At 69.4% G+C, this 56,363-nt stretch carries 51 protein-coding genes and 10 pseudogenes; 38 read left to right on the top strand and 23 right to left on the bottom strand.

The features are described 5' to 3' along the window. Positions 1–751: 751 nt before the first annotated feature. The 3 genes from ACF059_RS29060 (at position 752) to ACF059_RS29050 (ending at position 3,981) form a co-directional block, all read left to right on the top strand. Positions 752–1,951: an SMI1/KNR4 family protein gene (locus ACF059_RS29060; RefSeq protein ID WP_392062715.1), complete on the top strand. Its 1,200-nt coding sequence runs from the start codon at positions 752–754 to the stop codon at positions 1,949–1,951. 225 nt (positions 1,952–2,176) lie between these two features. After that, positions 2,177–2,485 carry a hypothetical protein gene (locus ACF059_RS29055; RefSeq protein WP_392062712.1) on the top strand — a complete coding sequence of 103 codons (309 nt, stop codon included), beginning with the start codon at positions 2,177–2,179 and terminating at the stop codon, positions 2,483–2,485. An 824-nt stretch (positions 2,486–3,309) separates the two neighbouring features. Then, the gene (locus tag ACF059_RS29050) at positions 3,310–3,981 is read left to right on the top strand and encodes a hypothetical protein (protein WP_392062709.1); all 672 of its coding nucleotides are present in this window, start codon (positions 3,310–3,312) and stop codon (positions 3,979–3,981) included. Positions 3,982–4,077: 96 nt separating this feature from the next. On the opposite strand, the gene ACF059_RS29045 is transcribed toward ACF059_RS29050, so the two are convergent. After that, complete coding sequence (locus ACF059_RS29045) at positions 4,078–4,542, bottom strand: hypothetical protein (RefSeq protein ID WP_392062706.1); 465 nt, start codon at positions 4,540–4,542, stop codon at positions 4,078–4,080. A 984-nt stretch (positions 4,543–5,526) separates the two neighbouring features. Here ACF059_RS29045 and ACF059_RS29040 point away from each other — a divergent pair. The 3 genes and pseudogenes from ACF059_RS29040 to ACF059_RS29030 all read left to right on the top strand — a co-directional run bounded on the left by ACF059_RS29040 (position 5,527) and on the right by ACF059_RS29030 (position 9,802). Next, on the top strand, positions 5,527–8,049 hold the full coding sequence (locus ACF059_RS29040; RefSeq protein ID WP_392062702.1) for a helix-turn-helix domain-containing protein: 2,523 nt from the start codon (positions 5,527–5,529) through the stop codon (positions 8,047–8,049). A 672-nt stretch (positions 8,050–8,721) separates the two neighbouring features. Further along, positions 8,722–9,030 (top strand): annotated as a pseudogene (locus ACF059_RS29035) (transposase); the annotation flags it as partial. Between the two features lie 349 nt (positions 9,031–9,379). Then, entirely contained in the window at positions 9,380–9,802 is a 423-nt protein-coding gene (locus ACF059_RS29030) for a transposase (RefSeq protein WP_392062699.1), read from the top strand. A 65-nt stretch (positions 9,803–9,867) separates the two neighbouring features. On the opposite strand, the gene ACF059_RS29025 is transcribed toward ACF059_RS29030, so the two are convergent. Both ACF059_RS29025 and ACF059_RS29020 read right to left on the bottom strand, forming a co-directional pair. Next, complete coding sequence (locus ACF059_RS29025) at positions 9,868–10,470, bottom strand: DUF6000 family protein (protein WP_392062696.1); 603 nt, start codon at positions 10,468–10,470, stop codon at positions 9,868–9,870. A gap of 404 nt (positions 10,471–10,874) precedes the next feature. After that, on the bottom strand, positions 10,875–11,426 hold the full coding sequence (locus ACF059_RS29020) for an EF-hand domain-containing protein (protein ID WP_392062693.1): 552 nt from the start codon (positions 11,424–11,426) through the stop codon (positions 10,875–10,877). Between the two features lie 479 nt (positions 11,427–11,905). On the opposite strand from ACF059_RS29020, the gene ACF059_RS29015 reads away from it, so the two are divergent. From ACF059_RS29015 to ACF059_RS29000, 4 genes and pseudogenes are all read left to right on the top strand, one after another. Continuing rightward, on the top strand, positions 11,906–12,340 hold the full coding sequence (locus ACF059_RS29015) for a restriction endonuclease (RefSeq protein ID WP_392063336.1): 435 nt from the start codon (positions 11,906–11,908) through the stop codon (positions 12,338–12,340). 492 nt (positions 12,341–12,832) lie between these two features. Continuing rightward, a complete protein-coding gene (locus ACF059_RS29010) occupies positions 12,833–13,093 on the top strand; it encodes a hypothetical protein (RefSeq protein WP_392062691.1) in 261 nt (86 codons plus the stop codon). Positions 13,094–13,215: 122 nt separating this feature from the next. Next, positions 13,216–13,698, top strand: a pseudogene (locus ACF059_RS29005) (ATP-dependent DNA ligase); the annotation flags it as partial. Positions 13,699–14,044: 346 nt separating this feature from the next. Next, positions 14,045–14,395, top strand: a complete 351-nt coding sequence (locus ACF059_RS29000) for a hypothetical protein (protein WP_392063384.1) — start codon at positions 14,045–14,047, stop codon at positions 14,393–14,395. A 199-nt stretch (positions 14,396–14,594) separates the two neighbouring features. Here the strand turns inward: ACF059_RS29000 and ACF059_RS28995 are convergent, their stop codons facing one another. The 3 genes from ACF059_RS28995 to ACF059_RS28985 form a co-directional block, all read right to left on the bottom strand. Next, positions 14,595–14,972: a hypothetical protein gene (locus ACF059_RS28995; protein ID WP_392062689.1), complete on the bottom strand. Its 378-nt coding sequence runs from the start codon at positions 14,970–14,972 to the stop codon at positions 14,595–14,597. 201 nt (positions 14,973–15,173) lie between these two features. Next, on the bottom strand, positions 15,174–16,280 hold the full coding sequence (locus ACF059_RS28990) for a hypothetical protein (RefSeq protein WP_392062686.1): 1,107 nt from the start codon (positions 16,278–16,280) through the stop codon (positions 15,174–15,176). Between the two features lie 1,050 nt (positions 16,281–17,330). After that, the gene (locus ACF059_RS28985) at positions 17,331–18,188 is read right to left on the bottom strand and encodes an MBL fold metallo-hydrolase (RefSeq protein ID WP_392062683.1); all 858 of its coding nucleotides are present in this window, start codon (positions 18,186–18,188) and stop codon (positions 17,331–17,333) included. 318 nt (positions 18,189–18,506) lie between these two features. On the opposite strand from ACF059_RS28985, the gene ACF059_RS28980 reads away from it, so the two are divergent. Then, positions 18,507–19,859, top strand: a complete 1,353-nt coding sequence (locus tag ACF059_RS28980) for an alpha/beta fold hydrolase (protein ID WP_392062680.1) — start codon at positions 18,507–18,509, stop codon at positions 19,857–19,859. 313 nt (positions 19,860–20,172) lie between these two features. Beyond that, the gene (locus ACF059_RS28975) at positions 20,173–20,400 is read left to right on the top strand and encodes a hypothetical protein (protein WP_392062677.1); all 228 of its coding nucleotides are present in this window, start codon (positions 20,173–20,175) and stop codon (positions 20,398–20,400) included. A gap of 571 nt (positions 20,401–20,971) precedes the next feature. Here ACF059_RS28975 and ACF059_RS28970 read toward each other — a convergent pair. Further along, positions 20,972–21,784 (bottom strand): ATP-dependent DNA ligase, encoded by an 813-nt coding sequence (locus ACF059_RS28970; RefSeq protein WP_392062674.1) that lies wholly within the window; start codon positions 21,782–21,784, stop codon positions 20,972–20,974. Positions 21,785–22,017: 233 nt separating this feature from the next. Here ACF059_RS28970 and ACF059_RS28965 point away from each other — a divergent pair, with 233 nt between their 5' ends. Further along, positions 22,018–22,698: a hypothetical protein gene (locus ACF059_RS28965; RefSeq protein ID WP_392062671.1), complete on the top strand. Its 681-nt coding sequence runs from the start codon at positions 22,018–22,020 to the stop codon at positions 22,696–22,698. Positions 22,699–23,042: 344 nt separating this feature from the next. On the opposite strand, the gene ACF059_RS28960 is transcribed toward ACF059_RS28965, so the two are convergent. After that, entirely contained in the window at positions 23,043–23,207 is a 165-nt protein-coding gene (locus ACF059_RS28960) for a hypothetical protein (RefSeq protein WP_392062668.1), read from the bottom strand. A 268-nt stretch (positions 23,208–23,475) separates the two neighbouring features. Between ACF059_RS28960 and ACF059_RS28955 the strand changes: the two genes are divergently transcribed. Continuing rightward, the gene (locus ACF059_RS28955) at positions 23,476–24,357 is read left to right on the top strand and encodes an ATP-dependent DNA ligase (RefSeq protein ID WP_392062664.1); all 882 of its coding nucleotides are present in this window, start codon (positions 23,476–23,478) and stop codon (positions 24,355–24,357) included. Between the two features lie 35 nt (positions 24,358–24,392). Here ACF059_RS28955 and ACF059_RS28950 read toward each other — a convergent pair whose 3' ends face one another. The 4 genes from ACF059_RS28950 to ACF059_RS28935 all read right to left on the bottom strand — a co-directional run bounded on the left by ACF059_RS28950 (position 24,393) and on the right by ACF059_RS28935 (position 26,898). Continuing rightward, positions 24,393–25,064: a hypothetical protein gene (locus ACF059_RS28950; protein WP_392062661.1), complete on the bottom strand. Its 672-nt coding sequence runs from the start codon at positions 25,062–25,064 to the stop codon at positions 24,393–24,395. A gap of 60 nt (positions 25,065–25,124) precedes the next feature. Further along, positions 25,125–25,679 (bottom strand): DUF3995 domain-containing protein, encoded by a 555-nt coding sequence (locus ACF059_RS28945; RefSeq protein ID WP_392062658.1) that lies wholly within the window; start codon positions 25,677–25,679, stop codon positions 25,125–25,127. After that, complete coding sequence (locus ACF059_RS28940; RefSeq protein WP_392062655.1) at positions 25,676–26,092, bottom strand: hypothetical protein; 417 nt, start codon at positions 26,090–26,092, stop codon at positions 25,676–25,678. The genes ACF059_RS28945 and ACF059_RS28940 overlap by 4 nt, the downstream gene beginning before the upstream one ends. Before the next feature lie 434 nt (positions 26,093–26,526). Continuing rightward, a complete protein-coding gene (locus tag ACF059_RS28935) occupies positions 26,527–26,898 on the bottom strand; it encodes a hypothetical protein (RefSeq protein WP_392062652.1) in 372 nt (123 codons plus the stop codon). Here ACF059_RS28935 and ACF059_RS28930 point away from each other — a divergent pair. Together ACF059_RS28930 and ACF059_RS28925 are read left to right on the top strand one after the other, a co-directional pair. Further along, positions 26,893–27,654 carry a helix-turn-helix domain-containing protein gene (locus ACF059_RS28930; RefSeq protein WP_392062649.1) on the top strand — a complete coding sequence of 254 codons (762 nt, stop codon included), beginning with the start codon at positions 26,893–26,895 and terminating at the stop codon, positions 27,652–27,654. The genes ACF059_RS28935 and ACF059_RS28930 overlap by 6 nt on opposite strands. Positions 27,655–27,901: 247 nt before the next feature. Continuing rightward, positions 27,902–27,979 (top strand): annotated as a pseudogene (locus tag ACF059_RS28925) (carbonic anhydrase); the annotation flags it as partial. A 196-nt stretch (positions 27,980–28,175) separates the two neighbouring features. Here ACF059_RS28925 and ACF059_RS28920 read toward each other — a convergent pair. Continuing rightward, positions 28,176–28,349 carry a CsbD family protein gene (locus ACF059_RS28920; protein WP_392062646.1) on the bottom strand — a complete coding sequence of 58 codons (174 nt, stop codon included), beginning with the start codon at positions 28,347–28,349 and terminating at the stop codon, positions 28,176–28,178. A 158-nt stretch (positions 28,350–28,507) separates the two neighbouring features. On the opposite strand from ACF059_RS28920, the gene ACF059_RS28915 reads away from it, so the two are divergent. Beyond that, a complete protein-coding gene (locus ACF059_RS28915; RefSeq protein ID WP_392062643.1) occupies positions 28,508–28,672 on the top strand; it encodes a hypothetical protein in 165 nt (54 codons plus the stop codon). A 442-nt stretch (positions 28,673–29,114) separates the two neighbouring features. Here the strand turns inward: ACF059_RS28915 and ACF059_RS28910 are convergent, their stop codons facing one another. Further along, positions 29,115–29,504, bottom strand: a complete 390-nt coding sequence (locus tag ACF059_RS28910) for an ATP-binding protein (protein WP_392062640.1) — start codon at positions 29,502–29,504, stop codon at positions 29,115–29,117. 932 nt (positions 29,505–30,436) lie between these two features. Between ACF059_RS28910 and ACF059_RS28905 the strand changes: the two genes are divergently transcribed. The 3 genes from ACF059_RS28905 to ACF059_RS28895 all read left to right on the top strand — a co-directional run bounded on the left by ACF059_RS28905 (position 30,437) and on the right by ACF059_RS28895 (position 32,252). Continuing rightward, a complete protein-coding gene (locus ACF059_RS28905) occupies positions 30,437–30,775 on the top strand; it encodes a MerR family transcriptional regulator (protein WP_392062637.1) in 339 nt (112 codons plus the stop codon). 253 nt (positions 30,776–31,028) lie between these two features. Continuing rightward, positions 31,029–31,232 (top strand): cold-shock protein, encoded by a 204-nt coding sequence (locus ACF059_RS28900; RefSeq protein ID WP_392062634.1) that lies wholly within the window; start codon positions 31,029–31,031, stop codon positions 31,230–31,232. Positions 31,233–31,607: 375 nt separating this feature from the next. Beyond that, complete coding sequence (locus ACF059_RS28895; RefSeq protein WP_392062631.1) at positions 31,608–32,252, top strand: carbonic anhydrase; 645 nt, start codon at positions 31,608–31,610, stop codon at positions 32,250–32,252. Between the two features lie 113 nt (positions 32,253–32,365). Here the strand turns inward: ACF059_RS28895 and ACF059_RS28890 are convergent, their stop codons facing one another. After that, positions 32,366–33,343 carry an L-threonylcarbamoyladenylate synthase gene (locus ACF059_RS28890; protein ID WP_392062627.1) on the bottom strand — a complete coding sequence of 326 codons (978 nt, stop codon included), beginning with the start codon at positions 33,341–33,343 and terminating at the stop codon, positions 32,366–32,368. Between the two features lie 708 nt (positions 33,344–34,051). Here ACF059_RS28890 and ACF059_RS28885 point away from each other — a divergent pair. The 3 genes and pseudogenes from ACF059_RS28885 to ACF059_RS28875 all read left to right on the top strand — a co-directional run. Next, the gene (locus ACF059_RS28885) at positions 34,052–34,576 is read left to right on the top strand and encodes a DUF6879 family protein (protein ID WP_392063333.1); all 525 of its coding nucleotides are present in this window, start codon (positions 34,052–34,054) and stop codon (positions 34,574–34,576) included. A 1,447-nt stretch (positions 34,577–36,023) separates the two neighbouring features. After that, positions 36,024–36,407, top strand: coding sequence for a hypothetical protein (locus ACF059_RS28880; protein ID WP_392062625.1), 384 nt, complete (start codon positions 36,024–36,026; stop codon positions 36,405–36,407). A gap of 27 nt (positions 36,408–36,434) precedes the next feature. Further along, a pseudogene (locus ACF059_RS28875) lies at positions 36,435–36,593 on the top strand (IS5/IS1182 family transposase); the annotation flags it as partial. Between the two features lie 56 nt (positions 36,594–36,649). Here the strand turns inward: ACF059_RS28875 and ACF059_RS28870 are convergent. Beyond that, positions 36,650–37,522, bottom strand: coding sequence for a class I SAM-dependent methyltransferase (locus ACF059_RS28870; RefSeq protein WP_392062622.1), 873 nt, complete (start codon positions 37,520–37,522; stop codon positions 36,650–36,652). A 293-nt stretch (positions 37,523–37,815) separates the two neighbouring features. On the opposite strand from ACF059_RS28870, the gene ACF059_RS28865 reads away from it, so the two are divergent. Continuing rightward, a complete protein-coding gene (locus ACF059_RS28865) occupies positions 37,816–38,580 on the top strand; it encodes an ATP-dependent DNA ligase (RefSeq protein WP_392062620.1) in 765 nt (254 codons plus the stop codon). A 1,006-nt stretch (positions 38,581–39,586) separates the two neighbouring features. On the opposite strand, the gene ACF059_RS28860 is transcribed toward ACF059_RS28865, so the two are convergent. Both ACF059_RS28860 and ACF059_RS28855 read right to left on the bottom strand, forming a co-directional pair. Continuing rightward, positions 39,587–39,958, bottom strand: a complete 372-nt coding sequence (locus ACF059_RS28860; RefSeq protein WP_392062617.1) for an STAS domain-containing protein — start codon at positions 39,956–39,958, stop codon at positions 39,587–39,589. Next, positions 39,955–41,388, bottom strand: a complete 1,434-nt coding sequence (locus tag ACF059_RS28855; RefSeq protein WP_392062614.1) for a PP2C family protein-serine/threonine phosphatase — start codon at positions 41,386–41,388, stop codon at positions 39,955–39,957. Before ACF059_RS28855 ends, ACF059_RS28860 begins: the two co-directional genes overlap by 4 nt. 430 nt (positions 41,389–41,818) lie before the next feature. Here ACF059_RS28855 and ACF059_RS28850 point away from each other — a divergent pair. From ACF059_RS28850 to ACF059_RS28835, 4 genes and pseudogenes are all read left to right on the top strand, one after another. Continuing rightward, positions 41,819–42,013, top strand: a pseudogene (locus tag ACF059_RS28850) (IS5/IS1182 family transposase); the annotation flags it as partial. 432 nt (positions 42,014–42,445) lie between these two features. Continuing rightward, positions 42,446–42,694 (top strand): annotated as a pseudogene (locus ACF059_RS28845) (helix-turn-helix domain-containing protein); the annotation flags it as partial. Between the two features lie 14 nt (positions 42,695–42,708). Continuing rightward, a pseudogene (locus ACF059_RS28840) lies at positions 42,709–44,230 on the top strand (flotillin family protein). A 466-nt stretch (positions 44,231–44,696) separates the two neighbouring features. After that, entirely contained in the window at positions 44,697–44,978 is a 282-nt protein-coding gene (locus tag ACF059_RS28835; protein ID WP_392062611.1) for a GlsB/YeaQ/YmgE family stress response membrane protein, read from the top strand. Positions 44,979–45,191: 213 nt separating this feature from the next. Here ACF059_RS28835 and ACF059_RS28830 read toward each other — a convergent pair whose 3' ends face one another. Further along, complete coding sequence (locus ACF059_RS28830) at positions 45,192–45,479, bottom strand: chaplin (RefSeq protein WP_392062608.1); 288 nt, start codon at positions 45,477–45,479, stop codon at positions 45,192–45,194. A 683-nt stretch (positions 45,480–46,162) separates the two neighbouring features. Here ACF059_RS28830 and ACF059_RS28825 point away from each other — a divergent pair. Both ACF059_RS28825 and ACF059_RS28820 read left to right on the top strand, forming a co-directional pair. Beyond that, positions 46,163–46,504 (top strand): annotated as a pseudogene (locus ACF059_RS28825) (transposase family protein); the annotation flags it as partial. A 139-nt stretch (positions 46,505–46,643) separates the two neighbouring features. Then, on the top strand, positions 46,644–46,892 hold the full coding sequence (locus tag ACF059_RS28820; RefSeq protein WP_392062605.1) for a transposase: 249 nt from the start codon (positions 46,644–46,646) through the stop codon (positions 46,890–46,892). Positions 46,893–47,261: 369 nt separating this feature from the next. On the opposite strand, the gene ACF059_RS28815 is transcribed toward ACF059_RS28820, so the two are convergent. Next, entirely contained in the window at positions 47,262–47,498 is a 237-nt protein-coding gene (locus tag ACF059_RS28815; protein WP_392062603.1) for a hypothetical protein, read from the bottom strand. 71 nt (positions 47,499–47,569) lie between these two features. Here ACF059_RS28815 and ACF059_RS28810 point away from each other — a divergent pair, with 71 nt between their 5' ends. The 5 genes and pseudogenes from ACF059_RS28810 (at position 47,570) to ACF059_RS28790 (ending at position 51,598) form a co-directional block, all read left to right on the top strand. Further along, positions 47,570–48,214, top strand: coding sequence for a TetR/AcrR family transcriptional regulator (locus ACF059_RS28810; RefSeq protein ID WP_392062600.1), 645 nt, complete (start codon positions 47,570–47,572; stop codon positions 48,212–48,214). A 372-nt stretch (positions 48,215–48,586) separates the two neighbouring features. Then, complete coding sequence (locus ACF059_RS28805; RefSeq protein ID WP_392062597.1) at positions 48,587–49,708, top strand: serine/threonine-protein kinase; 1,122 nt, start codon at positions 48,587–48,589, stop codon at positions 49,706–49,708. A 207-nt stretch (positions 49,709–49,915) separates the two neighbouring features. Further along, a pseudogene (locus tag ACF059_RS28800) lies at positions 49,916–50,768 on the top strand (IS5 family transposase); the annotation flags it as partial. A gap of 67 nt (positions 50,769–50,835) precedes the next feature. Continuing rightward, on the top strand, positions 50,836–51,270 hold the full coding sequence (locus ACF059_RS28795; protein WP_392062594.1) for a hypothetical protein: 435 nt from the start codon (positions 50,836–50,838) through the stop codon (positions 51,268–51,270). 43 nt (positions 51,271–51,313) lie between these two features. Further along, complete coding sequence (locus ACF059_RS28790; RefSeq protein WP_392062591.1) at positions 51,314–51,598, top strand: hypothetical protein; 285 nt, start codon at positions 51,314–51,316, stop codon at positions 51,596–51,598. 623 nt (positions 51,599–52,221) lie between these two features. Here the strand turns inward: ACF059_RS28790 and ACF059_RS28785 are convergent. From ACF059_RS28785 to ACF059_RS28775, 3 genes are read right to left on the bottom strand one after another with little or no spacing between them, the layout of a single operon-like run. Then, the gene (locus tag ACF059_RS28785) at positions 52,222–52,371 is read right to left on the bottom strand and encodes a hypothetical protein (RefSeq protein WP_392062588.1); all 150 of its coding nucleotides are present in this window, start codon (positions 52,369–52,371) and stop codon (positions 52,222–52,224) included. A gap of 16 nt (positions 52,372–52,387) precedes the next feature. Then, positions 52,388–52,522, bottom strand: coding sequence for a hypothetical protein (locus ACF059_RS28780; protein WP_392062585.1), 135 nt, complete (start codon positions 52,520–52,522; stop codon positions 52,388–52,390). Between the two features lie 14 nt (positions 52,523–52,536). After that, complete coding sequence (locus ACF059_RS28775) at positions 52,537–52,731, bottom strand: hypothetical protein (protein ID WP_392062582.1); 195 nt, start codon at positions 52,729–52,731, stop codon at positions 52,537–52,539. A 199-nt stretch (positions 52,732–52,930) separates the two neighbouring features. On the opposite strand from ACF059_RS28775, the gene ACF059_RS28770 reads away from it, so the two are divergent. The 3 genes and pseudogenes from ACF059_RS28770 to ACF059_RS28760 all read left to right on the top strand — a co-directional run bounded on the left by ACF059_RS28770 (position 52,931) and on the right by ACF059_RS28760 (position 56,119). Beyond that, the gene (locus tag ACF059_RS28770; protein ID WP_392062579.1) at positions 52,931–53,662 is read left to right on the top strand and encodes a DUF402 domain-containing protein; all 732 of its coding nucleotides are present in this window, start codon (positions 52,931–52,933) and stop codon (positions 53,660–53,662) included. A 490-nt stretch (positions 53,663–54,152) separates the two neighbouring features. Next, positions 54,153–55,387 (top strand): annotated as a pseudogene (locus ACF059_RS28765) (IS110 family transposase). Positions 55,388–55,441: 54 nt separating this feature from the next. Further along, entirely contained in the window at positions 55,442–56,119 is a 678-nt protein-coding gene (locus ACF059_RS28760) for a CPCC family cysteine-rich protein (RefSeq protein WP_392062576.1), read from the top strand. Positions 56,120–56,363 lie beyond the last annotated feature (244 nt).

The following is a 56,363-nucleotide window of genomic DNA, read 5'->3' as shown; positions in this document are numbered from 1 at the left end:
ACAGCCACAGACTGATGGTCTTCACCGAACAGCAGGCCGGCTGAGCAGCGAGGGACCCTCATCCCCTCAGTTCTCCAGGAAGCGCTGACGCCACCACCCACAGGCGCCCCACGGGCTTGGCAGCACGAGGTGAGGGCTGGGGGGGACAGTCCGGCGGTCGAATTCGGCATCGAGCCTGCCGATGAGCCGGCCAAGGTCCTCCCGAGCCCCGCGGGGAAGCCACAGCAGTACGTCCTCCAGGCGGTCTCGCGCCACCAGGGGATCACAGCACGCGCAGGCCATCACCGGATCCGGCAGCACACGCCCTGGCTGATTGAGATACCACCGGCACTCGGCCAGGGCAGCAGCCACAGCCCCCGGCCACAGCCGGTCCTCTTCCAACTTCCGTATCGCTACGCGAGTCGCCGCAGACACACCACGGGTCCGACGAACCGGAATACCTCTTCTGGGCCGCCAACGCTCTGCGCGCAGCCCCTTCGGACGCCTACGCGGCATCGGCCTTTCGGATCAGCATGCCGTCATCCTGCCACGGACCGGACTGCCCTGGCACGTGATCAACGAGGGCCCGAACCACTTCCGGTGCTCATACTTCTCAACGACATCCGTGCGCTCTCTGGACGACGAGTGATGCTGGGATCCACTGACAAGTGCTCTCGTTTGAGACCTACGCAGCCAAGCCGCCCGATTTCCGCCTGGCCCGCGGAGACGGAAGAATCTGCCGAGGACATGGCGCACGCTGGAAGGACGTCAATTGACATCGGGTATAAGCACGTTTGCCACCCTTTCCGCCGAGCGCCCGCCCGCCTCTGTACCCATCGACTGGGCGGCCGTCGAGGACTGGCTCGGACTGCGGCTGCCGGCTGACTACAAGCGGCTCGCCGACCGGTACGGGCCGCTGGACTTCGGTGCGTACGTGTGGATCCACGTGCCGTGCGTCCAGCGGGACAGCTTCGACTACGGCGAGTGGCTGCGCGCGACGCACCGGGAGGCACGGATCGAGGCGCGCGGGCTGCCCGAGGCCGAGCGGCCCGTGCTCCACCCCGAGCCCGGCGGCCTGCTGGCCTGGGGCTGCACGCGGGGCAGCGACGTACTGTTCTGGGACACCTCGGCCTCCGCCGACCCCGACCAGTGGACCGTGGTGGTGCGGCACTCCGGGGCGGTGCCGGGCAGTGGCCTGCTCCGGTGGCACCGGTACGACCTGACTCTCACCGACTACCTGCGGCACACCGTCCGTGACACCTGGGAGCTCCCTTCTCCTCCCGGCCCACTGCTGGGCCCGCTGCCGGGCACCGTCGCGCGGACCGCCTTCCTTCCCGACGCCGAGGCGTGGATCCCGCCCGCGCCGGTCCCGCCCCGGCTCACCGAGGCCGAGCGCCGCATCGCGCTGGAGACCGGCACCGGCCTGGACGCGCTGCAGCTGCTGTCGCCGCCCCCCGAGCGGCCGTACCTCGGCGACGGCTCCTGGGAAGGGCTGTTCGCCGAACTGGGCACACGGCTGCCCGGGGAGTACGTGCGGCTGATGGACGGGTACGGCGCCGGCGCCTGGAGCGGGTGGCTGCGTTTCCACACCCCGCTCCGGACCGGCGAACGGCGCTTCCTTACGCACGTCGAGGACACCGCGGCCGCCTACCGGCAGCTCAAGGACGGCCACCCGGGCTGGTACCCGCTGGCCATCTGGCCCGAGCCCGGCGGCTTCCTCCCCTTCGCCAACTCCATCGACGGCGACTACCTGGGCTGGCTCACCGAGGGAGGGGATCCCGACACATGGCCGCTGATCGTCTGGCCCCGCCACGCCGACCAGGGACCGCCACTCGAGGGCGGCCTGATCGACACCCTCCTCGACTGGCAGCGCGGCACACTGGTCACGCATGGGTTCGCCGCCCCGGACGAGGACGACGACCCTGTGGAGTTCGCGGACTTCGAGCCCTGGGACGACAGCGCCTACTGGTGAGTCCTCCGCCGGAGGGCGGCCGATAGCCCGCCCGGCCGGTGCGCTGGGAGACGCGTTCGCGCCGCCGTTGAGGATGTGCCGGCCGAGGCGATGCCCGTGTGCCACCCTGCCCGGGGTGGACCGGGATAGCCGACGGCTGAGAGCCCCAACCAGCAGGAATGGCCACCGCGTGCAGCAGAACGGGGCAGCTTGTCCTGGGGCGGCGGGGGAGACGATCATTCAGTCATGAGACCCGAAGTGCAGACGTTCGTTGCCGACGGACTGCTTCCCGACTGGGACGCGAGCGAGGAAGAGATCGACCGGCGTGAACGCCAGCTGAGGGAGATCTCCCGGCCTGTCACGTCTGAAGAGGCCGCTGCCCTGGCCACCTGCTTCGGCCCCGACGACTGCTACGGCGTCGCCTGGACGCTCGTGCACCTGATCGAGACGGCTCCAAATTGGGTGCCGCCGTGGGAGGATCCGGGTCCGGAAGCTGGCGACTGGGCCGAGGTTCTGCGCGGGCGATGGGGCGGCGGACGCGGCCTGACGACTTAACTGCATGAGGTGTCTTTCCACTCCCGGCATCACCGCCCACCGCACCGTCTTCGCCAACGGCCCGGTCGACGGCCAACTGGTCCGCCGGGCCGGCCCAGGACCCGCGTGCAGCCGGCCCGACTGCCCGCCCGGTCCCGGCCGCCCGGTGAGCCGACGACCCTCGCCCCCTGGTGACGGAGCGGTATCCCAGCGCCGGCATCCGCCGCACGGCGCCGCACCACCGCCGTGCCAAGACTGATGGTCTGCTGGGGAGCGTCAGAGGAGACTTGTCAGCTGGTTGTCAGCGGTGTCGCCCCAGTGGGCTGGTAGTTCACACTGACAGGCTGTGACGCACTGGTGCCGACACGAGTGACGAAGCGCCGCGTTATTCTCACGTCGACCACCACCCCCCGGGGCGGCGGCCGACCTGCTGGCCCAGCTGCGCGCCGATGCGCGTGCCGCGTAGTAGGTGCCGGCCTTCGAGCGGGAGGGGACGGCCGTGCTTGAGGCGTCCCGCCGCACGTTCTCCCTGGCCGGGCTGTACGAGGTGATCCAGGACTGGCAGGGCCGCATCGCGCACGCCCCCGGCGGTCGATGCGTTCGCCGCCTCCGGCTACGACGACAGCGCGAACATCGACATGGCGGAACTGCGCGGGCGGCGCCGGTGACGGCACAGTGGCCGTACGCGGTCCGCTTCACGCACCGGCCGCGAAGGTCCTCGACGCTCTGCCCGGGCACGCCGAGGACACCGTGTGGGGCGTCCGGGACGCCGCTGTCGGCGACCCGTGGGGCGGCGCCTCGCGATCGTTGCCGAGATCCCACAGACATGTCTTAACCTGCCCCCCATGCCCACCCCTGTGCACGCACTTGCCCACTGCCCTGTGATCCCGGCCGCCGTGGCAGAGTTTCTCACTCTGCCGCAGCAACCGGCGGCCGCGGATGGCTTCGACGTGCTCGACGCCGTTCTGCGCGCTCGGGGCTGGAGTTGGGAACACGAATGCCTGACGGACTCCTACCGCACGGGCTATGGGCATCCGTTGTGCACCGAGGGCGGCACCCCTTTCGGGGACCCGACGGCGCGACGGTTCCTCGTGTTCGGGCAGCTGTATCCCGTCGATCCGCACGACGGCGGCCTCGACAACATGCCCTGGCTGGGCGAACTCGTGGACGACTGGGGCAGGGCCCCGGGCTGGACGGTCCGCCGCCCGTCCACGGTGGAGGAGTGCACCGAGATACTCAACCAGACTGCGGACGCCGTCAGCGCCCATCTCGGCGCCGCTCCGGAGCGGACGGTCATTAGCGACGCGGCCGTGGTGACAGGCCCGCCGATGCTTCACCGGATCTGGCGCATCGCCACGCAGGCTGTGATCGTGGGGCCACACGCGGACAACGGCCCCTACGGCTACCTGACCCATCTGCAACTCGCCGCTTCCCCCCTCAGTCTGGCCGGCGAATTGCCTCCCGAGGGCGACACGGTGGGACTGGACCGCTGGATCGAGGCGCACGTCGACTGGTGATATGAAATACGCCGACGCCTGACGGTCTGATGGTGATCGACGGCCTTGCCCAGGTGCGCTGCATCGGTTGCTGTCGTATTTCGCGCGGCCGGGTGGTTAGGGCGTCTCGGTGAAGGCCCGCAGGGCAGCGCCGCCTCGTAGAACACCCGGCCGGACTGCAGCGCGGATGGCTTCGATCACGAGCCGTTGGTCACTCGGCCGCATCATGGTCAGCGGGATCTTGAGGTCCGGTTGGCCGGCCTGACGGCAGTGGATCCCATATCCGAGGCGGCCTGCCTCCTTCACCTCGACGCTGTCGAGGTCGGCCAGCGGTAGCCGCCGTGGCGTGAGGCCCCGGCGCACGGTGATGTATCCGTCCGCCACCGAGACGGCGAGAAGCCAGTGCAGGGCGAAGAAGAAGGCACCGAAGGCGGCCGCGAGGGCAAGGTAGACCGGTCTCGGCAGCACCTGGCCGTCGCTGGTGAGACCTTGGGTGAGCGCCATGAGAACTGCGGGGACAGCAGCCACCAGGAGCCGGCGTGGTTCTGGGCGGACGAACACGGACTCGCTGTGTGCAGGCATGGAAGGGCTCTTCCTTCGAGGTGGTGGGCGAGACCCACTCGGGGCCGGCGTCGGGGCCAACCCTTCGCCACGCACGGAGCCTGGTCAAGTTCCCCCAGGCCGGCGAGGCCAGACGTCAGCTGCCCTCCGTCGGGCCCGGCTTCCAGTCCTGCTTTCCGGTCGCGCCACGACGTTCTGGGCCTTTACGTTGCCCAGTCCAGTCCCAGCTCTGCCAGCACTTTTGTCCAGGGGCGGCTTTTCTGATCAGTGGGGGGCTGATCAGTTTGGTGCTGGGGGCGATAAGGCTCCGGGCTGAGCTATCACGGCTTGGTGATGGGAGACCGGGGACTGCGTTGAGCGGCTGTAGCGGCCGGGTGCGTGGCTGAGGGTGATGCCGAGAGTGCGTAGTCCGCTGTGGGCTCGCCGGTGAGAAGGCGTAGGGCGGCAGCGGCCAGCAGCAGGCACGCAGCCCCTGCCGACACCACGTTGATCACGAGCATACGGACCGGCCTCTCTCTGGCTCCCGGGTTGGTGCCAAAACCCGTTCGCAGACTGGCAGTTCAGAATGCCTCTTCGTCGTCGTCGACGACGCCCCTCGATCGATCAGGGCCCGCGCCTTCAACGGCGGCAAGTGCTCAAGATGGTGGGCAGGATGACTGCGGCGGCCGCCAACAGCAGGCATCCGGGACGCGCGCCCGGGCCGCGCCTTCGGGTCTCGGCCTGGCCGCCTGGGGAACTGCCGGGGTGCTTGCGGGCGTAGTGCTCGGTCTGCCGGCGCAACCCCTCGGACTCCTCGAGCCAGGGCGTCTTGAAGCTGCACTCTCCGCCCCAGTAGCGGTTGGCCACGTCGGCTGCTTGCCTTCGGTCGGGGTAGGGGCACCGGTCCCGATGCCGACGGTGACCTTGGTCATGTCCGCTGCACAGGTCAGGCACCCAGCCATTCGTGACCGGCGGCCACGGGTAGGCTCACGGCCGTTCGTACTGGTGGGTCAGGGGAGATGCCGGATGACAGAGGACCTCGGCACGTTGCTGCGCACGTTGCGCGATGGAGCCAATCTGACGCAGGAGCAGGTGGCCGAACGCTCCGGGGTCAGCGTGCGCACGATTCGCCGGCTGGAGAGCGGCAGATCCACGAACCACCGGATGGGCACGGTGAATCTGCTCGCCGACGCGCTCGGACTGGAGGAAGAAGGCCGTCTGCGGCTGGCGGCCGCTCTCACCGGGTCGTCCGGCTCGTCCGGGTCGTCTGGGTCACCCGGCTCCCCTGATGCCGTAGCGGAAGCCGGAACGGGAGCGCGGCCCGAGTCCGTGTCCGGGCCCATCCCCGCGAACACACCCGGGCCCCTCCCCGAACTCCTCCCCCCACCCGCCCGGCCGCCCGTCCACGACGCGCTCGCCGATGCCGCGCGAGAGCTGGCGACGGAGGTCCGGCGCCGCTGGCGTCGCGAGGAGGCGCAGCGCCGCGTCCACGACCCGTTCCCCCTGCCCGTACGGTGGAAGCCGGCGCCCGCCGGTCTGACCGACCGGGCGGAGAACATCCAGCGCCTCGGGCCCGGAGAGACTCCGCGCGAGGTGGATCTGGACGGCGACCTGCGGAGCTTGGCCGAGGTCTACCGCAGGATCCCCTCCGGGCGACTGGTGATCCTCGGCCGGGCCGGCTCGGGCAAATCCATCCTCACGATCCGGCTCGTCCTCGACCTCCTGCACCTCCTGGATCTCGTCGACGTCCGAGAGACCCCGGCCCCGCACCGCCGTGTGCCGGTCCTCTTCAGCATCGGCTCCTGGGACCCCTCGACCACCGCACTGCGGGACTGGCTGATCGGCCGGCTGCTGCGCGACCACCCGCACCTGGCCCGCCGCAGCTCCGGCGGGGCGACGCTGGCCTCCGTACTGGTCGACGCCGACCTCATCCTGCCGGTCCTGGACGGGTTCGACGAGATCGCCGAAGGCCTGCGCCGCGACGCCCTGGACGCGCTCAACGCCACCTCCTGCCCCCTCGTCCTCACCAGCCGACGCGACGAGTACGCCGAAGCCGTCCGCGCGGCGCACACGCCGCTCGTCTGGGCGGAGGGCATCGAGCTCACCGACCTCACCCTCGACGACCTCGCCGACTACCTGCCCCGCACCACCCGTACCGTCCCCTCCGACGAGAGCGCCGCCGGCAGCATGTGCGTGGCCGGCTCGCCATGGGACGCGGTCCTCACGGAACTGCGCACGGGCCAGGAGCCGGCCCACACGAACCTCGCCACGGTGCTGACCACCCCGCTCATGGTCATCCTCGCCCGCACCCTGTACAGCGAGACGCCCGGCCGGGATCCCGCCGAGCTGCTCGACACCACCCGCTTCCCCACGGTGAAGAGCCTGGACGAACACCTGCTGGCGGGCTTCGTCCCCGCGGTCTACCGACACCGCGCCGCCGAACAGGACGCGGACGGCCGACAGCCCAAGGCGCCGTACGCCGACCCCGCGCGGGCCGAACGCTGGCTCGGCCACCTCGCCCACCACCTGGTCCGCCTCGACCGCGAGCGCCAGGACCTCGCGTGGTGGCAGCTCGGCGATTCGCTGTCGCGCTCGACGCGGACCATGGTCTTCGCCCTGGCCACCGCCGTGAGCATCACACTGATCGACTGGGTGGTCGGCCTGCTGCTCACCCCACTCTCCGTCGGCGAACTCCTCCTGCGGGGCGGCCTCATGGGACCCGCCGCAGGCCTCTGCTTCGGAGCCGTCTACGCGATGGCGGACAGATCCGGCGGCGCAGCGGCCTTCGAACCGGCCCGCGTACGGCTGACACTGCGCGCCGCGCACGACGGCCTCGGCCGCAGACCCCTGCGTACCTTCACCGTCCGTGTCGGGCAAGGCCTGATCGGCGGAACCGTCCTGGGCGTCGGATGCGCCTGCGCCCTCACCCTCCAACGCGCGCTGGTCTCCGGGACCCGGCTCACTGATCCGCACGTGGTGGAGGGCACCTTTATCAACATGCTGGTCCTCGGGCTGATCTTCGGCTCGGCCGGCGGTCTCGTCTTCGGCCTCATGGCCGCGCTCGAAGCACCCGTGGACGTCACCGCGGCGGCCACCCCGATCAGCCTGCTGTCCTCGAACCGCACGACGGCCGGCCGGCAGTTGCTCATCCTCGCTCCGGCGTTCACCGTGGCCATCGCATTTGGCGGGCACTTGATCGTCCATCTGCTCCGGGGTGCGGTGGGACCGCTCAACTGGGGCGCTGGGGAGAGTCTGTTTATGGGCGCGGCCGGCGGGCTTGGCGGGGCTGCCTCCTACGTGCTCACCTTCACCGCTTGGGGCCAGTGGATCGTGCTCGCACGTGTCTGGCTGCCCTTGACCGGGCGACTCCCCTGGAACCCCGCCGCGTTCCTGGACGACGCCTACCACCGGGGGGTGCTGCGCCAGACCGGGGCCGTGTACCAGTTCCGCCACGTCCGGCTGCAACACCACCTCGGACGCACCTTCCGCGGCCGGCACCGGGACTTCGAACCGGCCACGTTCACGCCCCCTTCGACCGGCGCCCCGTGACCGCGGGAGCATGACGGCGGGTGACCGCGGGACCGGCGCCAGCCGCGGGCCTCACGTACGGCCGGTCACCCATGGCCGGTCGCTCGGCCTGTCGGCCGGACGGCGCGGGGCACCAACCTCGGAACGTCTGGCTTTGTTCACGGGTTGTGGCTCTGGCTCAACTTCTGTGATGCGGTCACTTTGAGTGACAGCCGAGTCGCTTCGGTGCTGGTGCCAAGTCGCCCCAAAACGGCCGGTGGGCAGGGCTGTTGGGCTGAGAGTTCGGGGCCGTGGAAGAAGTCGCGCTCCGGCTGAAGGAGCTGTTGTCCCCATCGATCACGGACGGCGCGGTGCTGTCGGTGGACGTGAACATCGAGATAGTGCGCGTTGACGCGCTCTGCACTGCGGATGGCGCCTGTGCCCGGCCTGCGGAGTCTGGTCGAACCGGGTGCATGGGACCTACCTGCGATTTCCCGCTGATGTCCCGAGCGGTGGACGAAGCGTTGTTCTCCAGCTGAGGGTCCGCCGGTTCACCTGCGGGAACTCGGGCTGTGCTCGCCGTACCTTCGTCGAGCAGATACCCGGTCTGACACGCAGGCACGGTCAGAGGACCGAGCGGCTGCGCTCGACCTTGGCCACGGTCGGACCTGCCCTTGCGGCCGGGCTGGGGCCCGCATCGCCCGCGTCCTTGGGGTGCCCGTCAGCCGCAGTACTGTGCTCCGGCTGGTCGACGCTCTGCCCGAGCCGGAGGTGGCCGCCCCACGTGTGGTCGGCGTCGACGAGTACGCCACCCGCAAGGGCCGCCACTACCTCACTGTCCTCGTGGACATCGAGACCCGCCGTCCCATCGATCTGCTGCCTGACCGGGACGCATCCAGCCTGGCGGCCCGGCTCGCCGAACGGCCAGGCGTTGAGGTCATCTGCCGGGACCGGGCACCATTCTTCGCAGAAGGTGCCACCGCCGGCGCCCCGCAGGCCGTCCAGGTCGCGGACAGGTGGCATCTCTGGCACAACCTGAGCGAAGCCGCCGAACAGGCCGTCGCCCAGCACCGCCGCTGCCTGCGAACCCTGGTCCCTGCCGTCCCCGAACCCGATCCGGAGCCCGCCCCGGAAGAAGAGTCTCCCGGCTCACCGTGGCCGACCGGACATCGGTTCGCCGACCGCACCCGGGCTCGGCACGCTGACGTCCACGCACTGCTGGATGCCGGGCACAGCCGGCGCCCGGTCCAGCGACAACGCGGCACGACCTGGCGGACTGTCAAGCGTCTAGCCGACGCTGCGGCGCCGGAGGACCTGTTCACCGGCCAGTGGCAGAACCGCCCATCGGTCCTCGACGACTACAAGCCCTGCCTTGACGACCGCTGGAAGGAGGGCTTCACCAACGCCTGGAGGCTGTGGGAAGAGATCGTGGATCCTCAGACGCCCGGAATCCCTCACCGAGCCCGAACTACTCCAGCTCAAGATCGTCCGCATGTACTGCCCCGAACTCGACGCCCTCACCCGCCACGTCCGATCCTTCGCCATCATGCTCATCGATCGACAGGGCGAGCGCCTCCCGGACTGGCTCGACGCCGTCCGGCAGGACGACCTGCCCAGCCTCCACACCCTCGCTGCCGGCATCGACCGCGACCGCGACGCCGTCACCGACGGATCGACCCTGCCCTGGAGCTCGGGCGCGGTCGAAGGGCATGTCAACCGGATCAAGATGCTCAAGCGCCAGATGTTCGGGCGAGCAGGCTTCCACCTTCTCCGCAAGCGCGTCCTACCAGCGTGACGGCGAACGGCCGCGGCACGGACGTCGAGCCAGAAGCCTGTGAAAGCGAACAAATCAAATGCAGGTCAGGTGTTGGCGCAATCGTCGATGACGGCGCAGGCGAGGCGGATACCGCCCAGATAGGTGGAGATGCCGTCATCGCCCTGCATGTGGGGCGCGTCCTGGAACCACTGCCGCCACAGGCCGCCTTCCTGAAGGAACGGGTCGGCCAAGTCGCCGTGCAGGACGGAGTCGGTGTACGCCAGGGCACCCATGGCCGTCGGCTGGTCGTAGGCAAGGTCGGGCCGACGCAGGTAGCGATCCAGATAAGCGGCAAGCAGGTCGGCGTCCCGTGTGGTGCCGAAACTCGCCAGAGCCACGCAGTAAGCCCCACCTGCGCAGCAGACCTCGCTCTCCAGCAGCAGCGCCCCCAGACGCTCGCGGAAGTGGTCGCGGCGCGAAACAGCGGCGAGCCATGCCGCGGTCCGCCGCTCGCGCCAGCTGCCCTCGAAGAGGATGGTGAGCTCGGCGTCGGAAACAGCCTTCGCGTCAGCGGCCAGGGCATGAACGAACGGCTCGTACTCCTCGCGCGACATGCGAAGTACAGCTCCGCCAAGCTTCAGGTAGCGGCGTGCCGGGAGGCAGTAGCGGCGGTACAGAGCCTGTATCTCGTGGTCGTAGCGGATCACCACCCCATCCTCTCGCGACGACCAGGTCGGATGAGCAGGGTTTCGACAGCACACAGCGTTATTGCCCCACAGAAGATGAGCCAGAACCCGAGTCTGAGCAGCATGTGTTCATCAGCTCGGGAGGCACCAAGGGCGGTTCAGAATCGAACGCGGGCGAGCGGTGCCCGCTCTGGCCGGTCCTGCAAGACCAGCGCCGAGCTCGATGTGGGCAACGCCGGGAGGGCCGCAAAGCCTGTCCCGTACAGTCGAAAGCGGTCCGGGTCCGGAACCACCATCCATGGTTCCGGACCCGGACCGCTTCCAGGTGCAACGTCCCGGAGGACCACCGCCGGGTGAGGATCAGGCAGTCATCCGAGCCGACTCGAGCCCCGCAGGGCCCGCTGTACGGGCGCAGACCCCGCGTCTTAGGCGGACAGGCGCCCGAAGAACAGGCTGCCCGGGGCCTCCAGGTCCGGAGAGTAGAAGAACTCCCTGACCGCGCGGAGGAACTCCTGCCGACTGATCTCTCCGTCGCCGTCGGTGTCCAGATAGACGAAGGTGTCCAGGGCGCCGGGGTCGATGATGTTCCAGACCTTCAAGTACTGCGCGAACTCGGACTTGCTGATGGTGTTGTCGCCGTCGGTGTCCATGATGTCGAAGATGGCGTGGGCAACACCCTCGACCATGTTGAAGCGGCTGGTGTCCACGCTCGCCGCGCGGCTGGCGGTCTGGAACTGCTCCTTGGAGAGACGGTCGGCGCCGTTCGCGTGGCGCAGCAGCTCGGCCCACTGCATCTGGTACGAGATCAGCAGCGCCTGCGCCCGGCGGTCGCGCTTGTCGATCTTGTAGGTACTCAGGTAGCGGTCGACGAGGCGCTGGTAGTCGCTCCAGTCGACGTAGCCGTCGCTGTCGGTGTCCGTGGCGGCGAACAGCTGGTCCAGCTTCATGGTGATCGGGTCAGTGGCGACAGTAGCCATGATCGTCCTTTCGCGGGAGTGACGGGTCGGGCACGTCGACGCGCCCGCCCCGAGACTAGGCGTCAGATCCTTCCCAAAACCCATCAAAGGGCCATGTCGGGAGCAAGATCGCCCGATGATGCGAACCGTCTCCCTGACCGGTGTGACCCCGGACAGATCGGGTATCACATGGCGTTCTTGCGCTGCCCGCCGCGGGCCGGCGGCATTCGAACAGTGAGATCGGTCAAGGTTCAGTGAGACGGGACAGCAGGCGTTCTCCGCACTCGGGATAGAGGGTGCCTCGGCTGGGGAGCTGTACCGCTGGCGGACAGCTGACTAGGGGAGGGGAGAGCATGGGGACAGGCGCGGTGGTGCTGGTGTTGTTAGCCGTCCTGGCTGCGGGGGGCTTGGTGGGGGTCCTGGTTCGGTCTGGGCGCCGGGAAGCCGAAGCGGAGAAGGCGCGGCTGGCAGAGCAGGCGAGGATCCAGGCCGTGCGGTCGATGGAGGCGGTCTGGGCGATGGACCCGCTGCAGTTCGAGGAGTACATCGCAGAACTGTGCCGCCGGGACGGATGCACACAGGTGCGGCGTGTGGGTGCCGCGAACGATCTGGGCGCTGACGTGATCGGCAGGCTGCCGGACGGCCGGAAACTCGTGGTGCAGTGCAAGCGCTACGCGAAGCACCGCACTGTCGGCAGCCCGGATCTGCAGAAGTTCAACGGCACCGCGCGCAGCGAACACGGAGCGGACGTCCCGCTCTTCGTCGCCTCCTGCAAGTTCACCAAGCAGGCCCGCGCTTTCGCCGCCCGCCACGGCCTGGTCCTCGTCGACGTCGACCTGCTCGGCTTCTGGAACAGCGGCACCGCCCTCACCGCGCTGCTCGACCTGGACATCAACCGGTCCGGCACGAACCGGAAGCTGTCCCCCGACAGCTGAGCCCCTGCTGCTCAGCAGTGAGCATCGATGCCCTTCCAGCCGTTCCCGAGCCCACGGCGCTGAGGCCGCGATGCCGGGACGGTGCGCTCCAAGCGGGTGTTCAGCGCAGCGGTCACCTGCGCGGCCGCTGTCGGAGAAAGGCCGGCGGTGACCCGTCCGGAGGAAAGGACTCGGGCGTACGTCCCCGGCCCGTAGGCGGCCAGGGCCCCCGCGAGGGAGGCCGCAGCAGTCTCGGCCGGCCCTGCGCCCCATCGGGGTTCGTCCTCGATGGCGGGCGGCTGGCGGGGGACTTCGCGGCGGGCTGCGAGGAGTACGGCGAGGGCCTGGGCGTGGGCCGGGTCCAGGATGACGGTCAGCAGGGCGGGGCCGAGTTGGTGGACCCGGAGCCCGGTGAGGAGGCTGCGCGGTGAGTGCCCGCCGCAGGCCGGTGCTCAGCACGGCTGGGTCCGTCGGGGTGTCGGCTCGGCGGGCCGCCCCGGCTGCGGCCGGGGCGTGCTCGAAGCGTTCGCGGAGTGCGGCGACGGCGGCCGGGACGACCTCCAGGAGCTCGGCGGCCTCCGGGCTGAGCTCGGACAGAGCCCCGGCGAGCACCTCCAGCGCCGTGGCCGCATCCTCTACGGCGCTGGCACTCCACCGCTCGGGTCCGGGTGCGGCGTCGGCGAGCGCACACACCGCGACGACGGCCTCCTCGGCCAGCGCCTCCACGTTGCCCGGTGTGGTCGTCAGCTTCATGTCCTCCCCAACGAGGTGTGACCGCGCAAGGTCGTTCGCGCTGATCACATGATGACGCCCGCGACACCGCTGGCCCTGCCGGACCGGGGGCATCGGGCAGCCAGTAGACCGGACGTACGGTGCTTCGGCCGCCGGTGGAATCGATGCTGGCGCAGGCCCGCGACACGGTGCCCGCGCCGTGCGCGCTGCCCGGGGAGCTGCGGTTCCAGCCGAAGTTCGACGGCTACGGGGCGATCGTCTACACCCCGTGGCCGGCGCCCGGCCCGCTGCTGGTGCAGTCCCGTCGCGGCAGCCTCCTGCAGAGCCGCTTTCCCGACCTCGTGGCCGCTGCCGCGGACCTGCCCGACGGCCTGGTCCTCGACGGCGAGCTGGTCGTGTGGGCCGGGGAGGAGATGTCGTTCGAGGCGCTCCAGCGGCGCGCGGTCTCCGGCGGCCGCACCGCCGCCCGCCTCGCTGCAGAGGCACCGGCGCACTTCATCGCCTTCGATGTCCTCCAGATCGACGGCCAGGAGCTGCTGCACGTTCCGTACCGCGAGCGGCGCGCGCGGCTGGAGCAGCTGTTCGCCGACCACAAGCTGAGTGTCCCGTGGACGCTCTGCCCGGAGACGACCGACCCGGCGACGGCGCTGGAGTGGCTGACGTCCTGGACGCAGGTGTCCGGCGTCGAAGGACTGGTGATCCGGGGAGCGGTCAGCCGTATCTGCCGGGAGCCCGTGCGCTCTACAAGGTGCGCCGCAGGGACTCCACCGAGGCGGTGGTCGGCGCCATCACCGGGACCGTGCGCCGGCCGCAGACGCTCGTGCTGGGCCGCCTCGACGCGGCCGGGGCGCTCCGGCCGGTCGGCCGCAGTACGCCGCTGCGGCCGGACGCCGCGCGCGCTGGCCGACCGGCTGACACCAGCCGGGCCCGCACATCCCTGGGAAGGCGTGTGGTTCACGACCTCCTGGGGGGTCGCGGACGCCGCTCGACGTCGTGCTGGTCGAACCGGAGCTGGTCGCCGAGATCACGGTGGACACGGCGCTGGAACGCGGGGCGTGGCGGCACCCGGTGCGCTTCGCCCGGCTCCGGCTGGACGTCGCCGTCGCGGACATCCCACCCTTCGGCGCGGACGCCGAGCCCGCCAGCGGGGGACCGGCCGTGCCCACCACCCCGATGCCGTCAGGGGCCGGCGAGGATGTCGTGGGTGCCCATGCGGCGCCAGATGACGTGCTGTACGCCGGGGCGGAGCGCAGTCCCGTATTGGCCAGGTGGCGCGTCCTGCGGGTCCAGCGCCCATGGACCAGGTCAGCTCGTAGATGCCGGATGCGCGCTGGACGCGCTTGACGCGCCGGCCGGCGCGGAAGTGCCCGCCGGTGCGCAGGTCCTCGACGAAGGCCGCCACGGTCTGGCGGAAGCGGCGGCGCTGGGCGGTGGTGAGGCGGTCCAGGTCGGCGGTGAAGCGGGGCTGGGTCTCGTACGTGGGCACGGCGAACTCCTCCAGGACGCACGAAGCCCCCGGCCGGTTGGCCGGGGGCGGTGGTGGCTAGTCGAGTTGAAGGGCTTCGGTGACGTGGTGCTCGGTCGTGGCGGGTTGTCGGCGTTGCCGCTTGATCCTCTTCATGCGGTTGACTGCGTCCTCGATGCTGCCGGAGCTCCAGTTGAGAGTGAGCCCGGCTGTTACGGCGTCGAGGTCTCGGAGCAGGTGGGGTGCGAAGCCGGTGAGGCCCTTTGGCTGGCTGCCGTCGACTGCGTCAATCCAGGTGGGGAGTGTGGAGCCAAGGCGGCCGGTCAGGATCTCGCCGAAGTCGCGGACGTGTCCGGCGGCCTTGTCCAGTTCGGGGCAGTGCGCCAGGACCTCCTTCAGGCCGGCCCGGTCCCCCTGGTTCAGGGTCGTGGGGTGTCGGGTGAGCCAGCCGGTCACCTGCCGCACTGTCGGCGGTCGCGGCGGCGTGCCGGCCGGAGCCCCGCGGGGGTGGCGATGCGGGAGTGGACCATCTGGGGTGACGGGCGCGTTGTCGGCTACGAGTTCGCTGTGGAGGTGGGTGACGCTGGTGCAGCCCCGAGGCCAGGGCCGTTGTTCACGGGAACGGGTAGCGGGTCGGGCTTGCCCGTTCCAACAGAGTCAGGGCAGCCGGCTGGTAGGGCCCGCCAGCCGTGCTCGGGCTGCGGCTTTCACCTCGGTCGTCTCCATCGGATCATCGCGCAGTACAGCGATCCGTCCCAGGATCTCCGGACTCGTGGGTGCCGAGGTGATCCCCATCAGCCGCGTTGTTTCCTCGCAGTCCCAGAGGGCCTCGGCGTACAGGTGCTCCAAGCCATCCCGGTTGATGGCTGCGAGGGCTTCCAGGTATGCGGCCCGCTCATAGGAGTGCGGGGTGTGCAGCAAGAAATGTCGCAGGTAGGGCACCGCCCCGGCGGCGTCAGGTCCGAACCGGGCCAGGCGCCGGGCCGTCCGGTCGGGACCGCACCAGGCTCGCGCCGTCCACTGTTCGACCAGTTCCTTCACCAGCCCCGGCAAAGCCTCGGGGCCGGGATGGTCGGCCAGGACGTCCGCGCCCAGCAGAGCCAGCCAGGGGAGGTCCTCCTGTGCCCAGCGGCGCGCCGCCGGCACGGCGAGGGTGCCCAGGCGCTCAACGGCTTGCCTGACCAGGGGCAGGGGGCGGCGGCCGTCCGACGTGCCCAACGAGGGCACCAGTGGGATCAGCCCCTCAGCAGGCTCTCGGCCCTTCAGGGCGCGCAGCGCGTCGACCTTCGTCGCGCCTTCCGTGCGAGTGTCGGCAAGCAGAGCGAGGAGTTCCGCGGTGCTGAGCCCGGCCAGTGACGGCCGCGGAACGAAGGGACTGCTCTGGACCTCGATACCGAACCGCGTCCAAGGCTCGGAGAACAACGGAAGCTCCGCTTCAGCCGCGATCCGGGCGCGTGCGACGTCACCAAGGTCTTCCCACCACTCCGGCGGCCAGCCGGCAGACAACGACTCCAGCACGCGGACCCAGTGCTCGCCTGTGCGGACATACGCCCGAAGCCCTTCCCTGGCGTCGCCCGATCCGGCAAGAGCCAGCAACTCCAGTACCTCACATGCCCGCAAGCAAGCGTCCTCATCCCCCGCCAGCTGGTCAACGATCGGCATGGGCGACAGATCCAGATCACAGACCAGCCGTGCCAGGTACAGAGACCGTTCGTCGCTCTGGTCCCACCGCCAGTCACGGCGGATCCCGTCATACACGAACACGGCAGATCGCCGCGGTTCCCGAACAGCTCGCACCGCACCCAGGCCTCGCCCCCGTTGCAGCAGACCCTCAACAGAGTTGGGGAAGGCGTATGACATCTCGTAATCACCACTCCTCACACGGCACCCTGCCCGACCTGGGTACCGCTCCGCCAGGCGATTTCCGCCAGGCCGTACCGGGCAGGCCGTACCGGACAGGCCCCCGGCCGAACATGGCTCCACGACGACGGGGTGCTGTCGAAGGTGCGCACGTGTCTTCATCCTGGGCTTGGCCCTAGCCTTGCACGTGGTGGCAGGGCGGCTCTGCGCGGCCGGGCCGGGCCGGGCGGGAGGCTGGTTGGCCACTGGAGTGGCGACGGTCTCGGGCAGGCGGGAGAGGGGGCAGTACCGGCCTGGCCGTCGGCTGTCCGGGCCGGGGCACCGGGCGCTTGTCCTCCGCCGGCACCGCGGCCGGGCGATGGCTCGGCAGGCCGGGTAGGGGCGGGGTGGACGCAGACGCATCCGGACGCCGCGATCAGCGCGGCGAGAAGCAGGAGCGGATCAGCGGCGCATGGCGTCACGGTCCCGCAGCCGGGCTCCGACCGCTTCTGACGGCCCCGCTGCCCCTCGGTCGGGTGACGCGACAACCGTTCGCCCGGCCCGCTTCGGGCTGCGCCTTCGAGCAGCTCGGCGACAGCAGCATGCCCGGCCTGCCCTCGGTCACCGGCACCTTCATCGGCACCCCCGACGACCTGCACCCCGCTACTCGACCGGCTCACCGCGGTGATCGGCCTGCCGGAGGCCAACCGGATGACAGCGCCCTGCGGCTGTCCGCGGGCTGCCTCGGAAGCAGACCCCTGGGGCGCCGTCATCTGCGTCGCCTTCGACCGCCGTGGACGTGATCGTCCCCGGCCACGGCCCCGCCTTCCCGGCCGACGACACCGCGCCGCGCCAGCCGCGGTGCCCCGGCCACCAGCCCCGCGCGGCACAGCCGACCTTGTAGGCGACCGCCCAGGCTGCCGCTCCGTGGAGCGTCGGTGCGCGCAAACTCCGGCCGGTCGCCCACGGCCGCGATCACACGGGGAGGAACGGCTCGGTCAGGTGCGGCGTGGCCAGGTGCAGCGTGGTGGCGGGGTCGCGCCTGAGCATGCGCTTCCTCGAGTGCCTTGCCGTCTCGGGGTCGACCTCGTGCGCGTAGGCGAGTTCGGGGTGGAGCAGTTGGAGCGCGTGCACCAGGAGGTCGCCGGTGATGAGCGCCGTCTGGTCCCCGTCGGCGAGCAGCACGCTCTGGTGTCCGGGAGTGTGGCCCGGCGTGGCGACCACATGCCCAGCCCGCAGCGGCGTGTCCCCGTCGAGGAGCCGTAGCCGGCCGGCGGCCGCGAGCGGGTCGATGAGGGTTTCGCGAAGCTGCGGGTTGATTGTGTCGAGGGCGTCGAACTCGGCGCGCTGCAACAGGTACTCGGCATGGGGGAAAAAGGGGCGGCGGTCGCTCGCCGAGACATTGCCGTCCCCTGCGCCGTCCCGGGACGGGACGGCCTCCTCGGTCACGACCGCCCACCCGACGTGGTCGGTGTGCAGGTGTGTGAGCACCACGGTGTCGACTTCTGCCGGGTCGATGCCCGCGGCGGCGAGCGACGCGGGGAGGGAACCGGGAACCGGCGCCCACGAGCTGGCGGGGCTGTCGGCCGGGCCGATGCCGGCGTCCACGACGGTAAGACCCTTGTCACTGCGGACCGCGTACGCGCGGAACTGCAGGTGCCACCGTCCCTCGGCATCGACCCCGCCCGGGTCGTAGCGGTCGGCCTCGGCCCATTGCGTGGCCGTGGCCTCGGGAAATGCCTCGGCGCGGGGGGAGAAGAACGGGCCCTCGGCATCCGCGAGGGCAATGATCTCGACCGAGCCGATCCTGAGGCGGGGAATGCGGAGAGACATGGCGTCGATCTTGTCATGCCTTCGAGCGCCGGGGAGGGGGTGCTCGACAGACGAGGACGAGAGCACCGAGGGAGCCGCGTTGTGCCGAGGAATCGCATCCTTCACAGCACAGGGGAGTTTCGCGACGTCGACTCCGTCCGTCCCACGTCTGCACCGTCACCGTCGAGGCCGGCGAGGTCCCTGGGCGTCTCTGTCTCCTCAGGGCCCGGGTTCGGTTTGGCGGAGGGTGCGGAATACCGCGGGGGTGGTCCATCCGCGCAGTGTCGCGTGGATTGCTGATCGGAACGCGGTGTCGGCGGTGGCGGTGTCGAGGTCGCCTTGCCCTCGCCCGCCATACGTCGCGCCCGCTACGTCGGCCGTTTATCCCTCACCCTGGCTCTGGCCCTCGCCACCGTCGTGGCACTGGTCGCCGTCTTCCTCGCGCTGGTCGTCCTCACGGACGGGGCGGGCTCGGGTCTCGCGGCATGGCTCGCGACGTCGGCGGTGGGATCCGCCCTCGCCGTGTGGCGGCTGCGGCGACGGCGGCGCGCCTGGCCGGCGCATCTGGTGCCGTTCCTGCCGGTCGTCGTCGCGGCGGCCCTGTCGGCGGCCGTCTGCATTCCGACGGTGCCGACGGACCGGCAGTCCCCGCCCGCCCTGCCGTTCGTGGCCACGCAGCATTGGAGCCTGGCCACCGGCAGCCGCGTCGCGGTGTACCACTATCCGCCCGCGGGCCCCGGTGCCCGGCAGGCCGTTCCGCTGGTGTACCTCCACGGCGGACCGGTCCGCGGCATCTCGGTGCTCGACCACCGCTTCCTGCACCTGCTGGCACGGCGCGGCTACGACGTCTACGCCTACGAGCAGGCCGGCGGCGGCCGAAGCGCCCTGCTGCCCATGAGCCAGTACACGGTCTCCCGGTCGGTCCGCGATCTCGCCGCGTTCGTCGACCACCTGGGCAAGGGGAAGGTCGACGTCCTCGGGTTCTCCTCGGGCGGGGCCGTCCTGACCCGGGCCCTGGCCGACCCGGACGTCGCCGGGCGCCTGCACCGCGCCGTCATCGCCGAACCGGGCCCCATGGACGGCCCCACCGCGCGCGTCAGCGGGCACAAGGGCCGGCCGTCGGCACGGGGCCTCGCCCCGGCCCCCACCGGACCGCGATCGACGCACGTGCCCCGCTATGCCGTGGCGTTCGGACTCATGCGGCTGGGACTGCTCACCCCGGAAACCGGGCTGGTCGGACAGGCCGAAGGGGACAACGCCTTCACCGCCGCCGACCTCGGCGGCGACACCGCATCCGCCTACTGCGCGCGCGATGCGCACCGCATCCCCGTCGAGGACACGCCGCAGAACTTCTCCTTCAGCCCCGCCGCCAGCCTCCGCGTCCAGCAGACGGTCAGGGACTCGCCCTCCCTCGCTCCACAGCTGGGCCGGTCCCGGACCCCCGCGATGCTGATGATCGCCGAGTGCTCCTCCCAGCTGCGCCAGTGGGCGACCGACGTCCTTGCCCATGATCCGGCCGTCGAGCGCACGCAGTACATGCCCGGGGTCGGACACCACATGTGGAACGGCTTGGACGACAACGACGAGCGAGCCGCCGCTGTGATCAGCGCGTTCCTTCAGGACGAGCCGGCCCCGCTGCCGAACTACCCGGCACGCAAGGACATCTCCGCATTCCTGGGCAACCGCACATGACCGCAGCCCGCCACAGGCCGGACGGAGTCTCGAAGCCGTCCCGGCCGCCGGTGGAGTTCCAGGGACGGCACCCTGGTCCGCAGTGTCGGCAGTCCCGCCCGGCGGCGGGCGCGAGCAGGTTCGTCCGCACCGCGACGGATGACCGGATGACCCACGCGAGCACCGCCCGACTGCGGTCCGCAGCGTTCGAGCTGGTCGAATACCCCGGCCCACGCCGATCCGCGCCTTCCACCAACGACTGCATCCTTTGGCCTACTGCGTTTTCGGCCCCGAGTAGGAGGCTCCCGGGGCTCCGGCGCGAGAGGGTTGATCCGTGCGAAAAACCATCGGATACACGGTCGAAAGCATCGGCTACGTCGTAGGAGCCCAGGGGCTCGTCAGCTTCGTTTCGCAGACCCTCTTCGGTACGGAGTGGGGCTGGCTGCACAAGCTCGTCGACCTTCCGTCCGCCGCTTACCTCGGCATCACCGTCGCGGGGCTGGCGCTCATCGTCGGCGGGGTGAGAACGCGCAAGGCGCCCCACCACCAGGCAGCCGCCTGACCGGCATCACGTCGCGGCCCGTCCCTGCCGGCACGGCTCAAAGGTCTCCCGGCCCGAGAACGGAACGACGGGCCGCGGACGTGGTGCCTGTGCCCGTACTGCACCCGCGGCAAGTCACCGGCAACCTTGACTGGTAGTACAGTATCTACCCCGCAGGAACCCTATGAGATGACCGTCACTATTCGCTGGCCTGACACCGACACAGCGCGGCGCCGATTCCCAAGAGGCCCCACCCGCCCGCTGTCCGATGATGAGCCGCCGATGTCCTGACGTCCGTCCACGGCCCTGAGTCGGCCCGGCCAAAAGGCTGTTGACAGCCGCACATACGATCCCGGGCATGAGGCCGGTCGTTGCGCGCACCTCGGCGGCTACCGACTCCTGGGGTCCTCGGAACCGGCGGCATGGGGACGGTCTACCTCGCCCGCCGCGGCCGGCACCCGGCGGCTCTCAAGACGATCCGCCGCGAGCCGTTGCGCGACACCGCACTGCGGGAGCGGTCCGCCGGTGAAGCCGCGGCAGCAGCGCCCGTGCGCGGCCCGTTCGTGGCCGCAGTGCTGGTGTCGTCGCCGCCTCAGGGTGTGCCCTGGCTGGCAGCGAGGTGCTCGGCGACCTGCCGGGCGGCGTCGGGGCGCAGGGGTACCGGGCGGCCGACCGCCCGCAGCCCGCCCGAGGCGTCGTGGCGGCCGAGGACGAGGAGCTGCGGGCGGGCGAGGGTGCCCGTGATGGCGCCGATGACCGCTTCGGTGGTGTCTCGCCGGCGGATCTTGGTCCACCCGCGGTATGAGGGGTGATAGCGGCTGGTCAGAGGCTTGATCAGGATTCCTTCGACGCCGGACACGTCCGTCCAGGACTCCAGCCACTCCCGGGCCTTGGCCAGGTCCGTCGTCATCGGGCACAGCGTCCACGGCGCGCCCAGGGCGTTGCGGGTGAACAGGTCCTCCAGGCGGGCGCGGCGGTCGGCGTAGGGCAGGCGGAGGAGCTCCTGGCCGTCCTGCTGCAAGACGTCGAAGGCCACGAAGTAGGCCGGCAGCTTCGCGGCCAGGGCGGCGGCGCCGCGGCTGCGGGCTGCCGCCCGGCGCTGCACGGCCTCGAAGGACAGCCGTCCCGCCTCGGCGCCCCAGACAAGCAGCTCGCCATCGAGGACCAGGCCGGCGGGCAGCTGCTGCTCGGCAGCGGCCACCAGGTCCGGGAAACGGTCCTGAATGAGGGACCCGCGGCGGGTCTGCACCAGCACGGCACCGCCCGGCTCGGCCGGCGTGAACAGCAGAGCCCGGTGACCGTCGAACTTCTGCTCGTAGGCCACCCCCGCGCGCAGCGCGGCCGGGCCCGGAATCGACTCCGCGGCCTGCGCCAGCATCGGCTGCACCGGCGGCCTGAGCACCATCCCCGGGACCTCCCTCACGATCGCCCCCTCTTCCAGGGTCGGCCAGACGCGACTCGGCGGACCGGCGCGAGGGACCACCCGTGTGACTGAGCGGCTTGCCTCGGCCTCGGGACTGGTGGGCTCGCGTATTCAACTGTCGCGAGTTGCCCCACCTGACTCCGGCACTGCTACTGAGCGTGATAGTCCTTGGGGGGGAGATTCTGGGTGTCAGGGGTATCCGGTTGGATGAGCACATGACTGTCTATGACGTGGCTCGCCAGTTCTCTTCGATCGCTGACCTGCGGAACCTGTGCCGCTCACTGGCGATGCTCGACGCGATCCTGAGCCCGGACTGGGAAGGCCGGCATTACTCCTTCAACGCTGGCTGGGCTGACGACGAGGAGATGGCCTCGATGCGCAACGGGTCAGGGAACGAGTACTCCATCGTGTTCTCGGCGGCCGGGGCCTACGTCCGTGGCTTCGACCACGAAGCACCGATGAGCCCGTACGGGAACGACGGCGAGCCCTGGCCGGGAGTGATCGACGAGGTTCCGGAGGTCTTCAAGCCCTTCGTCGAAGAGCCAGCGTTCACCGACGAGGATGACGTCCCCGTCGTGACGGCCTGCCTGTGGCGGGAGGCAACGGATGATCGGTGGCGGCACGGCGTGATCGACTTTCCCGCCGGGTGTTCCGACCCGGACGGGGCAACGGGTCTGTTCGAGCTCCTGGTCGACCGCTCGCCGGAAGCGTTCCGGCGCTTCGCCGAGGACTACTACGAGGTTCCCGTGGACCTGGAAGCGGTGCGCGACGTGTATGCCTTGCGACCGCTGAGCCAGAAGCTGGTGTCATCGCTGAACGCGGAGGTCACCCTCGCAGACCTGGCCGAGGACCTCGCCGAGATCGGCTACCCGCAGCCGGCGCGGGACGTGATCTGAGCTTCAACCGTCAGTGAGTGGCGAGGGGGTCCAGCCGGATGGTGATCGTAGGTGGTCGCCTGCGGCGTACCGGCTCCAGGTCCCGCCGCTTTCCCTGAGGAGGCGGCTGGTGGTTTCGTCGTGATAGCCGAGGGCGTCCGCGACGAAAGGGGTAGTTCGAGGAGTTGTTGTCGGATGGCGGCGCCGCGGGCTGCGGCGACCGGGATGCCAATCTCGCGCAGTCGTGAGGACAAGTCGTCGGGGCGGGCCGGCCGTCCGGCCCGGCGGCCGGGGAAGAGCCAGCGGGATGCCTGGTTGGTGGCGGTGTCCTGTTGTCGCGGTCCGCGATGTATGCCAGCAGCAGGCTACGAGGGTGCTGGCGTGTCGCTGACGAGCCGCAGGGTGGGGCGCGGTGGGGCGAACTCGCCGAGTTCGAGTGCCGCCTCACGCCAGTCGGCGGCCAGCTGGAGCAGGCGCTCGCTGTCCTGGCGGAAGCCAAGCGGCGGGGTGTTCGGGATGGTCGGCGACAAGATGGTGGTGGCGAACCGGACCGCGTGCATGGCCGCGGTGGCGTGTGGGTCGACGCCCCGCCCTCCAGGCGGCGCAGCATGTCGAGCCGGGTGGCGGCGCCGAGGAGTTCGTTGAAGACCTTCTCATTTTCGCGGCGGGTATGCCGATGGTGGCGCAGGCCGCCGAGGTGATGCCGCCCGTGCGTCCGCTCGCTTCTGGGGTGGCGTATGAGCAGAAGTCGACGGGTTCCGGGCGCTGGTGTTCACCCCGGCCGGGCCGGGTGGGCGGGTGCTGCTCCAGACCCGCCGCGGCGCCCTGGTCCAGGGCGGGTTCCCCGATCTCGTCGCGGCTGCCGGGGCGCAGTTGCCGCACGGCCTGGTCCTGGACGGCGAACTGCTCGTGTGGGACAGCGAGGTCGGCGCCCTGTCCTTCGAGGGGTTGCAGCGCCGGGCCGCCGCCCGCGCCCGCAGCGCTCCCGCACTAGCCGCGAAGCTGTCGGCCGTTTTCGTGGCGTTCGACGTCTTGCAGACCGACGGCCAAGAGCTGCTGCACCTGCCCTATGTGGAGCGCCGCGCCCGCCTTCAGGCCCTGTTCACCGACCACGCCCTGACGGCCCCATGGACCCTGTGCCCGATGACCACGGACCCGGCCAAGGCCCGGGAGTGGCTGGAGGTGTGGACGGACGTGTCCGGCGTAGAGGGCATCCTCTGCAAGCCCCTGACCAGCCGCTACCTGCCGGGGCATAGGGGGGCGTGGACCAAGGTGCGCCGACGGGACACCACCGAGGCGGTCATCGGCGCCATCACCGGCACCCTCACCCGCCCCCAGCTCCTCGTCCTCGGCCGCCACGACCCAGACGGCCGGCTGCGCCCAGTCGGCCGCACCGTCCCCCTGCGCACGGAGGCAGCCTGGCTGGTCGCGGAGCACCCGACGGCCGCCGACCCCGGACACCCCTGGGAAGGCGTCACATTCGCCGCGACCTGGGGGAGCCGCGACGTCCTGGACGTGCGCCTGGTCCGCCCCGACCTGGTGGCCGAGATCAGCGCCGACCGCTCGATCGACCGGGGCGGCGTGTGGCGCCACCCGCTCCGTTTCCGGCGGTTGCGCCTGGACGTGACCGTGGACGACGTTCCGGTGTTCGGGCAGGGCCCGGCCGCCGCAGTCGGCTGACCGGATTCCGGCGCGGTCCGCAGGGGGTTGCAGTACTAGCCTTGCAGCTCCTTCTGGCAGGTGTCGTACGTGTCGAAGCACAGATCGACGACTCCTGGGAGCTGGCGGATCCGCTCCTCGAGCCTGGCCCGGCTCTCCTCATGGAAGCCCTCGGGTACCTCCACTGTCAGCTCGAGCCGGCCCGCCCACTCGCCGACCGAGACGCTTGTGGCTCCGAACTCCTTCAGCCGTGCCTTCTTCTTGTTGAAGTCAGGGTCGTGGAACCGGGAGGTGGAGTCGAGGTTTGCGTGGAAAGAGGGAGGCGGCCCGTTGCCCGTGTCCGGCGGCATGACTGAAGGTAGTGCCATGGCTGCCGCGGCCGCGAGCGGGGCACTCGCCGCCCACCACCCCCCTGGACGGTTGTCCGCGTCGGCGAGGGCTGCGAACAGCAGCAGCACGGCTGTTGGCAGGAACAAGAACATGCCGATGACCAATCCGACCACCGCCCAGGCCAGCAGCCCGGCGCTCAGGAAGGCGCACACCCGGGCAAAGGCTTTGGGGTGTTCTCGCAGCTGGAGCGGGGTGACGACCGCCATCGCGGTCAGCATGAAGTACCCCGCGACAGCGGTGAACATCACTATTCCGATCAAGGTTACGACTGCGGCGACCGCCACAGCCGCCACGGCCCATCCCGCCTGCCGGGCCGCCACCTTCTGCACCTCGGACACCCTACCTCCTTGAACGCGTTCAATTGAACGTGTTCAAGGTAGCAGAACGCCCGGCCGGGCTTACGGGCGAACGGGGGTCTGGCGCACCGGGGTAGCCCATGCGGTCGTACCCCACAGCAGACCCCACACCAGAAAGTAGGGAGACCAGAGCAGCAGGTCCACACGGGACATGTGTCGCGCGATCCCCACGTCGGACGGAGCCACGTGAACGCTGCCCGTCAGCACCATGACGTCACCGATGAAGCCGAAACCCAACACGCCACACGCCCGCAACACCATGAGGCATCCGATGATCCACATCGGCACGGTCAAGAGCCGGCGTGGCAGCACATGTCCCCAGGGCCGCACTGTGGCGAGCGCCGCCAACGCGCCCACGACGACCAGGCCAACCGAGATCCAGTGGCCGGCCATCGCGCCGGGGGTTTGCGCGACGAGCTCCTCACGGGCCGACCGCGGCAAAGGAGCACTCGAGGTGAGCGCCGTGCCGCCCAGCGCCCAATAGAGTTTGAGCGTCCCGTAGCCGACGAGGGTCCAGACACAAGTCGCGTAGGCGGCCCATCGCCGTACTGGCAGGGTGCGGCGCATCGCAGGCCGCGTGTCCACCATTCCCTTCATTTCGTGTCCCGCCCCGTGTTCGCCACGGCTGTGGTGTCCAGTCCCAGGCGGCGCGTGCAGATCCAGGCCATGGCCAGCCAGAGGCAGAGGGCGGCGACGCCCTGAACTGCGGCCCACGGCGACCATCCACCGGGACCGGAAGGGAAGAGGACTTCCCGGGCCACGTGGAGTTGACTGACCGCCGCCAGTGCGCCCGTTGCCCACAGCCCGAGGAGTAGCAGCGGGCGCGGTGCCAGACCGCCCCAGGGCCGAACGGCGGCGAGCGCGATGATGGCGGAGAGCAGACCGAGTAGGGCCAGCGTCCACTGGGTGAGCGCGACATCCGCCGTCTCGGCGTACTGCGAGGCGCTCACTAGTGGCCCACCGGGAATGCCCAGGCGTCCTTGGGTCGCGTAGTAGCCCTTCTCCACCACGTATACCAGTTGGGCGAGAACGGACAGGTACGCGGGCCATGCCCATGCAAGGGCCACCGCGGTCGGGCGGCGTGCCGGCCGCCACCGCCGAGCGGCTTCTATCGCCTTCGCGTTCATGCGCCCGGCACCTGGCTCAGGTCAGGGAAGCTCGTCATGCGTTCACGATCACACCGGCATCCGCGCCCGGTCTTCGTACCCGAGAATGAGCCACCTCCCCCGAGCGAGGGAGACAAAGAGAGAAAACCTGACAGGGCTCACGATTTACGGACTCATCCTGCCGCCGGGGAAGATCAGCGGCCCAGGTCAGAGCGCGCACGGTTGTATCGGCGTCCCAGAGGACCTGGGCGTGTCCTGGGAGGCCCCGGTGGCGTTATAGGAATGCTATGACGGCGGCTTCGGCACCGCCTCGGACGATGGGTTGCCGCGCATCGGCGTCAGGCCGCGGACGTGGCCACGGCAACCGCCCAGGCGATGTACAGGACGTTCACCACCAGCCGAGCCACCGCACCGGCCGGCCGCTCCAGCAACCGGGGCCGGTCCGGGCGCGCCCGGCACAGCGCGTCCACGTGGGACACCAAGTAACAGGTGATCAGGACGGCGGCGGCCCAGCCCCCGACCCACCTGCCGCTCGGAACCAGCACCAGCGCACCCACCACGACCTCCGCCGCACCACTGACGGCGACGATGAGCCGCTCCCGGCGGAGCCATGCGGGTACCAGCAGGCAGAAGTAACCGGGAGCCAGAAAATGCGCGACCCCCGTGACGACCAGGAACACCGCCAAGGCAACGGAAGCGATAACGTGCATGGCACGATGATCCGTTCACCTCGTGCCTGGGCACTTGAGCAAAACGATCGCCGCATCGTCTTCGCCTGCGGCCCCGAGGCGACGATGTTCGCCGAGTCCCGCCCGTTCCGCGTCGCCCAACACCGGCTGCCCGCGTGGAAAGCCGTGCTGCCGATCGGCGGCCACGCCGAACTCCTCCAGCCGGGCCGGCCCCTGGTGGCGGCGCCCGGGCTGATCGTTCCGCCCCAGCTGGCCCACGCCTGTGAAGCGACCTCTCCCTATCTCGCCCTGTTCATCGACTCCTGGCTGCTGCCCTCCCGCCCGGGGCCGATACGGCTCGGTACAGGCGAGGTCCGCCGCTTGCTCGCCGCTCTCGGCACCCCTGATTCCGACGGCCCCGGCACCTGCGTGGATCTGGCCGCCGGATACACCGAGCTGCAGATGCTCGCCGGGCGCCCATCCCCACTCGACCCGAGAGTTGCCCGCGCTGTCCACCTGTGCACGGTGCACGATCCGGGCATGCCCATCACCTCCGTCGCCGTCGAGGTCGGCCTGTCGGCCCCCCGGCTGCGCGCCCTGGCCCGGCAGGATCTGGGCATCACGCTTGCGCGCTTACGTCGATGGGGCCGACTCCGCACCGCGATCAACGACCTGCCGGACTCGACCGCCGCCCTGGCCGCAGCCACCGCGGGCTTCGCCGACCAGGCCCACCTCACCCGTACTGCAAGGGACTTCATCGGGCGTACGCCTGCCTCTCTGCGACGCGCTGAAGCATAGGGCGCGCCCTTGGCGGCCCGTCATGCCCTGCACCCTGAGAGATCCGCTGACCGCGGCTCGCCGGTCTGCACTTGACTACCTTCGAGGTGGAAGACACGTGGCTGTACCTCACTGGCCGCGCCTCGGTGCGGCCCACCACGCTTCAGTCCTCTTCTCCCGCCAGGAAGGACGCGGTCGGCCTTGTAGCGCGGGCAGGGCAGGCGGTGGCACGTCACCGTGAGGCGTTTCCGGCCGCGGCGATGGTGCGGGCCTCGGAGACCTGTTCGTCGTCCGAACCACCGGGCACGTGCTCGGGCCGGAGGTCCTGGGCAAGCTGGACATGGGCACCGCGGGTCAACGCCAGCCCGGAGGAGAGCGCGGGCGCCTGCCTACCCCACCGAGAAGTGGATCGAGGGAACCGTGCCGGGACGGACGTACTGGATTCCCCGCCGGGTCCTTCAGGCGGTCGACGCCTACCGGGATTCGCTGGAAGGCTCTCGCCATCCCAGGAGATTCCCGCAACCGGGACTCCAAGGCGTGGGTCAATGCTTGAGCGTGTCCTTGACCTTCTGCAAGGTCTGCTTCGCATCGCCCGCCATCTGCTCGCGAGCCCCCTTCGCCTCCAGGCTCTCATTGCCGACAGCCTGACCTGTGGTTTCCTTCAGCTTGCCCTTGGTCTTCTTGGCTGCGTTCTTGACCTTCTTGCCAGCCGTCATCTCTGTCACCTCCCACACCACTGCGTGGTGCGGTCTGCAGATAAAGCTGCCCGGCGCCTACCCGAGTAGGTAGCCTAAGCGAATTATCCTCCCAAAAACGGAAATCGCTACTTCTTCCCGCTGGGACCAGGCCGCTAGTCTGCGTTCTCCTGGCCCGGATGCGGCTTGCAGCGCATCCCGACAGGACAGCGGGGCTCCAGTACGGCGTTGACTTCTACGTCGACGGTGGTGACGGCGAGGCCGAGGATGTGCTCGGCGGCATGCAGGACGGCTTGGCGTACTGCTCCGGCAGCGGCTTGTCGAGCATGTGGCTTTGCCAGTGAGTTGAAACCTACGCAGCCAGGCGGAGGCCGCCGCGACTGCCGAGAAGGCCCGCGGCTGTTCCCGCTTCCGCCCCGGGCAAGCCTCCTGAGAGCTGGGCAAGCCTCTTACCGACAGCGTCGGCAGGCCCAAGGTGGCCCTGGGCAAGCCCACCCTGTCGGTGTCAGCCGGGAGGCTTGCCCAGATGGACAGGGATGAGGAGTTGCTGCACCGCCGGGTCTACGGACGAGACCACGAACATCTCCGGCCCGGCCGTCGTGCTGTCACCAGTTCGGTCGGTGGGTTGCACGGGTGGTGTGTGAGGACTGCTGTGGTCCTGGCTTCGGGGGAAGCCAGGACCGGGGCGGGGCCGGCTCGGGAACGGCCTCGCGAGTGATGCGCCCGTTGCAACGATGTCTGCTCAGTGTGGCAATGCCGCCCTGCGGGGGAAAGGCTGGGAGGGTCTTATCGGGGGAGTAGGGCGCGTACGGTCTTGCCGCCGGACGGTCGTCGGGTGACCGAGGTGGCGCGGGCGAGGCGGTTGACCATGGGCCAGCCGAAACCCCCGGTGCCGCCGTTCAGATCGGGGGTGCGCATGAGTGGCGCTTGCGGGCTGGGGTCGTGGACGGCGACCTCGATGCTGTCCGGGTGCGCGGTCAGGTTCAGGGTGCAGGTGCCGCCTGCGTGGCGTAGGGCGTTGGTGACGAGTTCCGAGACGACCAGGACCACCGTGCCGGCTGTCTCGGCTGCGAGCGGGCGTACGAGGCGGTCGAGGAAGTCCCGGGTGCTCTCGCGGGCGTCGGCGACGGAGGCAGCGGAGCGGACGGTTGCGAGGCTGACGCTCGTCGTGTCCATGAGGTTCACCCTGGTCTCTGGATCGTCAATGCCCGGTGATGCCCGCGTGGTTCTTGTGCCCTGGCCTGTGACGGGTAATCCGGTGGCGGCCGCCTCTCGCGCCCGTCCGTGTCGTTGTTCGAGGCCGATTACCTGATCGCCGAACACCCGGAAATCTGTGTCGGCCGGAGTAGACATTGAGCGGTGGTGTGGTTATGGTTTCTCACGTAACCAAGAAGGACCGCAGGGCCCGGCAGGGACGAACTGCCGGGCAGCAGTACACGCAGTTGCAGTTCGCAGGACGGTGCGGTGACGGAGTTTCGAAGCCAGGGTTGTTGCAGGACGGCGACGGGACTGGTGACCGGACCGGGTGGCCCGCAGTGATCAGGGGCCGCCGTGAGCAGTACCGCAGTGGCAGTACCCGTGGTAAGTGCAGTTGGCAGTACCAGCAGTGAAGACAGTGAGCAGCACCTCGGTGAAGGCGTCGGCTGCGGGCGCGCGCACCGGGAGGTTCGGCAGTGGGGTTCTAAGCCAGAGCAGATGCAGGATGGGCGACGGGGCTGGCTGCCGAAGGTGGTGCTGTGAGAGGCCACCAGCAGTACGCAGTATCAGCAGTAAAGGGCAGTACCCGCGTTACCAGCAGTTCGCAGTATCAGCAGTACGCAGTCCCCGTTTGGTAAGTGATTGATCCAGAGGGAAAGAACGGAGGAGCCGAGCGCCATCAGGATCGCCCGGGCAAGCAGTACGAAGCCCGGGTACCGCAGGACATCGATAGTGAGGTGGTCTCCGGTCACGCATCCGCGATCCCCGCACCCCCGACAGCATCTCGGTCGGGCTTGCGGAAACAGTAGGCCGGCGCAGCATCAGGGCCGGCAGATGGTGTAGCAGTTCCTTCGGGGCCCGGGTGCCAGTACGGCACCCGGGCCCCTCCACGCGTTCCACAGAGAGGTGCAATGACCGCAGACGACACGTACGGCCGTCTCGACGACGACGACTACCCCGCCTACACGATGGGCCGGGCGGCCGACATGGTCGGCACCACCCAGGGCTTCCTCCGCGCCCTCGGCGAACACCGCCTCATCACCCCGCTCCGCTCCGCCGGCGGACACCGCCGCTACTCCCGCTACCAGCTGCGCATCGCGGCCCGCGCCCGCGAGCTCGTCGACCAGGGCACCCCCATCGAGGCCGCCTGCCGCATCGTCATCCTCGAGGACCAGCTCGAAGAGGCCCAGCGCATCAACGCCGAATACCGCCGCGCCGCCGAATCAGCGAATCCACCGGCCGCGGCTTGAGCGGGGGGGCCGCGCCTGCCGGTCCTCGGCCGCCCGCGCGCGCACCCGGCCACGGCATGACGCTTACGCGTTTCGTGTGGTGACAGTGTGTATGGGCGTGTAGCGTCTGCGTCAGCTGTCGTGGTTCGGAAGTTCCCCTTTTGCCCACGCCTCGGCGTGGGCGTTTTGCTGTGCTGTGCCGCAGGAACCAGGGCGATCACCTCCGCCTTCCGCACGGTGCGGGAGGCGTTCATTCGACTGGAAGGCATGAGACATGGCTACGGGAACTGTGAAGTGGTTCAACGCGGAGAAGGGCTTCGGCTTCATCGCCCAGGACGGCGGCGGCCCGGACGTCTTCGCCCACTACTCGGCGATCAACTCCTCGGGCTTCCGTGAGCTCCAGGAAGGCCAGAGCGTGACGTTCGACGTCACCCAGGGCCAGAAAGGCCCCCAGGCGGAGAACATCAACCCGACCTAACCCCAACCTCGCACGTCGTTGCGGCCGGCCGGTGCCGCCACGGCCAGCGTGAGGGCAGCGGGCAGGGTCAGGAGGGTGGTGAGGCGGGTTGAGCGCTTGACTGTCATCGCGATGCATCCCCTTCCGGGGTTTTCACTGGCATGAGGCCGGGTCGCGTTCGGACATTCGTCCCTTTCACCCTCCATTCGGTGCGATCGCGAAGGAGGATTGCTTGCCGCTCGCACCACTCTTCATGCGTGAGCGTGAAGGCGCTGATCGGCCGCTATCGGGAGCTCCGCCGAAGGGCGCCTGCTCTGCAGGCCCCGTGTGGAGTGCACCGGCGGGCACCGGGGGTCGGCCGATGCAAGGGCCGGTGTCACCTCGTAGGCTGCCGCCATGACTGAGAAGATCCTGACGCCGACGCCCCATGACGCTTTCGACCTGCTCATGGCCGGTAACGAGCGCTTCGTTTCCGGCGCCTCCGAGCATCCGAACCAGGACGCCGCACGCCGCACCGAGACCGCACCGTCCCAGAAGCCCTTCGCCGTGCTGTTCGGGTGCTCCGACTCCCGGCTGGCCGCCGAGATCATCTTCGACCGGGGCCTAGGCGATCTGTTCGTGGTCCGCACCGCCGGGCACGTCGCCGGCGCGGAGATCCTTGGTTCCATCGAGTTCGGCGTCGCCGTCCTCAACGCGCCGCTGGTCGTCGTCCTCGGTCACGACTCGTGCGGCGCCGTCGCCGCGGCCTGCTCCGCCCTGGAGAACGGGCAGACGCCGGGCGGCTTCGTCCGCGACGTGGTCGAACGGGTGACTCCCAGCGTGCTGGCGGCCCGTGCCGCCGGACGCGAGACGGCTGACGACATCCTGGCCGAGCACATCGAGCACACGGTCGACCTGCTGCTCGACCGCTCCCGTGTCCTGGCCGAGGCGGTGGCCGCGGGCCGCGTCGGCGTCGTGGGGCTGTCGTACCGGCTGGCCGACGGCAGTGCACAGCTCGTTGCCGCCCGCGGCCTCGACGTGGCGGTTCCCACCGCGTCCTGACCACTCGCCACCGGCCCGGTCACGCCCCCAGGTCGCGCCAATCGGCGCGGAGCCCGGGCTGCGGGGTGTGCCGGGGGCGGATGGGCAGCGACGTCACTGACGGCGGGCGCAGGTCAGACGATGGGTCGGGGCCCTGCGGCGCGGCGGAGCCGGTTGGCGATCGCCAGGCCCAGCCCCTCCTCCACGGGCACGGAGGCGACGATGAGGTCGCATCCCTGCTGGTCGAGGTGGCGCAAGAACCCGTACAGCCCGCGCGCGTACTCGGCCATGGCGGCCGGGACCGTCAGGACGGCGTGCGCCTTCACCGCAGTGCCGGCGAGGCAGTCGGGCAGAAGAACACCCACCCGGTGTCCCAGTTCGCGTGCTGTCTCCGCCTCGGTGACTACCTGCTCGGGCTCCACCAGGACAACCCGCGCACGGGGCGCGTAGTGGGACGGGTGCTGGCCCGGCACCCGGACCTGACTGGTGGAGGGGATCGTGAGCGGGCGTCCCAGCACTGCTTCGAGGTCCTCGCGGGTCACCCCGCCGGGCCGCAGGATGGTCGGGGTGCCGCTGGTGGCTTCGACGATGGTGGATTCGACGCCGACGCGGCAGGGGCCGCCGTCCAGCACGAAGTCGACGGTGTCGCCCAGCTCGGCACGGACGTGCTCCGCAGTGGTCGGACTGACGGAGCCGAAGCGGTTGGCGGACGGGGCCGTGATTGCGCCGCCGAACGCACTCAGCAGCGCGAGGGCAACGGGGTGGTCGGGCACCCGCACAGCCACCGTCTCCAGGCCACCAGTCGCTTCCAGCGGAACCCGGTGGCCGCGGCGCAGCACCAGCGTCAGCGGCCCCGGCCAGAAACGTCCGGCCAGCAGACGCGCCGCCTCCGGCACGTCCTGAACCCAGTCGTCCAACTGCTCCGCACCACCGATGTGAACGATCAGCGGGTGAGAGGGCGGACGACCCTTGGCCTGGAAGATGCGGGAGACGGCGGCGGGGTCCTCGGCGTTGGCGCCCAGTCCGTACACGGTTTCGGTCGGCAGGGCCACCAGGCCGCCGGCGCGCAGCACACCGGCCGCCTTCTCGATGTCGTGGATGCTTGCGGTCACCCTGATGATTCTAGAACGGTGGCCAGAGCTGGCCTTCCCCTTGGTCACGAGCAGGTGAAGCCGTCCCCCGACCGTCGGTCGGCGAGCGGGGCGACACGCTGCTGGCGACGACCGGGATGGGTGCAGGGCTTCGTTCTCGATGGACAGCTCGGTGACACCCGGCGCAGGAATGGTGTCCGGGGCTGGAACGCAGCGGCGTACCGGCCAGCAGCCGCTCGGCGGCGGATCGTGGCTTGGTCGGCGGCAACGTCGCGGGGTTTGCCGCCCCTCAGATCCGTCTGGCTGCACCGCCTACATCGCTCATGCCGATGCGACGTACCGGGCGTAGCTCGTCGCCTGCACCCCTGCCAGGACGCGCTGACTTTGTGGCGCTGCGGGCCTTGACCGGTGAGGCGATTGCGCGGGACCGTCGTGACGCAACTACGCGCAACCGACTCGACAGGGGAGACCGTCATGGAGTTACGGTTCGTCGGGATGGACCCGAACACGGGAGGTGAGGGATCGCCGACGGTGTGGGGTAGAAGAGGAGTCCGCGGCTTGGTCCTGCAGGGTGAGGAGGTCGACGAACTCCTTGCTGCCCTGGTCGGGTCCACAGAGTGGGTGGCCGGCCACAGGAATGGGATCCCATCGCACGAGCGCGTGATCCGCATTCCGGCCCGGACGGTGCCGATCCTGAGGGAGGCGTGTGAGCCGCTGAACGCGCAAGCGCTGAACACCGCGACGTTCGCTGAGCTCCTGGCCGCCACCGAGCACACGGCCGTCCATCTGGAGATGCGCGACAGCTACGCCGTGGGCGACGAGAAGGACGACTACGAGACCTTCCTGCGCACCGGCGTCCCGAACCTGGATCCGGCCCGCTCGTTCTGGCCGCAGTGGATGCCCCTCGTCGAGGACGCGGTGGGCCGCGGGGTGGTGATGCGCCGCGCGAGGATCGTCTCCGAGCCGGTCACCGACTACATCCGCTACGAGCACGCCATCACCCCGCTCAACCTCCAGGCCGGCGAACAGGTCCGCTGGTTACCCCGCCGCCACGCGAGCGACATCGCGCTGCCCGGCGACGACTTCTGGCTCCTGGACGAGACGCTCGTGCAGTTCCACCACTTCACCGGCACCGGCGACTGGACCGAGCACGGCAGGGAACGCACCACCGACCCAGCCGTCGCCGCGCTCTGCGCCACTGCGTTCGAGAAGGTGTGGGAGCGCGCCGTCCCGCACGAGAAGTACACCCTCTGACCACCGGCCCTAGAAAACCCCGCGCCCCATGCCCGTCTCCCCGTCGTCCAGCGCCCAGGCCGCGCGCGAAGCCCTCGCGCTGCGCCTGAGCCACCTCATGGAGGCGAAGCTAGAGGCCGACTACGGCGGCCTGGACCCTTCCACCGTCACGGTGCTGACCGCCCGTACGTGGCTGACACTGTGCCAGCGCACCGACTGGCAAGGGACCACCGAACTGCTGATCACGACCGCCCTGCGCTGCCAGGCCACTCGGTACCGCCCCGAGGCCGACACGCTGCGCACGGCCCGCAACGCACACCTGCTGACACCTGCTCCGGAAGCAGGACCCGCAGGCAGCCGCCGACATCGCGGGCCCCCTGGCGGACATAGCCGCCATCCTCGGCGAGGATGACCGGCGCCAGGATGTCTTGCGGTACGCCGGGGCGGTGTCCTCAAGCTGACGGGTGCGCCCGGCCAGGAATCCGGATCTGGGCCGCGGATCGGCCGAGCGATGACGACTTTCAGCCAATCCGGCCGTACTCAAACCTTGCGGTTCCTTGCTAATCCTTGCGGATCTTAGTCGAAGTCAGTCAATCCTTCTTATGTACCCTTCGCGTGACCTGGCATTTTCTGTTTCCAGTCACGGGGGTCAGGCGTGATCGCCGGCCTGTTCGTTCGGCCTGCCATAGTGGCGAGGGAAAGGGTTAGGGCCGCATTGGGGCAAGTGATCGCTAAAGTGGGGGAAGAGTGGCGCACATCACGACGATGCATTCTGAGTACGTCAGGACCCGCTATTACTACGCTCTCGCGCTGCTTGGCTACGTCTAGATGCACTTCGACGCGCTTCCGTTCGGCTCATGCCGATTCAAGTCCCCTGGTGCACCCGGTCGTTGTAGTGCTGCACCGATACACTCCTGCACAACGCAAAAGGAGCCCTCGACCCCGACAACGGTTACCAGGCCACTGGTCGGGAGGGCTCCTCGCGCGGCAACCCCAACAGTCAGAAAGGGACACCTATGGAAAGGAGTAGCAGCGCCGCCTTGGGCACGAGGAGAGGGCGAGTGACAGCCCACCTGCGTAAATGGTGCCGTCGGCATGGACGCATTGTCCAGCGCCAGTTCGTCCGAGGAGCCTCGTACAGTCTCGGAAGCGGAGCGGTAAGTCTACTTCTCGTGTGGATCACCGCTCGTCGGTAACCGTAAATCGAAGTTCAGGGCGACGGATCACGGTCCCCGGTACTTGGGCCGGGGGACCTACGGGGCCCCAGAGAGGGCCGCCGGCTTCGCGGGCTGCCTGGCCGATGTGCTTGGCGAGGACGACCGCTGCCCCACGTACTCGCCTGGACCGGCGTGGTGTCCGCTTCCGGCTGACCGGACTTGCGATCGACGCCCGGGCGCCGGGGGTCGATCGAACGAGGCGGTTTCGGGGCAGGGCCGTGTCGCTTCTGGGTTCGCGGCATTGAGCGGGCATGAGCACCCTCAAGCGCGCGGCGGTTGCCGCGCTGGCCGTCGCGGCATCCACAGCACCCGGCGCCACGGCCGCGCCGGCCTACAAGGGCGCGTCCAGCACGCAGGACATCGACGACAGCAGCTATGACGGGCCGTGGCCGGACAGCTGGAAGATCACGGTGAAGACGTGCGCGGCCTGCGCCGGGGGCACCGTGTATGCCTACGCCGAAGCGGCGTGGGACGGCTCCGCGTTCCGCAAAGCGGACGATGTGACGTTCTTCGACGGGGCCAAGTTGCGGTTGCAGATCAAGCAGTCCCGCGACGGCACCGACCCCGTGGTGATCGAGAGGAACTTCACCGCGATCGAGGACCGGCTGGAAGACAGCACGTCGAACGGCGACTAAAGGCTCAGACGCCCGCTCCTGCGCGGCCAGGAGGAAGACAACGCCGAACACCGACGGGTCCGTGCCCGCCTCGAGCACACCTTCGCCCGCATGAAGAACTGGAAGATCCTCCGCGACTGCCGCCAGAAAGGTGATGGTTTCCACCATGCCGTTGCCACCATGCACAACCTCGCCATGGCACGGTGAAACAGCAGGTCAAACAGCACGCAACCCTGCCCGAGCCAGACCTTCTGCGACACCCTTTAGCGGGTGGGAACGCTTGCACGGGCCAGGACGGACAACTCGAATGGGCGGAGCGCGTCGGTACGTTCCCACTCAGCAGGGTCGATTGTCTCGCGTTGCCGGGCGTACTCGATCGGCTGGAGCCGGTGCTCAAGCAGGAGGGCGTCCATCTGCTCGATGCTGAGGAACGTTTGCCAGGGCTCGCCCTGCTCGGCCGCGGCAGCCATGACCAGCTCCGCATACGACTGACCCGCCTCGTCGCGAAGTTCGGCCGGGAGGAGGTGCTCCACGATGAGCTCTGTGCCGGGTGCGAAGCCGCTGATGACGGCCAGGGTCTGCCTGATCGCCTCCGAGGTCAGGTACATCGTGACCCCGAGCCAGCTGACCAGCGCGGGTCGGTCCGGGTCAAAGCCGGCTCGCACGAGGTGATCGGTAAGTGACCGAGCGGACTCCTTCTCGAAGTCGACCGGGACGAAGAAGGCGGACGGTGGCACCGTCGTCCCCGTCTCAACCAGCAGCGCCCGTTTCCAGTGCTGGGTCGTCGGCTTGTCCACCTCGAACACCCGCACACCGTCGGCCAGTTCCGACCGGTAAGCGAAGGAGTCCAGCCCCGCACCGAGGATCACGTACTGGTCGACACCCCGGCCAGCCAGCTCGGCCAGCCGGTCCTCGGTGTAGCGGCTGCGGGTAACAGCCGTCGTCCGCGCGCCGGCCAGGACTGGGTGCCCACTATAGGACTGGTGGTAGTCGAGGAGTTCTTCAGCACGCTCCCCCAGGAAGGTCTGCGCCAGGGTGTCGGCGAAGATCGAGGGAGTCTCGTCGACGAGGAGGCGTGCCGCGCGTGCTGCGGCCGACATGAGAGCTGTCCGGCTGGGTTGTCCCTTGTTCATCATAATGCCGGACACTAGCCCAAGAATTTGACAGGATATCACAAAAGTAAAATTTTCGGAAGGGGCTTCCGGGTTCTGTTTTGGTAACGAATGCGATCCTCGCGATCCCCGGAATTACCTGCGGGTCAGCTCCGAGAAGCGACGACACCCTGCGTGTTCGGTCCCTCGCGCGAATGCCCAACGGGCAATCGGCGCCCGACCAATAACGGGTCGATCTGTGGAGCAGAGTCACTAGCGGTCGCCCTTCGAGCCGATGCTCGCCCCAGGCCGCCGAGTACGTCCCCGGGTCCGGCGTCGTGGCGAGCGGCTTCGCGGCGGAGCAGAAATTCGACGGCCACCGCGCGATCCTCTTCACCCCCGCCAGCCCGGGCGGCCGACTGCTCCTGCAGACCCGGCGCGGCTCCCTGGTCCAGGACCGGTTCCCCGACCTGGGCGCGGCCGCCGAGCAACTGCCGGACGGCCTGGTCCTCGATGGCGAGCTCGTCGTCTGGGACACCCCAGCCGGCAGGTTGTCCTTCGAAGCCCTCCAGCGCCGGGTCGCCGCCCGCGGCCGCACCGCTACCGCGCTCGCCGCGAAGACGCCCGCGTTCTTCATCGCCTTCGACGCCCTCCGGATCGACGGCACGGAGCTGCTGGCCCTGCCCTACGCCGAGCGGCGCCGGCGCCTGGAGGTCCTGTTCGCGGCCCGCCCGCTGACCGCCCCGTGGACGCTGTGCCCGATGGACCCAGGCAAGGCCAGGGAGTGGCTGGAGGACTGGACGGACGTCTCCGGCGTCGAGGGTCTGGTCGTAAAAGCCCTCGACCAGCGCTACCGGCACATCGGCGCCATTATCGGCGCCCTCATCCGCCCCCCGCCTCCTCATTTCTCGGTTGCCGCGACCCGACCGGCCGTCTCCGTCCCATCGGCCGCATCGTCCCTCTGCGCCCCGACGCCGTCCGCCAGATCGCCGAACATCTGGCCCCCGCCGGCCCCGTCCATCCCTGGACCGGCGCGAGGTTCACCTCGGCATGGGGAACCCGCGACGTCCTGGACACCACCCTGGGTCAGCCCGGCCTCGTAGCGGAGGTCAGCGCCGACACCTCCGTCGACCGGGGCGGCGTCTACCGGCATCCGATCCGGTACGTGCGCCTGCGTCTGGACGCGGCCGTGGAGGACGTGCCCCGGCTGGGCAGGGGCCCGGCCCCAGCCGCGGGATAGGGCCGCCGGACGAGTGCTGGGGTGGGCATCTGCGTGGAGTGGGAGGGGCAGGTGCCCACGGGGGACGGCTGGGGGCCGCTCACCGCGCCGGCCGCCGGTTCCAGCGTAAATTCCGATACACGCTGCGCACACCGTTGGCCTCGCCCTGCTCTTCCGGCACGCTGCGGACACCGGTGGTTCCCCCCGAGGCCGGGACCGCCAGCGCGGCGGCGGGCGTCATGCCGCGCACCGGGCCGCCTCCGCCACTCACGGCGTGGGGCGAGGGCGGATGTGGGTGACCTCGAAGCCGACGATCGCAGCAAGGATGTCAAGGAGAAGCTGGAAGAGCGGAGCCAGGCAGCCCTCCGCACCTCCGGTGTCGTGCCGGGTGCTTGCGCCCCGCCCGAGACCGGCTTCGTCGCCGCCCGGTGTGCGGGGTGAATAGGGGCTCCGGCATGGATGGCGGTGTCAGCGCCGGGGGTCAACCCTCGCCGGCCCGTGTCACACAGGATGCCGAACACAGAGCTTCTGTTGAGGGGTGATGGTCTGTCGCGGCTATGGTCGGGCGCAGTCCGCGCCGATAGGGCGTGCGCGGGCGAGGCCCGGTGATCCAGAGCGCTCTGGTGGCAGTAGCACCGGGCCGCCCCACCACCCGATGGACCCCCGCGTGAGCTCTGCCCGACCGCCGCCCGGTGACGGGCGGTGGGCTGCTGGTTGGTCGGACCCGGGCCGCTGTGGACCTCCCGGAGCACTGCGTGAGAGGCCCGAGGTCACTGTCGGGTCCCACAGGGAAGGGACCCGCCATTCGAGGCAACGCGCGGCGAACTGCGGGCGCCCTTCGAATATCAGATGCAGCGGCCCCCCACTTTGCCTGGCGGCCGCCGCGGGGGTTACGTGGTGGCCGTGTTTTGGCTGGGGGTGTGCGCGACGAGCGCGTGGGCGGCGGTGGGGTGGGCGGGTAGCAGGGCGCTGAGACCGGTGAGGTTCAGGAGCCGCTCAAGGCGGTCGGGGACGGCGGCGAGGACCAGGGTGCCGTCGGCGGTCTTGGCGCAGCGGAGGATGCCGACCAGGGCGTTGAAGCCGGAGGAGTCGCAGAAGGTGACGGACCCGAGGTCAAGGATCAGGTGGCGGTGGCCTTGTTCGATCAGGGCCAGTGCCTGGGCGCGCAGGTGGGGGGCGGTGGTTATGTCGAGTTCCCCCACGACGTGGGCCACGGCAAGGTCGCCGTCAGTGTGCTGTGCGGTGAGGCGGAAGTCGGTCACGATCTGCTCTCCGGCGTCTCGCCGGCGGGGGCGATGGTGTGGGCGGTGGCCGTGGCGGTGAGGCCGCCCGCGGCGTCGGCGAGGGGGACGGACAGGGCCAGCAGGGCGACGTCGTCACCGGCTCCGTGGGGCATGGCGTCGATGAGGTCGACGGTGTCCTCTATGACCGCCGCCGCGCTGACAGCTCCCGTGCGCGCGGAAAGGAAACGGGTCAGGCCCTCATCTCCGATCATTTCACCACCAAGGGTGCGGGCCTCGGTCAGTCCGTCGGTGTAGAGGAGCAGTCCTTCACCCGGGGCGAGGTGGATGCTGTGGGAGGCGAAGCGTGCGCCGTCGAGGGCGCCGATGAGCATGCCGCCCTTGGGGTGCACCGCTTCGATTGTCCCGTGGCCGCGCAGGTGATAGGCCGGAGGGTGCCCGCCGGTGGCCACCGTGATGGTGAATCCTTCCCTCTCGTGCGGTTCAAGGACGCCGAAGACAGCGGTACAGAACCGGGTGCCGACATCCGGGTCCAGCAGCAGCGCGGTGTTCAGCGAGGTAAGGACCACGTCGGGGTCGGGGTCGATCAGGGCCGCGGCGCGCAGCGTGTAGCGGGTCAAAGAGGTCAGGGCGGCGGCTTCGGGGCCCTTGCCGCACACATCGCCTAGGAAGAATGCCCACCTCGCGCCGTCGAGGGGGAAGACGTCGTAGAAGTCACCGCCCACGTTCTGCGGGGAGGCGGTGGCGTAGTGGCAGGCCAGCTCCAGCCCCGGCACCACCGGAAGCGCCGGCGGCAGCAGAGTGCGCTGAAGAGTGGAGGCGAACGCCTCGATGGCGCTCTTGTCCCGCTCGGCGCGCTGCCGGGCCTCCTCCTGCTCCCGGCGCCGCTCCTGCTCGGCGCGCAGGGCGTTCAAGGCGGCTAGGCGCATCTCCATCTCATCCAGCACGATCGCGGCCAGGTCCGCGAGGGTGGCGGTGTCGTCCTCGGTGATCAGGCGCGGCCTGGTGTCGAGGATGTTGACGGTGCCCAGCCGGTGCCCGTCGGCGGTGATGATCGGAGCCGCGGCATAGAAACGGACGCCCATCGGCCCGGCGACCAAGCCATTGTTGAAGGCGACGGGATCGACGAGCGTGTCCGGGAGCACCAGAACCTCGTCGGACAGGATCGCCGAGCCGCACAGGCCCGGCTCCCGGCTGATCTCGTTGACGCCTTCCAGACCGTGGGCGGCCTTGAACCAGATCCGGTCCTCGTCCACGATCGTGACGCTGGCCACCGGCACCTTGAACAGCCGGGCCGCCATCGCCGCGACGCGGTCGAACGCACCGTCCGGCGGGGTGTCGAGGATGTCATAGCGGCGCACCGCGTCCATCCGGGCCGCTTCTTCTGCCGCACTGAGCGTCTGCCGGCCCGGCGTGCCCGCCGGGTCGGTCGCGTGTCCCGCTTGCGGCATCGATTGCCTTTCCTTGCCGCGCCGGCCTCGATGGCCAACGACTCTCGCAGCCTAGACCGCCCCACCTGTCGCCAGGAAACCCGGGCCAAACGGGAGGCACAGACAAGCCCGCCCCCGGAGGTACCAAGATCCGACGGAAGGACACCTTGTGCCAGCAGCTCATTGGGTTCGCCCAGGCGGGGGTACCGGTCCTGGTGGTCCGCGGCTTCAGCTCTCAGTCCTACGCCGACGTCGTTCACGACTGCGTCACACGGGGGCCACGCGACGCCTCCTTCGGGAGTGTTCGGGGACTTGGGCGGGTTGTCGGAGAAGAGATCGAGGAGGCCTGAGAGGGGGTTCCGCGAGAGTTCGGTGGCTCTCGTAGCGGTTGAATGCGGGTTGTCCGGTTCTCGGCTTCACGGTCCGGTCGGCGCGCGGAGTGCTGGTGGGCATGGGCCAACGTCCTCCGTACCCGAGTGGCCTGCCGGATGAAGCGTGGGAGCTGATCCGGCCGGTGATCACCGCGTGGAAGGCACGGCATCCCTCGGTCAGCGGCCACGGGGGCGCCTATGACATGCGGGAGATCGTGAACGTGATCCTCTACCAGGCCCCGCTTCGACTCGGTCGTGGGCCTGCGACCTGGGCGCCATACGGCCGCTCCAGGACCGGCACGGGCCGCCGCGTTCGTGTACGACGGGACCTGCGGGGGACCGGAGTGATGACCGCGCCCTCTACCTGGCGCGGCTGGTGCTCCTCCGTCCTGCCGCGCCGCTGGAGCAGGGTCATGTTCGTCTTGCTGCGGAACCCCTTCTGGCGCAGGCTGGCAGTGAAGAGTGCTTTCACCTCCGGTAGCCATGGAACCCATAGGCAAGATCGCTGGTCATGCGGCGGTGACCGTGCGGTTCGACATTGCTCGCCAAGTGATCATGGACGGGGAGCGGTGCGGGCCGGTGCCGGGCACCCGTCTCGGTACGCAGGTAGACGCGGGCGCGCGACGGTATGGCGCGTGACTAATGAGCCTTCTCCCGTGGCAGTCTGCGGATCCAGACGATGACGTGGAGCCGGAGGTACCCCGCCCGTGGCGGCGGACATCAATCCCACCGTCAGGAGACGTCGTCTGGGGGCTGAACTGCGCCGGCTCCGCCAGGCCAGTGGACTGAAGAGCGCAGAAGTGGCTGAGTGGCTGATGGTCCCCCAGCCCAAGGTCAGCTACCTGGAGAACGGCCGCCGTGCGATCAGTCCCCGCGATGTGCGCGACCTGTGCGCGCTCTACAGGGTGTCGGACGATCAGGTCGTCGACGCGCTGTCTGCCCCCTTCCGGGAGGCGGGGGGGGAACCGCCATGAGTCCTGTTGTCACCCCGGTCGTAGGAGTCGTCGTACTCCTCGTCCTGCTCGCCCTCGTCGTCACCCCGCTACAAGGTCGCCGGCCCCAGTGAGGCGTTCATCATCACCGGACGCCGCGGCAAACGCTCCACCGATCCGGAGACCGGGCGGATATCGACCGACACCACCGGTCAGAAGGTCGTTGTCGGAGGCGGCGTGTTCGTCGTCCCGTTCGTCCAGCAGCGCTACACCCTCGACCTGTCCAGCCACCACATCCCGATAGCCGTCCGGGGCGCGGTCACCCTGCGCGGCATCAAGGCCAACCTGGAGGGCGTCGCGATCGTCAAAGTCGGCGGCAACGAGGACGCCATCCGCGCGGCCGCCCAGCGCTTCCTGCAGCAGCAGGACGGCATCGTCGGCTTCACCCAGGAAGTCCTCTCCGGCGCCCTGCGCGCCATCGTCGGCTGCATGTCGATCGAGGACATCATCCGGGACCGTGCCGCGTTCGCCGGGCAGGTCGCCGAGGAGGCCGAGGCCAGCCTGTCCGGCCAAGGCCTGGTCCTGGACGCCTTCCAGATCCAGGACATCACCACCGAAGGCTCCTACCTCGAAGACCTCGGCCGACCCGAAGCCGCCCGCGCCAAGCAGGAAGCCGACATCGCCGAGGCCAACGCCCGCCAGGCCGCCGAACAGGCACGACTGAAGGTCGAGGAGGAAATCGCCGTCGCCCAGCGCACGCTGTACCTGCGCCAGGCCGAGATCAAGGCGGAGACCGACGCGGTGACGGCCCAGGCCAACGCCGCTGGCCCTCTGGCGGATGCCGACCGCCAGCCGCAGATCCTCGCCGAGCAGGAGAAGGTCGCCGAACGGCAGGCGGCGCTGACCGACCGCCAGCTCGACACTCAGGTCCGCAAGCCCGCCGACGCCCGCCGCTATCAGGCGGAACAGGAAGCGGAAGCCCTCCGCGTCGCTCGCGTCAAGCAGGCCGAGGCCGAGCGCCTGGCGGCCATCGCCGCCGCCCAGGCCGAGGCCGAGCGGGCCCGCTTGACCGGCGAGGGTGAGAAGCAGCGCCGCTCCGCACTCGCGGAAGCCGAGGCCATCGAGGGCGCCAAGCGCGGCGAGGCCGAACGTGCCCGCCGTGCCGCCATCGCCGAGGCCGTACGCCTGGAGGGTGACGCGGAGGCCGCCCCCATCGCGGCCAAGGGCGCCGCGGAGGCCGAAGCGATGCAGAAGAAGGCAGACGCCTTCGAGAGCTACGGTGACGCGGCGATGATCCAGATGATGGTCGAGGCACTGCCCCAGGTAGTAGCCAAGGCCGCCGAACCGCTGGCCGCCATCGACAAGATGACCGTCATCTCCACCGACGGCGCAAGCAAACTCTCCCGCCCCGTCACCGACAACGTCGCCCAGGGCATGGAACTCCTCTCCTCCACCACCGGCGTCGACCTCGCCCAACTCCTGGGAAGCCTCACCCCCGTCAAGACGTCCACCATGCCCGAGTCGAACCCGTCCAACGGCAAGATCGAAATCATCGGCTAGCCGCTCCCGCACCCTCGGGGCCCGCTGAGAGCGGGCCCCGAGGGTGCGGGAGCGGAGGCAGACACCCGAAGAGGGGATGCCAGGTGAATTACGACCGTGAGCCAGTTTTCAGACGAAGCAAGTGGGGCACCCAGAGGTACTACTACAACCCGCGCAACCCCATCGGACTCATCCTGATCATCATCACTCCACTCCTCGCCGGGACGATGCTGCTCCTCATGGCGAACCAGGTAGGCCCGTTCGCACCAGAGCCCGCGCCCACATGGAGTCCGCCACGATAACGAGTACCCCTGGACACCGCCGGCGAGCACTCCTACACCCTGGCCGACCCCGCGGCCCACCAGCCTCCCCGAGCCGTGAGCGACACTCCGCCGGGGCGTGACAGCGAGAACCGCTGAGCGTCCCTGACCGGTCGGTGCAGACGATCGCTGACACAACCTTTAGACATCGAGGTAGGAGACGCGTCATGGGCATTCTGGCTTGGATTCTCATCGGGCTGCTCGCGGGCCTCATCGCGAAGGCGATCATGCCGGGCAAGGACCCGGGTGGCATCATCATCACCATGCTCGTCGGGATCGCGGGCGGTCTGCTCGGCGGCTGGCTTGGCAAGGTCATCTTCGACGTCGACTCCATCGACGGGTTCTTCGATCTCTCCACCTGGATCGCCGCCATCGTCGGCTCCGTCATCCTGCTGGCCCTCTACCGGCTGTTCACCGGCAACAAGCGCCACCACCACAGCCACGCCTGACCCACGCCTGCGACCGCATACGGCAAACGGCTCCCCCCGAGGGCGGAGCCGTTTCGTCCATCGCGGAAACTGCAGCGCACAGCCCGGCACGATTCGGCTCCCCCTTGGGGTATGAAGGGGAGGCCAATCGGTACCGGGCTGTGCGCTGCGGCTGGTTCACACGGCGGTCTGGGGTGACGGCGCGACGTGCGCCGGCTCCAGGACCTGGTGTTGTCAGTACTCGCCGTGCTGCTGGCCCTTGTAGTGGCCGTCGTTGGTTCCGCTGGCGTTGATGCAGGTGTTGCCGAAGGCGGGGTTGAGGAGGCCGACGATGTTGACGGTGTTGCCGCAGATGTTGACGGGGATGTGGATGGGGACCTGGACGACGTTGCCGGACAGGACGCCGGGGGAGCCGATGGCGGCGCCTTCGGCGGTGGCGTCGGCGGCGGCGATGCCGGCCCCGCCTGCCAGGACGGCACCGGCGGCGGCGGTGGCGGCTACGGCCTTGGCGATACGGAACATCGGAATTCTCCTTGAAGGCTCACGGTTTGCGGGGGAATCCAGCTCGGACGACGCACCCCACAACCGCCCGTAGCGCCTGTCCGTCACGGGTACTGGGCCGAATCGGTGACCTGATACGTGTGGCTTACGAGCTCAGCCCTGACCGCTACACACCCGCGGTGCCTGCCCCGGAGCGCGGCAGGATACGAAGGGGCGGGGGAGTGGAGGGGTCGGCTTCGGTGTCAACGCACCCCGTTCGATGTCACCCAGGGTGGCGAACGCTGTGCTGGTGATGCGGGGCGCCGGCCGGCTGCGGCTATCGTCGGGCGCAGTCCGCGCCGATAGGGCGTGCGCGGGCGAGGCCTGGTGACCAGAGCGCTCTGGCAGTAGCAGTACCGGGCCGCCCCCACACCGGTCCGGGCCGCTTCCGCGCTCGGCCTGAGTCGGGCTGCGGCGGGAAACCTGCTGGCCTGTGCGGCGGCTGGAGTCCCTACCGCCTCCCCGGGAGCGCCTTTCCGGGCGAGCGTCGGGCGACGTGGGGAATGAGGCTCGTGGAGCGATCGTCAGCGACCGGCGGATCACAGGACTGCGGGCCGAGGTGATAACTCGTCGCCGAGGTGGGTCCGTTATGGCATGAACGGCATCAGGCGGGACTGGAGTCCAGGCCGTGAAGGCGGGCCGTCCGGGCCGGCGCAAAGCACCGGCTGTTCTTCATCGACCGGCTCCTGGCCACGCTCGTCCATCTCCGCCACGCAACCACTCATGACGTGCTGGCCTGCTGGTTCGGCGTCGACCGTTCCACGGTCACCCGGGCGATCGGCGAGGTGCGGCCACTGCTCGCCGAGCGGGGCTGCACCGTCGCCACCGGCATCCGGCTCCGCACCCTGGCCCAGGTCATCGACCACCTCGGCGCCAGCGGAGAGACCGGAATCATCGACGGCACCGAGATCCGAGTCCGGCGGCCAGCCGCAGGCCGCAGGGACCGAGAGAAGTTCATCTCCGGCAAGAACAAGCAGAGCGCCGTGAAGGCCATGGTCCTCACCGACTCTGCTGGCAGGTTGTTGTTCTGCAGTCCAGCCCAGCCGGCAAGCTGTGCCGACATCGCCCCTGCCCGGCAGTTGCGCCTGGGAGGTTCTCGCTGGCGCCGGTTATCAGGGGCTGGGTGCTCAGACCGGTGGCCGTGTCGTGACGCCACCGCACCGCAAGTTCAAGAAGAACCCGCCAGACTCGTACGAGGAGATCTACGAGCGGCAGCGCAAGGCGCATTCCTCACGGCGTATCCGCGTCGAGCACGGCATCGCACACCTCAAGAACTGGCGAGCCCTCGCCCGGCACCTGGGCCGACGCGAGCACATGAGCGACACGATCCAAGCCGTCGCCGGACTCCTTTCACACCGGCAGACCGTCACCCGCGGGGCCAGTCAGCGACAGTGAACGCCGGGCCGACCTGCACCTTTCGACGGGTCACCGCCAACCATGCACGAGCTCGTTAGCTCTCGCCGCGGCCTGAATCCGCCCGCCGCAATGACGGCCACTCAGTCGCCGAGGGGTGCGGTCACAGGTCCGCAGGCCCAGCTCCCGGTCCAGCCAACCGTGCGGCACGGGCCAGAGGGGGCCGGGGGCTGTGGATCGGTCGAGTGTCATCGGCTCAGTCAGGCCTCTTCTTTGCCTGTCCGGCCCTTCGCCAGATGGTCGTCATTCCAAGCGCCAGGATGCCTAGCGCCGCGACCACGATGGCGACCTTGATCGCACGGTCCAGCAACAGGTGGTGAAGGAATTCCGACGACTCCGCTCCGAGGCTTGTCATCGCTGGCCGTCCTGACGCCGCGACCAGGACGCCCCGTTCTTCCGGCCCTCAAGCCGTCGGGCAGCAGCGCGCAGCCCGGCCCTCACCACAGGGTCCGCATACCGGCGTACCTCGTCGAGCCTGTCCCTGCGCTTGAGAGTCAGGGCTATGGCGAAGACCAGCAGCGCCAGCACCACGAGAGCGCCCACTATCAGACCGAACCTGATGAGCATGAGATTGAGGTACGTCTCCACGAAGAGGCCTCCAACGGTTATGTCACGTCTGTGATACATCCGTTGTATCACAGACGTGATAGAAAGGTTCTGTGCCCAAGCATGTAGACCCGATCGCTCGCCGTCGCCACGTCGTCGACGCTTTGTTCCGAGTCGTCGTCCGCGAAGGTCTGCATCGCACCTCACTTCGAGCCGTCGCCGACGAGGCCCAGCTCAACATCGGCTCCCTGCGCCACTATTTCGCCAGTCAGCAGGACCTGATGCGGTTTGCGATGCAATCGATGCTCGACCGGGTCGGCAGCCGACTGCTCGAACACGTCGAGCGGATCGGAGACCTGGGCAGCCGCCCCCGCCCCGAACAGCTCCAGCTCGCAGCCGGGCTCCTGGCCGAGCTTCTGCCGCTCGACGAACACCGCCATGCCGAAGTCAGCGTCTTCCTGGACTTCAACACCGCTGCCCGCACCAACCCGGCCTTCGGCGACCTGTCACGCCAGGCCGCCGAAGGCACGAGAAGGCTGATGCGCCGCGTACTCACCCGGCTCGACGCGACAGGCGCCCTGCGCCCCGGCCTCGACCTCGACATCGAGACCGAGCGGCTAACGGCGCTCCTTGACGGACTCAGCATCAGCGCCGTCCTGCACCCCGAGATCGTGTCCCCACAGGCATGTGTCGATGTGCTGCTCACGCATCTGGGCGATCTGTCACTGCCCATGGGGACTCCGGACTCGGCGCCCTGACTGCAGTGCCCGGTGGATTAAAGCTGTGTGAGCCTCAGGAGCGCTCGACGAGGGAGAACCTGGCACTGGAAAATCTGCACTGACCGAAGTGGCGCGCCTCGGCGACGTCGCTCAGGGCGCGTACGGACGCTGTGCGCTAAGGGTGAGTCCTTGACAGTGACATGGCATGACCGTGCCTGCCCGCATCACGTGGCCGATCTGCGGGATGCCGCCTCCATCGACCGACAGCAGCCGCGTCGCCGGTTCAGGGCTGCCGCCACCGCTGCGCCTGCTGCCCTTTGAGCTGCTTGCCCCCTGCGCGACCCGCCCAGATTGTCGGACTGTTCCGGCATGATGAATCAACGGATCGGTCGATGACGGCGAGACACGTGCATGAGGCTGAAACTGAATGAAGAGTGGGTGGTTGGCGAACGCCTCGGGGAGGGGGGCTTCGGCGCAGTCTTCGAGGCCCGCTCCGCCGACGGCCGGCTTGCCGCCGTCAAGCTGGTGGAGAAGCGACCGGGCGCTGACCGGGAGCTGCTGTTCACCGAGCTGGAGGCTGCCCGCAACGTCGTGCCCGTCATCGACAGCGGCGAACACGAGAACTACTGGGTGCTCGTCATGCCCCGCGCCGACACGTCGCTGCGAGCGCATCTCGAACAGGCGGGACGCCTGGCCCTGGAAGAGGCCGTAGACATCCTGAGCGACATCGCCGAGACCCTGACGGACCTCGAGGGACGTGTCGTCCACCGCGATCTCAAGCCCGAAAACGTGCTGCTCCTCAACGGCCGCTGGTGCCTGGCTGACTTCGGCATCGCACGCTACGCCGAAGCCACTACCGCCCTCCATACGTATAAGGGCGGCGGAAGCCTTCCCTGCATGGCACCCGAGTCGTGGAAGTACCAGCGGGCCACCGGCGCAACCGACATCTACGCCCTTGGCGTGATCGCCTACGAGCTCCTGAAGGGCACCAGACCCTTCAACGGCCCGCACGAGCACAACTACCAGGAACAGCACCTGCACGGCACCCCGCCGCCCCTCACCACCGCCCCCGGACTCCTGGCCTCACTCGTCACCGAATGCCTCTACCGCGCGCCCCAAGGCCGCCCGGCCGCCGGCAATGTACTCGAACGCCTGAGCCGCATACCTGCCACGACCCTGACCGGGGGGCTCGCAGCGCTGGCCGAGGCCAACCGAGTCGAAGCGGCCAGCCGATCCCAAGCCGACCGCCAGGCATCAGCCCAAGCCACCGAAGCCGAACGGCGCGAAGACCTCCTCGAAGCCGCCCGGCCGCGCCCACCGGCCGGTACCGTGCGCCCACGTCGCGCACGAGTGGCCGCGCATAAGCGTGAACTCGCCAACCTCGCCGGCGACCACCTCGCCGATGTCGCCGACGCCACCGAGCAAGGCATCCACCGCATCAACCACAACCCACAACTGCCATGGTCCTTCCTCGCCCACACCGGCCTGACCATCCACCCACTACACCCACCGCACTTACGAAAAGATCAGTAGGCACGCGGGCGTCGAGGCGAGGGTGGGCGGAAGCGGTGCCGGCGTTGATGGCCGCGTTGCAGGCCAGAGCGGACAAGGCCCAGGTGTAGGCCGGGCGGGACGGTGGCTGCGGGCCCCCCGGATTCCCGGGCGGTCGGGCCGTCAGCTAACTAGGATCGGCCCATGACTAGAGCGTGCCTCCTTGATCCGTTTGCCGGTTGATCGGATATGTCTGTCCGGCTAGTGATCACTGATGCGATGTGGACCGAATCGAGCCGTTGATGCCAGCCGATCCGGTCCGCGGTCGGCGATGGGCCGACCATCGTCGCACCCTGGAGGCCATCGCCTGGAAGTACCGCACCGGCTCGCCCTGGCGGGACCTCCCGGACGAGCTGGTCTCATTCCAGACCGCTCACAAACGGCTGCTCAGGTGGGCTGTGGACGGCAGCTGGGAACGGATCCTCGCCACGCTCCTGGCAGCGGCCGACGGCACTGACGACATCGGGTGGACCGTGTCGGTGGACTCCACCGTCTGCCGGGCCCACCAGCACGCCGCCGGAGCCAGGAAAAAGGGGCACCATTTCAGGCTGAGCCCGATGACCATGCGCTCGGACGTTCCCGCGGCGGCCTGAGTACGAAAGTCCATCTCGTCAGCGACGGCCATGCACGGCCCTTGGCCCTCCGCGTCACGGTGGGACAGGCGGGCGACGCGCCGGCCTTCGAGGTGGTCATGGCAGACATCCGTGTTCCGCGAAGCGGGCCAGGAAGACCGCGAACCCGGCCGGACGCCGTCCTGGCGGACCGCGCGTATTCATCCCGCGCGATCCGCGCACATCTCCGTCGACGAGGCATCCGTGCCGTGATCCCGCAGCCCGCCGACCAGGTCGGTCACCGACTGCGGCGAGGTCGCGCCGGTGGCCGCCCGCCCGGCTTCGATCCCGAGGCATACAAGCAGCGCAACGCGGTCGAGCGATGCATCAGCCGGCTCAAGCAGTGGCGGGGTCTGGCCATGCGAACGGACAAGCTCGCCATCGTCTACCGGGCAGCGCTCTACCTTGCTGCCATCCTCATCTGGGCCCGGGCGGAGGGGCGTCGGGTGACACAATTTGGAGAGGCACGTCCTCAGCCCAGCGTGACAACATGCGGCAATGGTCTTTCGACACCCCGACGGCGACTACGCGATCACCACGATGTACTCCGTGCCCGATGACGCCTGGTATCTGGAACTGGATCTCGTGGCCGGACAACAAACTCTCGTGATCGCAATCGTCCCCGACGAGGATCCGGCGCGGGAGCCGACGGTATGCTTCAACCCGAACGCAGGACACACTGACGTCCCGTACGAGGTCATGCGCTGGTTTATGCACCAGGTCGATGAAGAGATCCGTAGCTCCCGTGCCTGGATGCAGCTGAGACCGGAGCTCGTCGAGATCATCTACCAACTCCGTCAGGAGTACATGGGCGTCATCGACGATGACGACTTTCCTCAGGTTCTGGCGGACATGCGCACCACCGTACCCGAGGAAGACCTCCCCGCCGTTCTAGAGGCAGCTTTCGGGCGGAATTCTGACGACACACCATGAACCACCTGCAAACACCCCCGGCCTGTAGACAATCAAGGAGACAGTGCCTAGTCGACGTCAGCTGATACTTCGCCTGTTACTGCCCCTGCCCCTGCTGTTGGCGTCCATGCTCTCCCTGGCGGCCTGCAGCTCGACGCCCTCCAAGGCCACGGTGGCGCGCGAGTTTACCAAGTCCGCCTGCGCCTCCCTGCAGCAGCTGACCGACCAACTCGCCCGCCCCCGGCCGTCAAATCTGACCGACCCCTACTACCAGACCGCCGAGCAGTACCTGAACACGGCGACCAACCGCGCCGCCGACGCGGCTCAACAGGACCACGGCTACCAGTAGTTCGCCGACACCCTGCACCGGGCGGCCGAGACCTGGCAGGTCACCTTCACGCTGGACGAGGCCGAGCCGCTGATCCAGCAGGCGCGGAAGGAAAAGTGCTGACGCTCTCGACGTGAACCTAGTCGGGTGCAGATCTTCTGGGTGTGCCTGTTCGTCCTGCTGACCTGCCGTTGCCCTTTCCAGCCCCTCAGGCCGAACCCCTGGTGCTCGGACCACTCCTTCGAGCAGGAGTTCACCAGAGGCTGTGACCAGCGGGAATGTGCGGCATGCGGAACCCTCGCGGCCCACCTCGAGCCGTCCCGGGCCCGCCAGTGCTGCTCGGGCACCTGTCGGCAAAGAGCGGTCCGCCGGCGAGCCGGACTCCGGGATCGCGCAGCTCAACCCCCTGCCGGTCCAGCTTCGCTGTCACAGGTCAGCCATTGAGCGATCCGGCGAGTGACTCTGCAGAGAGTTGCACGGGCCGGTCACTGCCGCTGGCGTGCGAGTTGACCGATAGGGGGGGAGCAGATCGGTCGCCCTGGTGACTGGTGACCGGCGTGACCGGTCACGAGGTTGGGCAAGCCCAAGGCTTACCTGGGCGAGCCACCCTCCAGGGTGGCTTGCCCAGGTAAGCGTAGCCGGGTTCAGGACCGCTGCGCGGGGAGCGCAGGCTGGTCGGTGTGGTGGCGCAGCCGGGGCCACAGAGGGGGTCCGGCCAGGGCATCGAGCAGGATCGCGGCCACCTGCCGGTCCACGGTGCGGGTCCGCCTCGCCTCGTCGATCACGAAGGGCATCTGCCACGCCCAGAGCTCACGTGCGGCCGCATTCAGGCGCCCGGCTGACCAGACCCATCGCGGTGATGGCCGGCTCGTCCGTCAGGTGCGGCGAGACGTACTCCGCGATGACCTGGTCCCGCAGGCCGGGCGGGCCGGGCTTCGCGCACACCCGCCAGACCAGGTTCAGCTCCTCACCCAGGTCCGCAGCATCTCCTCCGTCCAAGGGTGCTCGTAGCGGCCCGGCGGCCTCCACACCACGTCCTCCGGCAGGACCACCGGCCGCCCACCGTGCTCGGGCTGGGGCTTCCCGTAGGCCGTGCGCACCGCACGGATCGCGTCCTCGCACGAGTCGGACTCGGTGTCGATCGTGAACTTCAAGGCCCACCCCCAAGCTCAGCGCTCTGTGCCCGGAGGCTACCCGGCGCGCACTGCCGCAACGGGGTGTTCCGGGGGAGGGGGCAAGCCCAAGGGGACGCTGGGCAAGCCACCCCGGGCGGCGGCTTGCCCACCCCGGCCGGGGTGGGCTGAGGTGGGCAGGCCGGGCCGACAGCACGGTCCCGGACCGGAGGAGGAAGCGGTGCGCGGTTTCGAGACGGGCCAGACGGTCGTGCGGCGTGACGTGCACCGGTCGGGGCGGGTGTGGAGTGAGCTGGCGCTGCGGGTCGTTGCCGACACCGGGGAGGCGCTGGTGACGGCCTGCGCGCCCGGAGCGCAGGCACGGTGGCCCGCGCTGTACGCGCAGGCCCGCGCGGAGGGGGACCTGTCGGTGCGCACGGAGGCGTTCGACGCGATGGCGGCCGGCCGGTGGGACCTCGAGGACGCCGTGTGGCAGGAGACCGACCTGCTGCTGTGGAAACCGCCGGCGGCCTGGTTTAGCATCAACGCCTTCTGCGTCCCCGACGGGGACGGGCGCCGGCTGCGGAACTGGTACATCAACTTCGAGCACCCCACCCGCCGTACCGCGGCTGGCTTCGACACCCTCGACCTCACCGTGGACCTGGTGATCCCGCCCGACCTCGCCTGCTGGGAGTGGAAGGACGAGGACGAGTACGACCACGTGCGGCGCCTTGGCATCGTCTCCGACACCGAGCACCGGGCCGTGGACGCCCTCCGCGGTGAGGTCTTGGCCCTGCTCGCTGAACGTTCTGGCGTCTTCGCGCAGGCCGAGCGGTGGGCGGCCTGGAGGTGGGAGCCGACTTGGCCCACGCCGTGCCTGCCCCGGCCTGCGGCAGCCGCGGAGAGGGTTGTGCCGGAGGGGGGTTGGAGGGTTGTGTGGAGGGGTGGGCTAGGAGTTGCACCGGGGGTGTGACCGGGTGTGGGACCCTCCTTTTTGTGTTCTTGAGTCTCGTGTCTGGTCGGGCCCGGTGGGCAAGCCCCATCGCCATGGCGACACCTCTAATTCGCTAGCAATGAGAGGTTCTGGATCTCCGAGGGGCCCGGGGCGGCGTTGTCCAGCCCAGGGCAGGACGTGTGTGGTCCGGTCGGTGCCGTGGTGACCCCTACGACACCTCCGACCGTGTGAGTTCTGCAGAAAGACCGGTGGCGCCGTGGTGCCGGCCGGTCCTCGCACGTTCTGCCCCCACGGGCCCGTCGGGTTCGGGATCCTTGAGGAATGAGCTGCCGCACGGTGACGCGTTTCTCCTCACGAGCTTCGAGCTCTGGACACGGCGTGCGCCCGTGCGGTCTGGCGGTGCCGCGCACGGCTGATGAGGTGGCGGGCCTTGGAGCCCTGGAATTAGTGCGCCGTGCGGCCCCGCGTGCTCGCCTTCGAGAACAGCATCGGAGAAGGGGCGGGATCCATGGACGCGTTCTGCGGGATCGACTGGGCGGAGGGACACCACGACGTCGCGCTCGTCGACGACACCGGCAAGCTGCTGGCCAAGTGCCGGATCAATGACGACCTGGACGGCTACGGGCTGCTGCTGGACCTGTTGGCCGAGCGCGGCGACACGAGCGGAGACGCCGGTCCCGGTGGCGATCGAGACCAGCCGGGGCCTGCTGGTGGCCACGCTGCGGCAGGGCCCTCGGAAGATCTACGCGGTCAACCCGATGGCTGCCTCCCGCTACCGCGACCGGCATGGAGTCAGCCGCAAGAAGTCGGACCCGGGCGACGCCCTGGTCCTCGCGAACATCATCCGCACCGACGCGCCGGTGCACCGCCCGCTGCCCGCCGACACCGACCTGGCCCAGGCGGTCGCCGTCCTGGCCCGCGCACAGCAGGACGCGGTCTGGAACCGGCAGCAGGTCGCCAACCAGTTGCGCTCTCTGCTGAGGGAGTACTTCCCGGCGATGATCGAGGCGTTCAGGGACAAGCCGGGAACCCTGACCCGCCCCGATGCCCGCCGCATCCTCGCCGTCGCGCCCACACCTGCCCTGGCCGCCAAGCTGCAGATGTGGAAGCTGACCGCCATGCTTCGGCGAGCCGGCCGCCGCCGGGGCATCGAAACGGACGCCGAACGAATCCAGCAGCTCTTCCGCCAGGAATCTCCTCGGCAGCTGCCCCTCGTCGAGGAGGCCATGGGCAAGCAGGCTCTGGCCCTGCTGCTGCAGCTGGACGCGGCCTGCGAGGCGGTCGATGACCTGGCGCGGGGCCACCGAGGAGGCCTTTCGCTCACACCCGGATGCAGCGATCATGCTGAGCTTCCCGGGGATCGGCCCCCAGGTCGGTGCCCGCATTCTGGGCGAGATCGGCGACGACAGGAGCCGGTTCGCCACGGCTGGAGGACTGAAGTCGTACGCCGGCTCCGCCCCGATCACGCGGGCCTCCGGCAAACGCCGCTACGTCGGACGCCGGTTTGTCAAGAACAACCGGCTCAACCACGTCGGCCACCTATGGGCCTTCGCCTCCCTCAGCGGTTCCACCGGCGCGGACGCCCACTACCGGCGCCGCCGGGCAGGAGGGGACTGGCACATGCAGGCCCTGCGGCACCTGTTCAACCGGATGCTCGGCCAGCTCCACCACTGCCTCCAGACCCGCGTCCCCTTCGACGAGACCATCGCGTTTCCGATTGCTGCGCTTGCCGACCGGAAGTGACTGCTCCCGAGAAACTGAGTCGCTGCTGTTCGGGGCACAGACCAGATTGGCCCAGTGGATACGCGTCGCCCCTGCCCCTGCTGCGGTCATCTTGTCTTCGATGCTGAAGATGGGTGGCCCGGTTCCTATGCCATCTGCCCGGTCTGCTTCTGGGAAGATGACCCGGTGCAGTTCCGCTGGCCGTTCAGGCCAGGTGGCGCCAATCGATGGTCGCTCGCCGAGTCTCAGCAGAACTTCCAGGCCTATGGCGCCTGCAACCAGCGGGGTCGGCGGTTTGTTCGACCCCCGGCCGATGACGAACCTCTCGACCCGGGGTGGCGCCCGATCGACCCGGCCACCGACTTGTTCGAGGATTTCGCGGGCGAAGACCGCCGTCCTTGGCCTGATGATGGGGCAGCCCTGTGCTGGTGGCTCCCTTCCTTCTGGGGAGCTCCCGAAGAGCCGGCGCACGATCCGAACCGCGAGGTGGTGATCGACGTCGGTTCGGTGCGCAGCGAGCGTGATCTCCACGAGGCTCTGAAGCGGGAGCTCGGATTCCCGTCGTTCTACGGCATGAACTGGGACGCATTCTGGGATGCGGTCACCGGCCTCGTCGAGATGCCCAAGCGGCTGCGTTTCGTCCGCTGGGCCGAGTTGGAACTCCGAGCACCGCTGGCTGCGACCATGCTCGGGGCCCAGTTGAAGAGATACGACGAGACGGTCCAGGGGATCAGCGTCGCCTATGAGCAGTAGCGGTGATCAAGGTCAACTTGACCCGTTAGCCGCATGAGGTGTCTTTCTCCGCGATAGCCGGAGGAAGAGGTCTGCTTCTTTTCGGGCCCGGGGCGGCCTTCACCACCACAGTCCCATCCAGTCCAGCTCAGGTCGGCTCGGACCGGCTGCTACAGCCCGGCCCGCTCCCCGGTCACCGCCCAGCGCGGCGCCCCCTGCCGCGCGGCCTGCCCGGGCGCACTGCGTGCGTCCGGGCGTGAAGACG

It is taken from the genome of Streptomyces sp. NPDC016562 (assembly GCF_043076955.1).
GTDB lineage: Bacteria > Actinomycetota > Actinomycetes > Streptomycetales > Streptomycetaceae > Streptomyces.
Note: the sequence above shows the minus strand (reverse complement) of the source record. Positions and strands in the feature narration are given on the sequence as shown.

Bases quoted from the DNA above. Each gene is read 5' to 3' on its own strand.
- ACF059_RS29055 (WP_392062712.1), top strand. From the start codon at position 2,177: ATGAGACCCGAAGTGCAGACGTTCGTTGCCGACGGACTGCTTCCCGAC.
- ACF059_RS29050 (WP_392062709.1), top strand. From the start codon at position 3,310: ATGCCCACCCCTGTGCACGCACTTGCCCACTGCCCTGTGATCCCGGCC.
- ACF059_RS29045 (WP_392062706.1), bottom strand. From the start codon at position 4,542: ATGCCTGCACACAGCGAGTCCGTGTTCGTCCGCCCAGAACCACGCCGG.
- ACF059_RS29040 (WP_392062702.1), top strand. From the start codon at position 5,527: ATGACAGAGGACCTCGGCACGTTGCTGCGCACGTTGCGCGATGGAGCC.
- ACF059_RS29020 (WP_392062693.1), bottom strand. From the start codon at position 11,426: ATGGCTACTGTCGCCACTGACCCGATCACCATGAAGCTGGACCAGCTG.
- ACF059_RS29015 (WP_392063336.1), top strand. From the start codon at position 11,906: ATGGAGGCGGTCTGGGCGATGGACCCGCTGCAGTTCGAGGAGTACATC.
- ACF059_RS28985 (WP_392062683.1), bottom strand. From the start codon at position 18,188: ATGTCTCTCCGCATTCCCCGCCTCAGGATCGGCTCGGTCGAGATCATT.
- ACF059_RS28970 (WP_392062674.1), bottom strand. From the start codon at position 21,784: ATGGTGCTCAGGCCGCCGGTGCAGCCGATGCTGGCGCAGGCCGCGGAG.
- ACF059_RS28965 (WP_392062671.1), top strand. From the start codon at position 22,018: ATGACTGTCTATGACGTGGCTCGCCAGTTCTCTTCGATCGCTGACCTG.
- ACF059_RS28945 (WP_392062658.1), bottom strand. From the start codon at position 25,679: ATGAAGGGAATGGTGGACACGCGGCCTGCGATGCGCCGCACCCTGCCA.
- ACF059_RS28935 (WP_392062652.1), bottom strand. From the start codon at position 26,898: ATGCACGTTATCGCTTCCGTTGCCTTGGCGGTGTTCCTGGTCGTCACG.
- ACF059_RS28920 (WP_392062646.1), bottom strand. From the start codon at position 28,349: ATGACGGCTGGCAAGAAGGTCAAGAACGCAGCCAAGAAGACCAAGGGC.
- ACF059_RS28915 (WP_392062643.1), top strand. From the start codon at position 28,508: ATGCGGCTTGCAGCGCATCCCGACAGGACAGCGGGGCTCCAGTACGGC.
- ACF059_RS28910 (WP_392062640.1), bottom strand. From the start codon at position 29,504: ATGGACACGACGAGCGTCAGCCTCGCAACCGTCCGCTCCGCTGCCTCC.
- ACF059_RS28905 (WP_392062637.1), top strand. From the start codon at position 30,437: ATGACCGCAGACGACACGTACGGCCGTCTCGACGACGACGACTACCCC.
- ACF059_RS28900 (WP_392062634.1), top strand. From the start codon at position 31,029: ATGGCTACGGGAACTGTGAAGTGGTTCAACGCGGAGAAGGGCTTCGGC.
- ACF059_RS28895 (WP_392062631.1), top strand. From the start codon at position 31,608: ATGACTGAGAAGATCCTGACGCCGACGCCCCATGACGCTTTCGACCTG.
- ACF059_RS28880 (WP_392062625.1), top strand. From the start codon at position 36,024: ATGAGCACCCTCAAGCGCGCGGCGGTTGCCGCGCTGGCCGTCGCGGCA.
- ACF059_RS28870 (WP_392062622.1), bottom strand. From the start codon at position 37,522: ATGATGAACAAGGGACAACCCAGCCGGACAGCTCTCATGTCGGCCGCA.
- ACF059_RS28855 (WP_392062614.1), bottom strand. From the start codon at position 41,388: ATGCCGCAAGCGGGACACGCGACCGACCCGGCGGGCACGCCGGGCCGG.
- ACF059_RS28835 (WP_392062611.1), top strand. From the start codon at position 44,697: ATGGGCATTCTGGCTTGGATTCTCATCGGGCTGCTCGCGGGCCTCATC.
- ACF059_RS28830 (WP_392062608.1), bottom strand. From the start codon at position 45,479: ATGTTCCGTATCGCCAAGGCCGTAGCCGCCACCGCCGCCGCCGGTGCC.
- ACF059_RS28805 (WP_392062597.1), top strand. From the start codon at position 48,587: ATGAGGCTGAAACTGAATGAAGAGTGGGTGGTTGGCGAACGCCTCGGG.
- ACF059_RS28795 (WP_392062594.1), top strand. From the start codon at position 50,836: ATGGTCTTTCGACACCCCGACGGCGACTACGCGATCACCACGATGTAC.
- ACF059_RS28785 (WP_392062588.1), bottom strand. From the start codon at position 52,371: ATGCCCTTCGTGATCGACGAGGCGAGGCGGACCCGCACCGTGGACCGG.